General features: G+C 68.4%; 36 protein-coding genes. 21 read left to right on the top strand and 15 right to left on the bottom strand.

All coding sequences use genetic code 11. The features are described 5' to 3' along the window. From ACFOD9_RS13265 to ACFOD9_RS13245, 5 genes are all read left to right on the top strand, one after another. A partial coding sequence (locus ACFOD9_RS13265; protein ID WP_379510604.1) for a DUF2460 domain-containing protein occupies positions 1-1,642 on the top strand: 1,642 nt, incomplete at its 5' end. After that, on the top strand, positions 1,639-2,457 hold the full coding sequence (locus ACFOD9_RS13260) for a DUF2163 domain-containing protein (protein ID WP_379510603.1): 819 nt from the start codon (positions 1,639-1,641) through the stop codon (positions 2,455-2,457). The genes ACFOD9_RS13265 and ACFOD9_RS13260, both read left to right, overlap by 4 nt. Continuing rightward, positions 2,454-2,864, top strand: coding sequence for a hypothetical protein (locus ACFOD9_RS13255; RefSeq protein ID WP_379510602.1), 411 nt, complete (start codon positions 2,454-2,456; stop codon positions 2,862-2,864). Before ACFOD9_RS13260 ends, ACFOD9_RS13255 begins: the two co-directional genes overlap by 4 nt. 12 nt (positions 2,865-2,876) lie before the next feature. Further along, the gene (locus ACFOD9_RS13250) at positions 2,877-5,066 is read left to right on the top strand and encodes a GTA baseplate fiber-binding domain-containing protein (RefSeq protein WP_379510601.1); all 2,190 of its coding nucleotides are present in this window, start codon (positions 2,877-2,879) and stop codon (positions 5,064-5,066) included. A gap of 16 nt (positions 5,067-5,082) precedes the next feature. Then, positions 5,083-5,541 (top strand): DUF2793 domain-containing protein, encoded by a 459-nt coding sequence (locus ACFOD9_RS13245; RefSeq protein WP_379510600.1) that lies wholly within the window; start codon positions 5,083-5,085, stop codon positions 5,539-5,541. 10 nt (positions 5,542-5,551) lie between these two features. Here ACFOD9_RS13245 and queC read toward each other — a convergent pair whose 3' ends face one another. The 6 genes from queC to ACFOD9_RS13215 all read right to left on the bottom strand — a co-directional run bounded on the left by queC (position 5,552) and on the right by ACFOD9_RS13215 (position 10,874). Then, positions 5,552-6,259, bottom strand: a complete 708-nt coding sequence (queC, locus tag ACFOD9_RS13240) for a 7-cyano-7-deazaguanine synthase QueC (protein ID WP_379510599.1) — start codon at positions 6,257-6,259, stop codon at positions 5,552-5,554. A gap of 50 nt (positions 6,260-6,309) precedes the next feature. Continuing rightward, a complete protein-coding gene (locus ACFOD9_RS13235; protein ID WP_379510598.1) occupies positions 6,310-6,861 on the bottom strand; it encodes a DUF3617 domain-containing protein in 552 nt (183 codons plus the stop codon). After that, a complete protein-coding gene (gene hslO, locus ACFOD9_RS13230) occupies positions 6,822-7,739 on the bottom strand; it encodes an Hsp33 family molecular chaperone HslO (protein WP_379510597.1) in 918 nt (305 codons plus the stop codon). Before hslO ends, ACFOD9_RS13235 begins: the two co-directional genes overlap by 40 nt. Continuing rightward, on the bottom strand, positions 7,736-8,665 hold the full coding sequence (gene argF / locus ACFOD9_RS13225; protein WP_379510596.1) for an ornithine carbamoyltransferase: 930 nt from the start codon (positions 8,663-8,665) through the stop codon (positions 7,736-7,738). The genes hslO and argF overlap by 4 nt, the downstream gene beginning before the upstream one ends. Then, on the bottom strand, positions 8,662-9,852 hold the full coding sequence (locus ACFOD9_RS13220) for an aspartate aminotransferase family protein (RefSeq protein ID WP_379510595.1): 1,191 nt from the start codon (positions 9,850-9,852) through the stop codon (positions 8,662-8,664). Before ACFOD9_RS13220 ends, argF begins: the two co-directional genes overlap by 4 nt. Before the next feature lie 230 nt (positions 9,853-10,082). Continuing rightward, the gene (locus ACFOD9_RS13215) at positions 10,083-10,874 is read right to left on the bottom strand and encodes a cold-shock protein (protein WP_379510673.1); all 792 of its coding nucleotides are present in this window, start codon (positions 10,872-10,874) and stop codon (positions 10,083-10,085) included. Positions 10,875-11,142: 268 nt separating this feature from the next. On the opposite strand from ACFOD9_RS13215, the gene ACFOD9_RS13210 reads away from it, so the two are divergent. Continuing rightward, a complete protein-coding gene (locus ACFOD9_RS13210) occupies positions 11,143-11,958 on the top strand; it encodes a TerC family protein (RefSeq protein WP_379510594.1) in 816 nt (271 codons plus the stop codon). 5 nt (positions 11,959-11,963) lie between these two features. Continuing rightward, on the top strand, positions 11,964-12,395 hold the full coding sequence (locus tag ACFOD9_RS13205; RefSeq protein WP_379510593.1) for a TIGR01244 family sulfur transferase: 432 nt from the start codon (positions 11,964-11,966) through the stop codon (positions 12,393-12,395). Positions 12,396-12,438: 43 nt separating this feature from the next. On the opposite strand, the gene ACFOD9_RS13200 is transcribed toward ACFOD9_RS13205, so the two are convergent. The 3 genes from ACFOD9_RS13200 to ACFOD9_RS13190 are packed head-to-tail and all read right to left on the bottom strand — an operon-like array spanning position 12,439 to position 14,444. Beyond that, positions 12,439-12,885: a MaoC family dehydratase gene (locus ACFOD9_RS13200; protein ID WP_379510592.1), complete on the bottom strand. Its 447-nt coding sequence runs from the start codon at positions 12,883-12,885 to the stop codon at positions 12,439-12,441. A 40-nt stretch (positions 12,886-12,925) separates the two neighbouring features. Continuing rightward, positions 12,926-14,311 (bottom strand): DUF5935 domain-containing protein, encoded by a 1,386-nt coding sequence (locus tag ACFOD9_RS13195; RefSeq protein WP_379510672.1) that lies wholly within the window; start codon positions 14,309-14,311, stop codon positions 12,926-12,928. Beyond that, on the bottom strand, positions 14,304-14,444 hold the full coding sequence (locus ACFOD9_RS13190) for a hypothetical protein (RefSeq protein ID WP_379510591.1): 141 nt from the start codon (positions 14,442-14,444) through the stop codon (positions 14,304-14,306). Before ACFOD9_RS13190 ends, ACFOD9_RS13195 begins: the two co-directional genes overlap by 8 nt. Before the next feature lie 68 nt (positions 14,445-14,512). On the opposite strand from ACFOD9_RS13190, the gene ACFOD9_RS13185 reads away from it, so the two are divergent. From ACFOD9_RS13185 to ACFOD9_RS13150, 8 genes are all read left to right on the top strand, one after another. Next, positions 14,513-15,772, top strand: a complete 1,260-nt coding sequence (locus ACFOD9_RS13185; protein ID WP_379510590.1) for a TIGR04063 family PEP-CTERM/XrtA system glycosyltransferase — start codon at positions 14,513-14,515, stop codon at positions 15,770-15,772. A 31-nt stretch (positions 15,773-15,803) separates the two neighbouring features. Beyond that, entirely contained in the window at positions 15,804-17,231 is a 1,428-nt protein-coding gene (locus tag ACFOD9_RS13180) for a hypothetical protein (protein WP_379510589.1), read from the top strand. A gap of 262 nt (positions 17,232-17,493) precedes the next feature. Beyond that, positions 17,494-22,134, top strand: a complete 4,641-nt coding sequence (gene gltB / locus ACFOD9_RS13175; protein ID WP_379510588.1) for a glutamate synthase large subunit — start codon at positions 17,494-17,496, stop codon at positions 22,132-22,134. Between the two features lie 17 nt (positions 22,135-22,151). After that, positions 22,152-23,585 carry a glutamate synthase subunit beta gene (locus tag ACFOD9_RS13170; protein WP_379510587.1) on the top strand — a complete coding sequence of 478 codons (1,434 nt, stop codon included), beginning with the start codon at positions 22,152-22,154 and terminating at the stop codon, positions 23,583-23,585. Between the two features lie 84 nt (positions 23,586-23,669). After that, positions 23,670-25,292 (top strand): NAD(P)/FAD-dependent oxidoreductase, encoded by a 1,623-nt coding sequence (locus ACFOD9_RS13165; RefSeq protein ID WP_379510586.1) that lies wholly within the window; start codon positions 23,670-23,672, stop codon positions 25,290-25,292. A gap of 141 nt (positions 25,293-25,433) precedes the next feature. Next, the gene (gene fcl / locus ACFOD9_RS13160) at positions 25,434-26,378 is read left to right on the top strand and encodes a GDP-L-fucose synthase (protein WP_379510585.1); all 945 of its coding nucleotides are present in this window, start codon (positions 25,434-25,436) and stop codon (positions 26,376-26,378) included. Beyond that, entirely contained in the window at positions 26,375-27,634 is a 1,260-nt protein-coding gene (locus tag ACFOD9_RS13155) for a WcaI family glycosyltransferase (RefSeq protein WP_379510584.1), read from the top strand. The genes fcl and ACFOD9_RS13155 overlap by 4 nt, the downstream gene beginning before the upstream one ends. Before the next feature lie 14 nt (positions 27,635-27,648). Further along, entirely contained in the window at positions 27,649-28,863 is a 1,215-nt protein-coding gene (locus ACFOD9_RS13150; protein ID WP_379510583.1) for a glycosyltransferase, read from the top strand. A gap of 24 nt (positions 28,864-28,887) precedes the next feature. Here ACFOD9_RS13150 and ACFOD9_RS13145 read toward each other — a convergent pair whose 3' ends face one another. From ACFOD9_RS13145 to ACFOD9_RS13125, 5 genes are all read right to left on the bottom strand, one after another. Next, positions 28,888-30,690: an ABC transporter ATP-binding protein gene (locus ACFOD9_RS13145; RefSeq protein ID WP_379510671.1), complete on the bottom strand. Its 1,803-nt coding sequence runs from the start codon at positions 30,688-30,690 to the stop codon at positions 28,888-28,890. Between the two features lie 51 nt (positions 30,691-30,741). After that, positions 30,742-31,758 carry a glycosyltransferase family 2 protein gene (locus tag ACFOD9_RS13140; RefSeq protein ID WP_379510582.1) on the bottom strand — a complete coding sequence of 339 codons (1,017 nt, stop codon included), beginning with the start codon at positions 31,756-31,758 and terminating at the stop codon, positions 30,742-30,744. A 91-nt stretch (positions 31,759-31,849) separates the two neighbouring features. Continuing rightward, positions 31,850-33,076 (bottom strand): glycosyltransferase, encoded by a 1,227-nt coding sequence (locus ACFOD9_RS13135; protein ID WP_379510581.1) that lies wholly within the window; start codon positions 33,074-33,076, stop codon positions 31,850-31,852. A 13-nt stretch (positions 33,077-33,089) separates the two neighbouring features. Next, positions 33,090-34,028 carry an NAD-dependent epimerase/dehydratase family protein gene (locus tag ACFOD9_RS13130; RefSeq protein WP_379510580.1) on the bottom strand — a complete coding sequence of 313 codons (939 nt, stop codon included), beginning with the start codon at positions 34,026-34,028 and terminating at the stop codon, positions 33,090-33,092. Further along, positions 34,025-35,275 (bottom strand): methyltransferase domain-containing protein, encoded by a 1,251-nt coding sequence (locus tag ACFOD9_RS13125; protein ID WP_379510579.1) that lies wholly within the window; start codon positions 35,273-35,275, stop codon positions 34,025-34,027. Before ACFOD9_RS13125 ends, ACFOD9_RS13130 begins: the two co-directional genes overlap by 4 nt. Before the next feature lie 415 nt (positions 35,276-35,690). Between ACFOD9_RS13125 and ACFOD9_RS13120 the strand changes: the two genes are divergently transcribed. From ACFOD9_RS13120 to ACFOD9_RS13095, 6 genes are all read left to right on the top strand, one after another. Beyond that, a complete protein-coding gene (locus ACFOD9_RS13120) occupies positions 35,691-36,254 on the top strand; it encodes an LptA/OstA family protein (protein ID WP_379510578.1) in 564 nt (187 codons plus the stop codon). Between the two features lie 3 nt (positions 36,255-36,257). Beyond that, positions 36,258-37,451 carry a nucleotidyltransferase domain-containing protein gene (locus tag ACFOD9_RS13115; RefSeq protein ID WP_379510577.1) on the top strand — a complete coding sequence of 398 codons (1,194 nt, stop codon included), beginning with the start codon at positions 36,258-36,260 and terminating at the stop codon, positions 37,449-37,451. A 107-nt stretch (positions 37,452-37,558) separates the two neighbouring features. Then, positions 37,559-37,987: a hypothetical protein gene (locus ACFOD9_RS13110; RefSeq protein WP_379510576.1), complete on the top strand. Its 429-nt coding sequence runs from the start codon at positions 37,559-37,561 to the stop codon at positions 37,985-37,987. Positions 37,988-37,990: 3 nt separating this feature from the next. After that, complete coding sequence (locus ACFOD9_RS13105; protein WP_379510575.1) at positions 37,991-39,901, top strand: hypothetical protein; 1,911 nt, start codon at positions 37,991-37,993, stop codon at positions 39,899-39,901. Positions 39,902-40,058: 157 nt separating this feature from the next. Further along, the gene (locus ACFOD9_RS13100; RefSeq protein ID WP_379510574.1) at positions 40,059-41,267 is read left to right on the top strand and encodes a glycosyltransferase; all 1,209 of its coding nucleotides are present in this window, start codon (positions 40,059-40,061) and stop codon (positions 41,265-41,267) included. Then, positions 41,264-42,244, top strand: coding sequence for a UDP-glucuronic acid decarboxylase family protein (locus ACFOD9_RS13095; protein WP_379510573.1), 981 nt, complete (start codon positions 41,264-41,266; stop codon positions 42,242-42,244). The genes ACFOD9_RS13100 and ACFOD9_RS13095 overlap by 4 nt, the downstream gene beginning before the upstream one ends. A gap of 272 nt (positions 42,245-42,516) precedes the next feature. Here ACFOD9_RS13095 and ACFOD9_RS13090 read toward each other — a convergent pair. Next, positions 42,517-45,074 (bottom strand): beta strand repeat-containing protein (locus ACFOD9_RS13090; protein ID WP_379510572.1); only part of this gene is annotated, 2,558 nt, incomplete at its 5' end.

Raw genomic sequence — 45,074 nt, 5'->3', positions numbered from 1 at the left:
GGTGTTCCGCAACCTGGTGGCGCTCGGCTATCGGGACAGCCTGGTCCACTACGTGGGCATGAGCCACTTCCCCAGCCTGAAGGCCGAGGGGGCCAGCTTCGTGGTGGACCCGGCAGCGCCCGCGTTCTGCACGCCGGCACAGGCCTGGCACGCAAGCTTCCTGGCCTGTGCCGGGGAGGCCGGGTTTGCACCGATCCTTTCGTTTTCCTTCGAATGCCTGGCCCAGCATTGCCCGGACGCCTGGCAGCAGCGGGCCTTCGACGGAACCCCCGCGCGGACCGGCTGGGTGCCGCCTTCGGCCCTGCTTTCGCCGGCCAATGCGGCGGCCACGGCCTGGCTGGACAAGGTGGCCCGCAAGCTGGTTGCCCTGCTCAAGGCGGCCGGGCTGCCGGTGCGGGTCCAGATCGGCGAGCCCTGGTGGTGGGTCGACGGCGATGCCCGGATCTGCCTCTACGATGCGGCCGCCCGGACGGCCTTGGGCGGCTCGCCCCCCGAGATCGCATCGCTGCGCGCGGCGCTGACGGCATCGCAGAAGGCCTTGCTCGACAGTGCCGGGGCGATCCTGGCAGGAGCAACTCTGGCCCTGCGCGATGCGATCCGCGCCGAGGCTTCGCCGGCGGCGGCCGAAGTGCTGCTGCTGGCCTTCCTGCCGACCGTGCTCGATCCCGCCATGCCCGAGGCGCGGCGCGCCAATCTGCCGACCGGCTGGCACGCGCCGGCCTTCGACCGGCTCCAGATCGAGGACTACGACTGGCTGACGGCCGGCGCCGACGGCCTGCGCGCCACGGCCTATGCCGCCGCCGAGGCACGGCTGGGCTATGGCGTGAGCGCGCAGGACTATCTTTCCGGTTTCGTCCTCCTGGCTGCCGACAAGGCTGCCTGGCGGCGCATCGATGCCGGGATCGACGAGGCCCGGGAGCGCGGCATCGCCAATGTCTATGTCTGGGCGCTTCCGCAGATCTGCCGCGATGGCTTCGTGCGGCTTCCCAGCTTTTCACAGGACAATCAGATGCAGGCCTTCGACGATATCGCCTACCCGCTGGCGCTGGGGCTGGGGACTTCTGTCAGCCCCGAATTTTCCACCAACATCACGGTTACCGCATCCGGGTTCGAGCGGCGCAACAGCGTGTGGTCGAATGCGCGGCTGCGCTTCGACGTGGGGCCGGGGGTCCGATCGGAGGCGGACCTTGGCACCTTGCTGACCTTCTTCCGCGCCCGGCGCGGCGCCGCGCGCGGCTTCCGCCTGCGCGATCCTTCGGATTGCAGTTCCAACGGCATGACCGGAACCCCCACCGCGCTGGACCAGCGGATCGGCACCGGCGATGGCCTGAAGACCGCCTTCCCACTGATCAAGCAATACGGCGAGGGTGACGAGCCCCAGGTGCGCCGGATCACCCGGCCGGTGGCCGCATCGGTGAAGGTGAGCGTGGATGGCACCCTGCTGGCCTCGGGCTGGACGCTCGGGCCGCTGGGCGTGGTCCAGTTCGCCACGCCGCCTGCGGCCGGAGCCCTGGTGCGCGCCGGCTACCTGTTCGACGTGCCAGTGCGCTTCGCCGAGGACCAGTTGCAGATTGCCGGGGCCAATTTCGCCGCCGGCGAAGCCGTGACGGTTCCGGTGGTGGAAATCAGGGAGGACGTATGAGCCGGATCTGGTTTTCGCAGGAGCTGGAAACAACCGCCACCTTCTGGCGCATCTACCGCCATGACGGCGTGGCGCTGGGCTTCACCACCCATGATGCCGACCTGTGGGCCGACGACCTGCTGCACCGGGCGGCTCCAGGGATGATCCCTTCCGCCATCCGCTGTTCGGCCGATCTCGAGCCGGACAATGCGGAAGTTGATGGAGCCCTCACCCATGATGCGATCAGCGAGGCCGACCTAGCCGCCGGGCGCTATGACGGCGCCCGCATCGTCGTGGGCCTGATCGATTGGGAAAGCGCCGAGAGCCAGATCATCTACGATGGCTCGATCGGCGAGATTTCCCAGGATTCCGGCAAGTTCAACGCCACGCTGCGTTCGCGCAAGGCCGACCTCCAGCGTGACCTCATTCCCCGCACCAGCCCGACCTGCCGGGCCACCTTCTGCGGGCCGGACTGCGGCCTTTCGGGCGCCCGGTTCACCCACCGGGGCACGGTTGCCACGGCCGACCCCGGCGCGAACACGGTGACGGTTGCCACGACCATCGACCCGGCCGCCTTCGCTGGCGGCGAACTGCGCTGGCTGGATGGCCCGCTGGCCGGAACCCGGGCAACCGTGGTGGACTGCCTGGGCGGCGCGCTGCTGCTCGCCAGCCCGATCGAGGTGGCCATCGCCCCGGGATCGCAGGTGCTGCTGCGCGAGGGGTGCGACCGCACGCTGGCGACCTGCCATGGCCGGTTCGCCAATGCGGCCAACTTCCGTGGCGAGCCGTTCCTGCCCGGCAACGACCTGGTTGCCCGCTATCCGGTGGGACCATGACCCCCGCCGGATTTGCCGCAGCCGCCGGCGCGCTGGTGGGCTGCCGGTTCAGGCTCCACGGGCGGACGCCCGAAACCGGGCTCGATTGCGTTGGCGTGGCCGTGGCCGCGCTGCGCGCGTGCGGACGGCCCGGGCACCTGCCGACCGGGTATCGGCTACGCACCGGCGAATGGCCGGAGGCGGACAGCTGGGCGGCGCGCAACGGCTTCCATCCGGTTGGCGGCGCGCCGCAGCCGGGGGACGTCGTGATGACGGCGCCGGGGCCGGGGCAACTCCATTTCGCGGTGGTCAGCCCGGACCCGAGCCGGATCGTGGAGGCCCACGCGAGCTTACGCAAGGTCGTGCTCGGTCCGCTGCCACCTGACGCCGCCATCATCCGGCACTGGCGTCTCTGCCCGACTTCCTGACGAGGACACCCCATGGCTACTCTGGTCTTTTCCGCGCTGGGCACCATTCTCGGCGGCCCACTAGGCGGCGCCATCGGCGCGCTGGTGGGCCGACAGGTCGATTCCGCGATCATCGGCTCTCCTTCGCGGGAGGGGCCGCGTCTCAAGGAGCTTGCCGCCAGCACTTCCAGCTATGGCGCGCCGCTGGCGCGGCACTTCGGGCATATGCGAGTGGGCGGCTCGATTATCTGGGCCACCGACCTGGTCGAGCACCGCAACACGCAGGGCGGCGGCAAGGGCCGGCCCTCGGTCACGAGCTACGCCTATTCCGCCTCGTTCGCGGTGGCGCTATCGAGCCGGCCGATTGCCGGAATCGGGCGGATCTGGGCAGACGGGAACCTCCTGCGTGGCGCGGCCGGCGACATGAAGACTGGCGGAACGCTGCGCTTCTACAATGGCCATGGCGACCAGGAACCCGATCCGCTGATGGCCGCAGCCGAATCGCCCCTGCCCTGCCCGGCCTATCGCGGCCTGGCCTACGTGGTCTTCGAGGATCTCCAGCTCGCCGATTTCGGCAATCGCATTCCGGCGCTGACCTTCGAAATCCTCGCCGACGAGGGCGCCGTCAGCGTGGCCCAGATCTGCGACCGTGCCTTCGACGGCCTGTCGAGCGGGGTGACGCTCGCCGGGATTTCGGGCCTTTCGCAGGAGGCATCGCTCGCCGAAACGCTGGGCTCGCTCCACCCGATCCTGCCGCTGTTCTACGAGGTGGCTGGTGACGCGGTGCGCGTGATCGGCGAGGAAGGCGCCGCGCCGGTCGCGCTGCGCGAACCCACCGCCGCGACCAAGGATGACGAATTCGGCGCCAGGACCGGCTTTGCCGCCAAGCGGGCGAACGGTCGTCCGCAGACCCCGGCCGCGCTGCGCTATTACGACATCGACCGGGATTACCAGCCGGGCGTCCAGCGCGCCACCGGCCCGGTCCAGTCCGGCCAGCTCAACGCCGTTGAGATTCCCGTGGCGCTGGACGCGGCCCATGCCCGGAACCTGATCGAGGCTGCGGCGCGGCGGCTCGACTGGTCGCGGCAGAGCGTGTTGTGGCGCTCGTCCGAGATCGACCCGGCGCACCGTCCCGGCGCCCTGGTAACGATCCCCGCAATGCCCGGCATCTGGCGGGTCAGTGCCTGGGAGTGGCGCGCCAGCGGGCTTGAACTGACCCTGGTTCGCACGCCGTTCGCCGCCCCGCCAGCCGCGCTGTCGCTGTCAACCGACACGGGGCGGGCGGCGGCGGCCATCGATCGGTCCATCGGCACGACCTGGCTCACCGCGCTCGAACTGCCGTGGGACGGCACCGGGGCCGGCGATGTTCCCCTGGTGCGGGCGGCGGTCTCGTCGGCTTCGCCCGGATGGACCGGCGCCGCGCTGTATCTCGACGATGGCGACGGACAGCTTGTTCCCGCCGGATCGAGCGGGCGGACCCGGGCGACGGCGGGCACGGTCGTGACGGCCCCGGCAACCGCATCGCCACTGCTCGTGGACCGCACGAGCGGGCTGGTCGTCGAATTGCTGGGCGACGACATGGCCTTGCAGGACGCAACGATGCGCCAGTTGGCGATGGGGGCGAACCGGGCGCTGGTGGGCCAGGAGATCGTGCAGTTCGGCCGGGCCACCCCGCTGGGCAGCCGGCGCTGGAAGCTTGAAATCCTGTTGCGGGGGCGCGGGGGCACCGAGGCCTTCATGGCGCACGCCGCCGGCGAGCGCTTCGTGCTGCTCGACGATGCGCTGGTAGCGCTGGACGGCACCCTGGTGGCGCAAAGCCCGCTGACCACCGCCAAGGCGATTGGCGGCGGCGACGGGGCGCCGGTGGCGTCCGATATCGCGTGCCGGGGGCTGACCCAGCGTCCGCTGTTCCCGGTCCACCCCCGGGCGGTCTGGCTAAGCGATGGCAGCCTCCAGCTTGGCTGGACGCGCCGCGCCCGCGCGGGCTGGCTGTGGCGCGACCAGGTTGACACCCCGCTCAACGAACAGGCGGAACTCTATGAAGTCCTGCTGGGATCGGAGGCCGACATCATCGCGATGTGGGAGACGACCCAGCCGCAGCTCACGATTTCCGCCGCCGTGATCGCGGGGCTGGCCGCCGCCCATCCGGGCAAGCCGCTGATCGTGCGACAACGCGGCAGCTACGCCAGTTCCGCATCGCTTCACCTGACCTCCCTCATCTAACCGCAAGGGCTCCCCCATGTCCGACCCTGTTACATTTGATTCCACCAGCGCCCGCTTTTCGCTGCCCCTGCTGTTCGTCGGCCAGGCCCAGAAGGAAGATTTCGTCAACGAGGCCATCGTGATGATCGATGGGCTGCTGCATTGCGCGATCGAGGCGGAACTGAACACGCCGCCCGCGACGCCGATCGATGGCCAGTGCTGGCTTGTCGGCAGCGCGGCAACCGGGGCGTGGACTGGCCATGAGGGGGCGATCGCCATGCGCCAGCTTGGCCAATGGCTGTTCGCGCTCCCTCGCGATGGTATGCAAGTGCTCAACAAGGCCACGGCCCAGCGGATCGGGCGGATCGCCGGCACGTGGCGCGCTCCGGCGGCACCGACCGCTGCGAGCGGGGGAACCGTGGTGGATGTCGAGGCCCGCAGCAGCCTTGCCGCCCTCATGACGGCGCTCAAGCAGGCTGGCGTACTCCCCGCCTAGCGCCGCCGGCTCAATGGCCCGCGGCGTAGTGCAGCGGATCGACCAGGCCGGCGCGGCGAAAGCCGTCCAGCCGGAGCCGGCAACTGTCGCATTCGCCGCAGGCGAGGCCTTCGGGCGTGGGGTCGTAGCAGGACCAGGTGAGGCCGGCATCCAGCCCCAGGCGGCTGGCTTCGCGGGCAATCTGGTCCTTGCCCAGGTGCTGGAGCGGCGCATGAATGCGGAAGGCGCCGCCTTCGCTGCCAACCTTGGTGGCAAGATTGGCCACCTTCGCAAAGGCCTCGATGAATTCGGGACGGCAGTCCGGATAGCCCGAATAGTCGAGCGCGTTTACCCCGATGAAGATATCCTGCGCGCCGATGGCCTCCGCCCAGGCGAGGGTGAGCGACAGGAACACCAGGTTGCGGGCCGGAACATAGGTGACCGGAATGCCTTCGCCGAGGCCGTCCTTGGGCACGGCGATATCGTCGGTCAGCGCAGAACCGCCGAAGGCGCGCAGGTCGAGCGGCAGGATCACGTGCCGGGCAACGCCGATATGAGATGCAACCTCCCGGGCTGCTTCCAGCTCACGGCGATGGCGCTGATTGTAGTCGATCGTCAGCGCGTTGATCCGATAGCCTGCGGCGCGGGCAAATCCGGCGACGACCATGGAATCGAGCCCACCCGAAAGCAGGACTACTGCGTCCTTCGCGCCTTGATCGCCTTGATCGCCTTGTTCCATGTGGCCCGCGCTAAGCGCCTGATCGCGATCCTGCAAGCGGACCCGCGCGATCACGGCGCCGACTTGGCGCATTCTCCCACCCAGCGCCCTTCGGCCGCATATTCGAACGGCAGCCCCTCGGCCACGCCCTGGGTTTCGATCTGGATCAACTGCGACGTTTCCCGGCGCAGCTGGGTTCGGCCAAACCCGCTGCCCTTGCAGGTATATTGCACGGTGATCAGGCGGCTGGTCTGTTCAAGAACGAGCCTGTCGCACACCTTGCCGGGGTGCCGCAGCTGGATGAGGCCGGCTCCTCCGCGAATGCACAGGCGCTGCGCGACCGGGCCGCCATGCGGGCGCAATTCCCACTGGCCATCCCTGAGACTGGCCAGCAGGTTCACCGGCTGCGGCGCCTGCGCGGCAATACTCCCCGCGAGCACGACGCCCACGGCAGCGAATCCGCCCGCCAGCACTGTCTTGAACCGAATCATTTGCCTGGCCGCCCCCACAACTTGGCAAGATCGGGATCCTGTATAGTAAACCCCTTGACGGCCGCCAAGCCGGACCGGCTTGAACCGGATTTCTACAGGTCGATCCTGAAAACGCGCGAACAGAACGCGCAATCCACGGAAATCTGGCCAGCATCGTCGCGCATATGGACGCGCTCTTCCTCGGGGAAGCGCTCCAGTACTGATCGATAGTATTCGGCGGTGCACCGGCAGCCACGGACGAGATCGGGGCCGGGGCTCACCCTGACTTCCTGTTCTTCATGGAACAGGCGCCAGGCCAGGTCTTCCATGGTCAGATCCTGGTCGAGCAATTCGTCATGGCGGATCGATCCGCCCAGCGCCGCCACGTGCTCCCAATCCGGGTGATCCATCTGGACGTGGAGCCGCTCGCCACCCTCCTCGCTCTCGGGCAAGTGCTGGACCAGCATCCCTGCGGCCACGCAGCCGCCGGGCGTCGAACGCACGGCCACGCGGATCATGGTCGGGATCTGCTCCGACTGGCGAAAGTAGCTCTCGCAAGCGGCCGCCAGCGAGTTCCCCTCGAGCGGGACGATCCCCTGATAGCGCTGGCCGGTATCCCCCATGTCGAAGGTGATCGCGAGATAGCCCGGGCCGAACATGGCTTCCAGGCCCGGGTTGTTGCCGAGCCTGGCCAGCGCCGCCGGATCATGCCGGGCATAACCGCGCAATTCGCCCGCCCGGTAGTCGCACACGAGCAGATCGACCGCACCGCTCTCGGTCTGGGCCTGGAGGGTCAACTGGCTGTCGTCCGACTTGAGCAACGCCCCCATCAGCGCGCCCAGCACCAGGGCCTCGGCCAGCACGTGGCGGAGGGCCGGCGGATAGTCATGCGCGGTCAGGATCGTGTCGAGCACCGGCCCCAGCCGCACCATGCGCCCGCGCACGTTGCGGCTGGCCACGGTGAAGCCCAGGACGCGGTCGAAGCGGATGCCGCCGCTTTCGCCCGGCCCGGCCTGGACCGCCCCGCTCACAGTTGCCCGAACACCCAGCGCAGCACGCTCTTCTGCGCGTGGATGCGGTTCTCGGCCTCGTCCCACACCAGCGATGCGGCACTGTCTATCACCGCATCGGTCACTTCCTCGCCGCGATGGGCCGGCAGGCAATGGAGGAACACGGCGCCGGCCGCGGCCTGGGCCATCAGGGCCTCGTTGACCTGGAACGGCGCCATGGCGGCCAGCTTGGCCTCGGCATGGGCCTGGCCCATCGAGATCCAGGTGTCGGTAACCACCACGTCGGCCCCGCGGACCGCCTCCTGCGCGCTGCGATGGACCGAGATCCCGGCGCCGCGCGCCGTGGCCGCCGCGACATAGGCCGGATCGCAGTCGTAGCCTTCGGGCACCCCGATCCGCACGTTGAACTTCATCAACCCGGCCGCCTCGACGATCGAGGCGAGCACGTTGTTGCCATCACCCAGCCAGGCCAGCTCTAGGCCCGGCAGAGCCTTGCCATGCTCGATCACCGTCAGCAGGTCGGCCATGATCTGGCACGGGTGCGAGCGATCGGTGAGGCCGTTGATCACCGGCACGGTGGCATGGGTGGCCAGTTCCTCGATCTTCGCGTGATCGTCGGTGCGGATCATGATCGCATCGACCATCCGGCTGAGCACGCGCGCCGTATCGGCGATCGTCTCGCCCCGGCCAAGCTGCATCCCCCCCGCTTCCATCACGATCGCGCTGCCGCCAAGCTGGCGCATGGCGATGTCGAACGAAACCCGGGTCCGGGTGGAATTCTTCTCGAAGATCATGGCCAGGACGCGGCCCGCGAGCGGCGCATCGCGGTCCGGCTGCCCCTTGGGCTGGCCGCGGCGCGCGCCTTTTCGGTCCAGCGCATCGGCCAGCATCGCGGCGACGGCATCGCTGCCCGCATCCGACAGTTCGAGAAAATGCCGCAGGCTCATGCCGCTGCCTCCGCCTTGTAGCTGTCGGCCGCGGCCGATAGCCTCTCCATGAACTCGTCGATATGCGCCTCGTCGATCACCAGCGGCGGTACGATCCGCAGCGTGTTGTCGCCCGAGGAAACGGTCAGCACCTGGTGGTTGTCGCGCAGGTGGGCGACGAAGGCCCGCGGCTCGACCTTCATCTTCACCCCCAGCATCAGCCCGCGCCCGCGCACCAGCTCGAACAGCGCGGGGTAATTGCCGATGAACTGCTCCAGCCGGGCGCGCAGCCGCTCGCCGGTGAGCCGCACGTGCTCGAGGAAGGCCTCGTTGGCCACCGCATCAAGCACGGCCTCGCCCGCCGCCATCGCCAGCGGGTTGCCGCCATAGGTGGACCCATGAGTCCCCGCCACCATCCCGCGTGCGGCTTTTTCGGTCGCCAGGCAGGCGCCCAGCGGGAAGCCCCCACCCAGCCCCTTGGCCGTGGCCACCACGTCGGGCGTCACGCCATATTGCTCATAGGCATAGAAGGTGCCGGTCCGGCAGACCCCGGTCTGGACCTCGTCGAGCACCACCAGCAGGTCGTGCTCGTCGGCAAGCTGGCGCAGGCCGGCCATGAATTCGTCGCTGGCCGGGCGGATGCCGCCCTCGCCCTGCACGGGTTCGACCAGGAAGCCGGCGGTATTCGGGCCGATCGCCGCCCGGGCCGCGGCCAGGTCGTCGAAATCGACATACTTGAATCCCGGCAGCAAGGGCAGGAAGCCGTGGTGCATCTTCTCCTGGCTCGAGGCGCTGATCGTGCCCATGGTCCGGCCGTGGAAGGCGTTGTTGAAGGTGATCAGCTCGAACTTGTGATCGTTGCCGGCATGGCTGTGATAGGCCCGCGCGGTCTTGATCGCGCATTCCACCGCTTCGGCCCCGGAATTGGTGAAGAACACGGTGTCGGCGAAGGTCAGGTCGACCAGCCGCTGCGCCAGCCGCTCCCCCTGCGGGCTGCCGTAGAGGTTCGAAACGTGCATCAGCGTGGCCGCCTGGCGCTGGATCGCGCCGATCAGGCCGGCATGGGAATGCCCCAGGATGTTGACCGCGATGCCCGCCGCGAAATCGAGGTAGCGCCGGCCGTCCTCGCCGATCAGGTGGCAATGATCGCCGCGCACCGGGCGAAAGTCGCACCGGGGATAGACGGGCATGAGCGGGGTGATCGACATCGCAACGTTCCTTGAACACCTTGGGCCGTGCACAGGCTGGCCCTGAAGACCCTGCGGGAAACGCATACCCGCAGGGAAATGCAAACCCTCTGGAAAACCGGCCTCCCCGGCCGGACCCGGCGGGAAAGCCGCAACGCAAACGACAAATGGCGGCCCAGCCGGGCCGCCACCTGCGCGCGTTATGGTGTCGCCTGCCTTCGGTCAAATGTCCGAAGGGCCAGCGGGCTGGATCAACCCTGAAGCGGCACCAGGTTGACCGCCGAGTACTTGCCTCGTCGATCGACCTCGATATCGAATTCCATGCGATCACCTTCGTTCAGGCCCCGCAGGCCCGACCGTTCCACCGCACTGATGTGCACAAAGGCATCCGGCTGGCCGTCGTCACGGGTGATGAACCCGAAGCCCTTCATCGAATTGAAGAACTTGACCGTGCCGGTGGCCTTCTCGCCGGTCAGCTGGCGCTGCGGCGCAGCCTCGCGCTTCTCGACCGCAATCACGTCGCCGACGACCACCAGGTCGCTCGCCGAGATCTTGCCGCCGCGATCGACGAGGGTGAATTCCAGGCCCTGGCCTTCCGCCAGACCTTCCAGGCCGGCGCGCTCGACCGAGCTGATGTGCACGAACACATCCTCGCCGCCGTCCTCGCGCTGGATGAAGCCGAAGCCCTTCTGCGAATTGAAGAACTTGACCACGCCCTTGCCCTGGCCAACGACCTGGGCGGGCATCCCGCCGCCACCGCCGCCGCCGCCGCGCGGACCGCCGAAGCCGCCGCCGCCACCGCCGCCGAAGCCGCGGCCACCGCCACCGCCGCCGCCGAAGCCGCCACCGCCACCGAAGCCGCGGCCACCGCCGCCGCTACCGAAGCCGCCGCGATCGCCGCCGCCGAAGCCGCCACGGTCACCACCGCCAAAGCCGCCGCGATCACCGCCGCCGCCGCCGTAGAACGGATCGAAACTTTCTTCGCCGAAACCACCGTCCCGCTTGTCACGACCCTTGCCGCGACGTCCTCTGTCGAAACCCATAAACCCGAACTTACCTTCGCTTCGCCCCCGTGGATTCGCCCGGGCGGCGCGGACGAAACGCGCCGGACGGCAGGGCAAGCCGACACGCAAAGCGCCGGCCCTCTCTTCTGCATCTTCGGGCATAGCCGAAAATACGGCAAAGCGCGAACAGATTCGCACCCCGCCCGCGCGGCCCGCGTCCAGCACAGCGTTCGGGCATGGCCGGCGGCCCGCGCGGACCTGCGCGGATCGGCTTGCCAGCCTCGCGCGGCCTTGGCACAACCGCCCGATGGACCTCATTGCCTTGCTCGCCGAACCCGCCACCTGGGCGGCCCTAATCACCCTCATCACGCTCGAGATCGTCCTCGGGATCGACAATCTCGTGTTCATCGCGATTCTGTCGAACAAGCTCCCGGCCGCGCAACAGCAGAAGGCGCGCCGCATCGGCCTGTTCCTGGCGCTGGGAATGCGGATCGCCCTGCTGCTGCTGATCGGCTGGATCGTCACCCTCCAGGCGCCGCTGTTCGACCTCGGCCTTGCCGGGACGCCCGGCCCCCACGGCGAACCCACCTTCGAGACCGCCTTCTCCGGGCGCGATCTGATCCTGATCGCCGGCGGCCTGTTCCTGCTGTGGAAGGCCACCAAGGAAATTCACCACAACATCGATGGCGAAGGCGAATCGGGCGAATTGCTCGATCATGACAAGGGCCTGGCGCAGATCGCCTTCGGCGCGGCCATCGCCCAGATCATCGCGCTCGATCTCGTCTTCTCGATCGATTCGATTCTCACTGCCGTGGGGATGACCGACGACGTGCCGATCATGATCGCCGCGGTCGTGATCACCGTGGCGATCATGATGGTCGCGGCCGACCCGCTGGCCCGGTTCATCGAGAAGAACCCCACCCTCGTGATGCTCGCGCTGGCGTTCCTGGTGATGATCGGCCTGGTGCTGGTCGCCGATGGGTTCGGGGTCCATGTCCCCAAGGGCTATGTCTATGCCGCCATGGCCTTCTCCGCCCTGGTCGAAACCCTCAACATCATCGGCCGTAACCGCCGCAACCGCCTGCGCGCCAGCCAGGGCGGCGTCCAGGCCGCCCGGAGCTGACGCCCATGTTCAAGTCGATCGTCGAAGGTGTCTATGCCAGCCCCCAGATCGGCCTCCCCGAGGTCGAACTGGCCAAGGCCATGGGCGTGGTCCTGATCATCAACAACCGCCCTGAACTTGAATCGCCCGACCAGACCCCGGGCGCCGAGATCGAGGCCGCCGCGCGCGCCGCCGGAATCGCCTACGTGGCGATTCCGGTCAGTCACGCCGGCTTCAGCGAACCCCAGGTCGCAGCCATGGCCAGGGCGCTCGAAGGCGCCAGTGGCCCGGTCCTGGCCTATTGCCGCTCGGGCACCCGGTCGACCCTGCTGTGGGCGCTGGCCGAAGCCAGCAAGGGCGCCGATCCCGACGAACTCGCCGCCGCTGCCGCCCGGGCCGGCTACGACCTGGGTCCGGTCCGCGCCCTGCTCGACGTGCTCGCATCCCGCGCGGACTGACCGGGCTGGCAGTTCCGGGCCGGGTGACAGGTCCGGCCGGCACTCAGACCGTGCAGAGCACCAGCCACTCAGCCACGAAGGCCGGCTTGGCCGCGCCCTCGATCTCCAGCGAGGCATCGAACCTGAGCAGCCACTGCCCGGCCCGCTTCTCCACCGCCTCGGCCAGCCGGAACACGCCCCGAACCCGCGCGCCGCACGGCACCGGTGCCAGGAAGCGGACCTTGTCGAAGCCGTAGTTCATGCCCACGGTCATCTCGACCGCCGCCAGCATATCGATCGACATCCCCCCCAGCAGCGACAGGCTGAGGAAGCCATGGGCGATGGTCCCGCCGGTGCCGGTCACCGCGGCGGCGCGTTCGGGATCGACATGGATGAACTGGTGATCCCCGGTGCAATCGGCGAAGGCATCGATGCGCGGCTGGTCGATCACGACCCAGTCCGACGTGCCCACGATCTCTCCGGTTTGCGCCGCCAGTTCGGCCAGTTGCATTCGCCTTGCTCCGTCGTTGCAGGGGGGATGCAGTGCCCCCTCAACGGGCAGCATGGACCGGAACCGGAACCGGCGCAACGCGGTCTGGCCGCAAGGGCCGCGCCGGCTCGTCCAAACGCTTGAGATAGCTCCACAAGGCGCATTGCAGGCCGATCAGCATCAGGATGAACGGCTGGAACGCGATCCCCACGAAGGCCGCGCCCAGCAGGTATATGAGCTGGGCCTGTTGCAAGGCGTTGGCCAGCGGCGCCTGCCACTGCACCTGCGGCCCGGCCCCTTCGGCCGCGGCCCGACGGCCCCAGCGCCGGCGCAGCCGCTCCATCTGCCACAGCCCGGAAACCTGCAGCCACAGCCACAGCGCCAGCCCCGGCCAGCCCTGCTCGCCCAGCATCTCGAAATAGCTGGAATGATAGGCGCGGGCCTGGTCGGTAACCGTCCTGGTCTCGACTTCGGTCTGGCTCCCGCTGCTCTGCGCGGAGCGGGTTTCGATCACCAGCCGGTTGGAGCGATAGGCGTCGAAACCGCCGCCCAGCGGGTGATCCTTCACATAGTCCAGGGTCCACTTCCACACCGCAAGGCGGGTGGAGGCGGACTGGTCGGCCTCGTGGTTCTCGATCGTGTCCATCCGCTTGGTGAAGCTGGCCGGCAGGAACGGCACGGCCACCAGCGCCAGGGCCAGCGCCCCGCCCAGGTAGAGCAGACGGTGGCGCACCGAGCGCAGCATCAGCACGCCGAGCAGGCCGATGCACAGGAGGCCGGTGCGCGCCTGGGTGCCCACCGGGATCAGCAGGCAGGCGAAGATCAGCGCCGTGGCGAAGATCCGCACCAGGATCCCGCGCGGGTAGATCGTCCCGTGGCGCGCCAGCCACAGGATCAGCGGGATGATCGCGATGGCCACGCAGGAGATGATCGAGCCTTCATAAAGCCCGGAATTGTCCTGCACGAAGAAGGTGAGCGCATTGTAGCCCCCGCCAGTGAGCGCGGTCTTGATCCCCCCGGTGATCGCGATCGAGCCGGCCGAGAGCACCATGAACAGCGCCGCCGCCTCGATCCTGAGGCGGGTTCGCAAGGTCAGCGGCAGGAAGATCGCGAAGAGCAGCGCCTTCCACACCCAGGCCCACTTGTCCGCCGCCTCGACCGGGAAATCCGCGGTCAGCGTGGTCGCCCCGCAATAGGCCAGAAGCGCCAGGAGCAGCCCCTGGCGCAGGGTCAAGCGGCTGTCGGCCTTGTCGTCGGCCACCAGCCACAGGCCGAAGGCGGCGAGGAAGGTGATCAGCGAGATCGGAATCGAGGCCAGCAGGTGCCACGAGATCTTCTGCGGCGCGACGATGTCCACATAGAGATAGGCCAGCACCGCCAGGAACGGCCGCTTGAGCGAAAGCGCCAGCAGCGCCATCACGAACAGGAACAGCGCAAGGTCAACCACGCGGCGGACCTTCGCCGGCATCCCTGTCTGGCTCCGCGACCGGATCCCGATCGAGATCGCCGCGCAGCACCAGCCGCCAGGCAGCAAGCGCCAGCAGGCCATGGGCTATCGTCAGGGCAAACAGGTCGACCATTCCCGCCCCGCCTAGGCCATGCGCGGTTGACGCCGCGTTAAGCCTCTTGCGCTAGGCCTCAGCCGGCCATGCGCGTCCTCCATGTCCTCGATCATTCGCTGCCGCTCCACAGCGGCTACACCTTCCGCACCCGCGCGATCCTGAAAGCGCAGGAAGCGCTGGGGCTGGAGGTCCGCGGGATCACCGGCCAGCGCCACGACGCGCAAGGACCGGCGATGGAGGAGGCCGACGGCCTCACCTTCCACCGCACCCCCGGTCGGCCATCAGGCCCGCCGGGTGTTCGCGAATGGCGCGAAATCGGCGCGCTCGCCCGGCAGATCGAACAGGTGGCCGCCCAGTGGCGCCCCGACCTGCTCCACGCCCATTCCCCCGCCCTGTGCGGCATGGCCGCCGCCCGCGCCGCGCGCGGACTCGGCCTGCCGCTGGTCTACGAGATCCGTGCCTTCTGGGAGGATGCCGCGGTGGGCAACGGCGAGGGCCGCGAAGGCTCTCTCAAGTATCGCCTGACCCGCGCCCTGGAAAACCGGGTGGTGGCCCGCGCCGAGGCCGTGGTCACGATCTGCGCCGGACTGAAGGCCGATCTGGTGGCGCGCGGGGTCGACCCGGCGCGCATCGCGCTCTCGCCCAACGGCGTGGACTTCGCCCTGTTCGGCGATCCGCCGCCGCCTGACGCCGCACTGGCCGCCAGTCTGGGCCTGACCGGCGCGGACGCCGGCCCGGTGATCGGCTTCATCGGCAGCTTCTATCCCTATGAAGGGCTCGACGTGCTGATCGAGGCCATGCCGCTGCTGCTCGCGCGCGAGCCGGGGGCGCGGCTGATCCTGGTCGGTGGCGGGCCGGCCGATGCCGCCCTGCGCGAACGCGCCGCCGCCTCGCCGGTCGCCGCCGCGATCCATTTCACCGGCCGCGTCCCCCATGCCGACGTCGAACGCTGGTATGCGCTGATGGACATCATGGCCTATCCCCGCAAGGCCAGCCGGCTGACCGAACTGGTCACGCCGCTGAAGCCGCTCGAAGCCATGGCCCAGGGCAAGCTGGTTGCTGCCTCGGCCGTGGGCGGGCACCGCGAGCTGGTCAGCGATGGCGTGACCGGCTCCCTTTTCGCGCCCGACGATCCGGCGGCCTGCGCGGCTGCCCTCGCGGCCCTGGCCGCCCGCCGCGACCGGTGGACCGAGACCCGCGCCGCCGCCCGCGCCCACGTGCGCGCCCATCACGACTGGGCGGTCAATGCACGTCGTTATCTCCCCGTTTACCAAGCTGCGGTAGAGAACCGGCTGAAGAGAAGCGCATTTGCCACCAGGGGCGCGACCAACGCTCCGGGGCCATAATGGGAACCTGGTCTCGCCGATGACACCGCATATGCCCAGCGACATCCCGACCGAGCCGGCGCAGGATCGCCGCCGCGCGGCGTTCGCCGCCCACCCGCTGTTTCCCGCCATCCTTGCCCTGTGGCTTGCCGCCCTGCTGGCGATCGGCGCCATGATCATGCCGGTCGGACTGATCGAGCGCGCGGCCGGCGCGGTCCACCTTGACGATCTCGTGCCCTCCGCCCGCCCGCCGCTGGGCTTCACCGCCCGGCTTCTGCTCGCCTTCGCCCTCGCCCTGACCGGCGCGGCCGGCGGCCTTCTTGCCGCCCGCGCGCTGGGCCGCCGCCATGCCGGTTCGCCCGTGCGCCAACCCGCCGCCGCCGTGCGCGCCGCCCCGACGCCCACGGCCGGCGACGACGAGGATTTCGCCCGGCTGGCCGCCTCGCGCAGCGAATCGACCCCCCGCCGCCGCGCGCTGACCAGCGAGACGGCCGAGGGCGCCCCCTCGATCCTCGAGATTTCCGCCCTGCCGACGCTAGCCCCGCTGGCGGCCGCATCCGCAGCCGCCGAGCCTGCCGCTGAACCTGCCGATGCGCCCGCCGATGCACCGGCGGGCGCGCCCTCGGGATCCGGCGCGACCCCGGCGGCCGAACCGGCCGACGATCGCGGCGATGCCCCCGCGATCCGGTTCCGCAGCCCGGCCCAGCTTGCCGGGACGGCGGCCATGCGCCTGTGCGCCGCGCCGCTGGAAACCCTCGGCGTGATCGAGCTGGTCGAACGATTCGCCGTGGCCCTCCATGCCCGCCGCCATCGCGACGGCACGACCGAGCCATCGGCTCCCGCATCCAACCAGATCCAGCCAACGCCCTTCGGCGAACCCCATGGCGGCGCGCCCCGCCCGGCCCCGTCCGCGAATCGGCCGTTTGATATGCCGGCCGAGCCCTGCGCCGAAGACCTCGCCAGCCGGCCCGCCGACCAGAATGCCAGCCCGCTGCTCGCGCGCCGCCCTGCCCCGCCTGCCAACCTGGCGCCATCGCCGGCCGGCGAAATGGTGATCCTGTCCCCGCCGGTCCAGGCCGACCGGTGGCTCGACGAGAATCCCGGTTCCGACAGCACCGAACCGGCGCTGTGGAGCCTGCCCGAGTTGGACGGCGGCGATGATCATGGCGGCGGCGATGGCAGCCCGGCCGATCCAGCCGCCGATCCCGATGCGACCGGCTATTCCTCGCTGCTCGACCTGCGGCCTACCACCCGCGTGCCGCCTCCGCTCGCCGATTTCGTCCGGATCGAGGATGGCGAGGCGGAACCGGCAGCGGAAGCCGGCCCGCGCCCCGTGGTGGTCTTCCCCGGCCAGGCCGTGCCGGCACCCCCGCTTCCCACGCGCCTGCCCGGCATGGACGAGCCGGCCAGCGCGGCACAGACCGAGGCGGCCCTTCGCGAAGCGCTCGCCGCGCTCCAGCGGATGAGCGGCACCGCCTGACTTGCGGCGCAAGGCAAATCGGCCCACACTCGGCCGATCGCCGGTTCCCGTTTTCGGCCCGAATCCTGCCCCTGTCGGCGCGGCATCCTGCCCCTGGGGGTAGCCGACGCAGGTTCGCAGTTGCAAAATCACTGTCCCGACGGCAATGGCGCAGTTTGCGACACTCGCTGCATTTTTGCGGCCGGGTGAGTCGCGTTTTCGGTATCGGAGTTTCCTGGCTCGTTCAGGGGCATCCGGCGGCTGTTACAGGATGGATTATTCGATGGGATTCCCGCAGGCCCAGGGCCTTTATGATCCGCGCAACGAACACGACGCGTGCGGCGTCGGCTTTGTCGCCCACATCAAGGGCGCCAAAAGCCACGCGATCATTACCCAGGCGCTCGAAATCCTCAAAAACCTCGACCATCGCGGTGCGGTGGGCGCGGATCCGCTGCTGGGCGACGGCGCGGGCATCCTGATCCAGCTTCCCGACCAGCTGATGCGCTCGTGGGCGCGCGATGCCGGCGTCACCCTGCCGGCGGCGGGCGACTATGCCGTGGCCATGTGCTTCCTCCCCCAGGACGAAGCCAGCCGCGCCCTGATCGTGGAAACCTTCGAGAAGTTCATCGCCAAGGAAGGCCAGCACCTGATCGGCTGGCGCGACGTGCCGGTCACGCTCGACGGCCTCGGCAAGACCGTGCGCGAATCGATGCCGGTGATCCGCCAGTGCGTGGTCGGCCGGGGCGAGAACTGCGCCGACCAGGACGCTTTCGAGCGCAAGCTGCTGGCGATCCGCAAGCAGGTCCAGAACCCGCTGGCCGCCATGGCCGAAAAGCACGGCCTGCCGGGCCTGACCCAGCTCTATATGCCCAGCTTCTCCACCCGCACGATCGTCTACAAGGGTCTCCTGCTCGCCACCCAGGTCGGTTCCTTCTATGACGACCTGCGAAATCCGGAATGCGTTTCGGCGCTGGGGCTGGTTCACCAGCGCTTCTCCACCAACACCTTCCCGAGCTGGAAGCTGGCCCACCCGTTCCGGCTGATCGCCCACAATGGCGAGATCAACACCGTTCGCGGCAACGTGAACTGGATGAACGCGCGCCGCCGCACGATGGAATCCGAGCTGCTCGGCCCGGACCTCGACAAGATGTGGCCGATCATCCCCCACGGCCAGTCCGACACGGCCTGCCTGGACAACGCGCTCGAGCTGCTGCTGGCCGGCGGCTACTCCCTCGCCCACGCGGTGATGATGCTGATCCCGGAAGCCTGGGCGGGCAACCCGCTGATGGATTCCAAGCGCCGCGCCTTCTACGAATACCACGCCGCGCTGATGGAGCCGTGGGACGGCCCGGCCGCCGTGGCCTTCACCGATGGCCGCCAGATCGGCGCCACGCTTGACCGCAACGGCCTGCGCCCCGCCCGCTTCTGCGTGACCGACGACGATCTCGTGGTCATGGCCTCGGAAAGCGGCGTGCTGCCGATCAAGGAAGACAATATCGTCCGCAAGTGGCGGCTCCAGCCGGGCCGGATGCTCCTGATCGACTTTGCCGAGGGTCGCATCATCGAAGACGAGGAAATCAAGGCCCAGCTCGCCGGGGCCGAACCCTACGAGGAATGGCTGGAAGCGGCCCAGTACAACCTCAAGGACCTCGCCGTGGTCGAGCCGGAGCTGGCGCAGCTCCCGGTCGAAACCACCTCGCTGCTCGATCGTCAGCAGGCCTTCGGCTATACCCAGGAAGACGTCTCGAAGTTCCTCGAACCGATGGCCGTCCAGGGTGACGATCCGCTCGGCTCGATGGGAACCGACACGCCGATCGCGGTGCTCTCCAACCGGTCGCGCCTGCTCTACGACTACTTCAAGCAGAACTTCGCCCAGGTCACCAACCCGCCGATCGACCCGATCCGCGAGGAACTGGTGATGAGCCTGGTCTCGATGATCGGCCCGCGCCCGAACCTGCTCGGCCACGATGCCGGCAGCCACAAGCGCCTCGAGGTTGACCAGCCGATCCTCACCAACGAGGATGTGGCCAAGATCCGCTCGGTCGAGGCGGCGCTCGATGGCGCCTTCCGCACCCAGACCATCGACATGGCCTGGGATGCCACCACCGGCGCCGCCGGGCTGGAAGCGGCAATCAAGGAAATGTGCTGGCTGGCCACCGAGGCGGTCCTGGCCGACAAGAACATCCTGATCCTGTCCGACCGCGCCCAGGGTCCGAACCGCATTCCGATGCCGGCCCTGCTGGCCACGGCCGCGGTCCACCACCACCTAGTCCGCCAAGGCTTGCGGATGCAGACCGGGCTGGTCGTGGAAACCGGCGAAGCCCGCGAGGTCCACCACTTCTGCGTGCTGGCCGGCTATGGCGCCGAGGCGATCAACCCCTATGTCGCGCTCGAGACGCTCGAGGACATCCGCGTCCGCAAGGGGCTGCCGCTCTCGGCCTACGAGGTCCAGAAGAACTACATCAAGGCCATCGGCAAGGGCATCCTGAAGGTCATGTCCAAGATGGGCATCTCGACCTACCAGTCCTATTGCGGCGCGCAGATCTTCGACGCGGTCGGCCTCTCGTCCGAGTTCATCGAGGGCTATTTCACCGGCACGGCCACCTCGATCGAGGGTGTCGGCCTCGTCCAGGTGGGCGAGGAAAGCGTGCGCCGCCACGCCGCCGCCTATGGCGACAACCCGATCTACAAGGCCATGCTCGACGTCGGCGGGATGTACGGCCTGCGCCTGCGCGGCGAGGAACACGCCTGGACCGCGCAGAACATCGCCGCGCTGCAGCACGCCGTACGCGGCAACACGCCGGAAAAGTACCGCGAGTTCGCCCAGACCATCAACGACCAGTCCGAACGGATGCTCACCATCCGCGGCCTGATGGAGCTGAAGCAGGCGGACAAGCCGCTCGACCTTTCGGAAGTCGAACCGGCGAGCGAGATCGTCAAGCGCTTTGCCACCGGCGCGATGAGCTATGGCTCGATCTCGTGGGAAGCCCACACCACCCTGGCGCTGGCGATGAACCGGATCGGCGGCAAGTCGAACACCGGCGAGGGCGGCGAGGATCCCAAGCGCTTCACGCCCCTGCCCAACGGCGATTCGATGCGCTCGTCGATCAAGCAGGTGGCCTCGGGCCGCTTCGGCGTCACCGCCGAATACCTCGTCAACGCCGACGACATCCAGATCAAGATGGCGCAAGGCGCCAAGCCCGGCGAGGGCGGCCAGCTGCCTGGCCACAAGGTCGACAAGACCATCGGCGCCACCCGCCACTCCACCCCCGGCGTGGGCCTGATCAGCCCGCCGCCGCACCATGACATCTACTCGATCGAGGATCTGGCCCAGCTGATCCACGACCTGAAGAACGTCAATTCGGGCGCGCGGATCTCGGTCAAGCTCGTCTCCGAAGTCGGTGTCGGCACGGTCGCCGCGGGCGTCTCCAAGGCGCGCGCCGACCATGTCACGATCTCCGGCTACGAAGGCGGCACCGGCGCTTCGCCGCTCACCTCCCTCACCCACGCCGGCAGCCCCTGGGAAATCGGCCTGGCCGAAACCCAGCAGACCCTGCTGCTCAACAACCTGCGTAGCCGCATCGCGGTCCAGGCCGACGGCGGCCTTCGCACCGGGCGCGACGTGGCCGTGGCCGCGCTGCTGGGCGCCGACGAGTTCGGCTTTGCCACCGCGCCGCTGATCGCGGCCGGCTGCATCATGATGCGCAAGTGCCACCTCAACACCTGCCCGGTGGGCGTCGCCACGCAGGACCCGGTCCTGCGCGCCCGCTTCACCGGCCAGCCCGAGCACGTGATCAACTACTTCTTCTTCGTCGCCGAAGAGCTGCGGGCGATCATGGCCGAGATGGGCTTCCGCAGCGTGGCCGAAATGGTCGGCCGGGTCGATCGGCTCGATACCCGCAAGGCCATCCATCACTGGAAGGCCGAAGGCGTCGACCTGTCGAAGCTGCTCCACCAGGTCCAGCCGGCCCCCGGCACCACGCTCAACTGGTCGGGCACGCAGGACCACGGTCTCGAGAACGCGCTGGACAACGAGCTGATCGCCGCCGCCGCCGATGCCCTGGAAAGCCAGGCTCCGGTGCGGATCGAGCGCAAGGTCATCAACGTCAACCGCACGGTCGGCGCGATGCTCTCGGGCGAAGTGGCCAAGCGTTATGGCCATGCCGGCCTGCCGGACAACACGATCAACGTCTCGCTCTCGGGCGTGGCGGGCCAATCGTTCGGCGCCTTCCTCGCCCACGGCGTCACGCTCGACCTCGTTGGCGATGCCAATGACTATGTCGGCAAGGGTCTGTCGGGCGGTCGTGTGATCGTGCGCCAGCCGGGCCATGTGGACCGCGAGCCGACCGAGAACATCATCGTCGGCAACACCGTGCTCTACGGCGCGATCGCGGGCGAGGCCTTCTTCAACGGGGTCGCCGGCGAACGCTTCGCCGTCCGCAACTCGGGCGCGGTCGCCGTGGTCGAAGGTACCGGCGATCATGGCTGCGAATACATGACCGGCGGCGTGGTCTGCGTGCTGGGCAAGACGGGCCGCAACTTCGCCGCGGGTATGTCCGGCGGCGTGGCCTACGTCTATGACGAGGAAGGCAATTTCGAAGCCTTGTGCAACCTTGCCCAGGTCGATCTCCTCCCCGTCTCGCCCGCGCGCGACGAGGATGAAGGCACCGGCCGCCCGCAGCAGCGCGGCACCGGCGCCACCGATCCGGGCATGGGCGATATGCTCCGTCACGATGCGGACCGCATCCGCATCCTGCTGGAGCGCCATCATCTCCACACCGGCAGCAAGCGTGCGCGGGCATTGCTGGACGACTTCGACGCCGCGGTGGCGAAGTTCGTGAAGGTGATGCCGAAGGACTACGCGAAGGCGCTGAAGCAACTCGAGGCCGAGCGGCGCGACGCCGCCTCGGTGGCCGCGGAATAAGGTAGGGTCAGTACAAGATGGGCAAGGAAACCGGCTTTCTCGAGCTTGACCGCAAGGACCGCACCTATGCGGACCCGAAGGAGCGCCTGCAGCACTACAAGGAATTCGTGATTCCGCACGCGGAGGGAGACCTCAAGGCCCAGGCCTCGCGCTGCATGAATTGCGGGATCCCCTATTGTCACAACGGCTGTCCGGTGAACAACATCATCCCGGACTGGAACCACCTGGTCTATGAAGGGGACTGGAAGAACGCACTCGAAGTACTGCATTCCACCAACAACTTCCCCGAGTTCACCGGCCGCATCTGCCCCGCTCCGTGCGAGGCGAGCTGCACCCTGAACATCGTCGACCAGCCGGTGACCATCAAGTCGATCGAATGCGCGATCGTCGACAAGGGCTGGAGCGAAGGCTGGATCGTCCCGCAGGTGCCGGCCAGGCGCACCGGCAAGACCGTTGCCGTGGTCGGCTCCGGCCCGGCTGGCCTGGCCGCCGCGCAGCAGCTCGCCCGCGCCGGACACTCGGTCACCGTCTTCGAGAAGAACGATCGTCCCGGCGGCCTGCTCCGCTACGGCATTCCCGACTTCAAGATGGAAAAGCACCTCATCAACCGCCGCATGGTGCAGATGGAGGCCGAAGGCGTCTCCTTCCGCACCTCGACGGAAGTGGGCGTCCACATCTCGGTCGATTCGCTGAAGGAAAACTTTGACGCCATCGTGCTGGCCGGCGGCGCGGAAGATCCGCGCAAGCTGGACATCCCCGGCGCAGAGCTGCCCTCGGTCCGCCCGGCGATGCAGTTCCTCACCCAGCAGAACAAGCGCAACGCCGGCGACGATGAAATGCGCGCCGCGCCGCAGGGCTCGCTGACCGCCACCGGCAAGCACGTCATCGTCATCGGCGGCGGCGATACCGGCTCGGACTGCGTGGGCACGTCGAACCGCCAGGGCGCGGCCTCGGTCGTCCAGCTCGAAATCATGCCCAAGCCGCCGGAAAAGGAAGACAAGGCACTGACCTGGCCGAACTGGCCGCTCAAGCTGCGGACCTCGTCCAGCCACGAGGAAGGCGTGACCCGCGATTTCGCCGTCCTCACCAAGCGCGTGGTGGGCGACAACGACGTGACCGGGCTGGAATGCGTCCGCGTCGAATGGGTCGGCGGCCAGATGCAGGAAGTGCCGGGCAGCGAGTTCACCCTCAAGGCCGACCTGATCCTGCTCGCCATGGGCTTCGTGGGTCCGCGCAAGCAAGGCCTGCTCGACCAGGCGGAAGTCGCCCTTGATCCGCGTGGCAACGTGGCGGCCAACGTGACCGACTACCAGACCAGCGACAGCCAGATCTTCGCCTGCGGCGATATGCGGCGCGGCCAGTCGCTCGTGGTCTGGGCGATCCGCGAAGGCCGCCAGGCGGCCCGCGCGGTCGACCTCGCGCTGATGGGCACAAGCGACCTGCCGCGCTGATCCGGCACGCCGCACCAACCGACAGGGGGCGGGCCGCAAGGCTCGCCCTTTGCGTTTGCGCGGCGAACGTCTAGGCCCGCTTTCATGCTCCGGCTATCCGACCTTGCCCTTCCGCTAGATCACGCCCCGCCCGAACTCGAGGCGGCGATCATCGCGCGCCTCGGCCTCGTCCCGGGCGAGCTCCATCGTTTCACCATCGCCCGGCGCGGCAACGATGCGCGCAACAAGCGGGCGATCAAGCTGGTCTACGTGGTGGACCTGGTCCTTGCCGACGAGGCGGCGGTGCTTGCCCGCCATGCCGGCGACCCGCACCTGCGCCCCACGCCCGACACCACCTATCGCCCGCCGGTCAGCGCCCCGCCGGGCTGGGCGGGGGAGCGCCCCGTGGTCATCGGCGCCGGCCCCTGCGGGCTGATGGCCGCGCTGATCCTGGCCGAAATGGGCCTCAGGCCGATCATCGTGGAACGCGGCAAGGCGGTGCGCGAACGCACCAAGGACACCTGGGGTCTGTGGCGCCGCTCGGTCCTCGATCCCGAAAGCAACGTCCAGTTCGGCGAGGGCGGGGCCGGCACCTTCTCCGACGGCAAGCTCTATTCGCGCATCAAGGATCCGCGCCACCTCAGCCGCAAGGTGCTGACCGAATTCGTCAAGGCCGGCGCGCCCGACGATATCCTGACCGAAGCCCATCCGCACATCGGCACCTTCCGCCTGGTCACCATGGTCATGTCGATCCGCGAGACGATCGAAAGCCTGGGCGGCGAATACCGGTTCGGCACCCGGGTCGACGATTTCGACATCGCCACCACGCCCACGGGCGAACGGCGGATCGCCGCGCTCCACCTGTCGGATGGCACCGTCCTGCCGGCTTCCCACGTGATCCTCGCCGTTGGCCATTCCGCCCGCGACACCTTCGAGAAGCTCCACGCGTGCGGGGTCCATGCCGAGGCCAAGCCCTTCGCCATCGGGGTGCGGATCGAGCACCCGCAAAGCTGGATCGACAAGGCCCGCTTCGGCGATCATGCCGGCAACAAGATCCTCGGCGCGGCGGCCTATGCCCTGTCGCACCGCTGCGCCAATGGCCGCACGGTCTATTCGTTCTGTATGTGCCCGGGCGGCCGGGTGGTCGCCGCCACCAGCGAGGTCGGGCGCGTGGTCACCAACGGGATGAGCCAGTATTCCCGGGCCGAGTTCAACGCCAATTCGGGCCTGGTGGTCGATATCGATCCCGCGCGGGACTATCCCGGCGGCCCGCTGGCCGGCATCGCCTTCCAGCGCCACTGGGAAAGCCTGGCCTTCAAGGCCGGCGGCGGGGACTACAAGGCGCCGGGCCAGAAGGTGGCGGACCTGCTCGCCGGCCGCCCGTCGTCGGGCGATTTCGGCGCGGTCGTGCCCAGCTACCAGCCGGGCGTCACCCTCACCGACCTGTCGCGCTGCCTGCCCGACTACGTGATCGAAGCCTTGCGCGAGGCAATCCCGGTGTTCGGCCGCCGGATCGCCGGCTACGATCACCCCGACGTGGTGCTCACCGGGGTCGAGGCGCGGACCTCGTCGCCGGTGCGCTTCACCCGCGGCGCCGACCTGCAAAGCCTGAATACGCGCGGTCTCTATCCCGGCGGCGAAGGCGCGGGCTATGCGGGCGGCATCCTTTCGGCCGCGGTGGACGGCATCCGCCTCGCCGAAGCCCTGGCCCGGGATCTGCTGGGCTGATCGCCAGCCGGCGGGTTCCCTTGCCCGGTCCATGTCGATACATTCCTTCCGCGCGGTGCCTGCTGCCGCCCCTGACAGCGAGATTGCCACGATCATGCCGAATCCGTCCCATCCCCTGTCCATCGGCGCGGGGGCGCGGGCGTGACGGACCTGCCCTTCGCGCTGGCCGGCCGCCGCGTGTTCGTGGCCGGGCACCGGGGCATGGTGGGCAGCGCCATTGTCCGCCGGCTGGCGCGCGAAAATTGCGAAGTGCTCGCCGCGCCGCGCGCCGAGCTTGATCTGGTCGACCAGCGGGCGGTCCGGCAATGGATGGCTCGCGAACGTCCCGAGGTGGTCATCGTCGCGGCCGCCAGGGTGGGGGGCATCTTCGCCAATGCCAGCTTCCCGGCCGATTTTCTCTACGACAACCTGATGATCGAGGCCAACCTGATCGAGGCTGCCTTCCGCACCGGGGTGACCAAGCTCTTGTTCCTGGGATCATCCTGCATCTATCCCAAGTTCGCGCCCCAGCCGATCCGCGAAGACGCGCTGCTGACCGGCCCGCTCGAACCCACCAACGAATGGTATGCCGTGGCCAAGATCGCCGGGGTAAAGCTGTGCCAGGCCTATCGGCGCCAGCATGGGGCAGACTTCATCAGCGCCATGCCGACCAACCTCTATGGCCCCGGCGACAATTTCGACCTCGCCTCCTCCCACGTCCTGCCCGCCCTGATCCGCAAGGCGCACGAAGCCCGGCAGGCTGGTCGGCGGGGGCTGGAGATCTGGGGCACCGGCACCCCGCGCCGCGAATTCCTCCACGTCGACGATCTGGCCGATGCCTGCGTGTTCCTGCTGCGCCACTGGTCGGGCGACAGCCATGTCAACGTGGGCTCGGGCACCGACATCCCGATCATGGACCTGGCCCGGATGGTGATGGCGGTCGTCGGCCTTGTTGGCGAAGTCGTCACCGATCCGGCCAAGCCTGATGGTACGCCGCGCAAGCTGATGGATTCCAGCCTGCTGGCCGGCCTGGGCTGGCAGCCGCGGATCGCCCTGGACGAGGGCATCGCCGACACCTACCGCCATTTCCTCGCGGAGGCCGGGTGAGCCAGCAACCCGCCCCACTCCGCATCGCCATCGTGGGCATCAACTACGCCCCGGAAGAAATCGGGATCGGCCGTTATACGACCGACATGGCCGTGGCCCTCGCCGCCCGCGGCCATGCGGTCGAGATGATCGCGGGCAAGCCCTACTATCCGCAGTGGCAGGTGCCCGAGGCCTGGCGCGGCGGTGGCTGGCGACGATCGGTGGAAAACGGCGTCGCGGTCACCCGCTGCCCGCACTATGTCCCGGCCAGCCCCACCGGGATCAAGCGCATCGTCCATCTCGCCAGCTTTGCCGCCGCTGCGCTCGCCCCAGCCCTTGCCCTGGCCGGACGGCGGCCCGGGCGGCGGCCCGATGTGGTCCTGTGCCTCGCGCCTGCGCTGATCAGCGTGCCGGTGGCCTGGCTGGCCGCGCGCCTTGCCGGGGCGCGCCTGTGGGTCCACGTGCAGGATTTCGAGGTCGAGGCCGCCTTCGCCATGGGGCTGGTCAAGGCAGACGGGCTTGCGGCGCGCGCCGCGCGCGCCTTCGAGAACCGGGTGCTGGGGCTGGCTGACCGGGTCTCCACGATCAGCCCGCAGATGTGCGCCAGGCTGGTGGCCAAGGGCATCGCGCCCGACCGCGTGATCGAGATCCGCAACTGGGCCGATGGCGCCGGTGCGAACGCGGGGGCCGATCCGACCGCGTACCGCGCCGAATGGGGTCTGGGCGAGACCAGGGTGGCGCTCTATTCCGGCAATATCGCCAACAAGCAGGGCATCGAGGTGATCATCGCGGCCGCGCGCCTCCTGAGCAGCCGTCCGGACATCACCTTCGTGATCTGCGGCGACGGGCCGAACCGGGCGCGACTGGAACAGGCCGCGGCGGGCCTCGCCAATATCCGCTTCCACCCCTTGCAGCCTTCCGCGCGGGTGGCGGACCTGCTGAGCCTTGCGGCCGTGCACCTCCTGCCGCAAATCCCCGATGCGGCCGATCTCGTCCTGCCCTCCAAGCTCACCAATATGCTGGCTTCCGGCCGGCCGGTCGTGGCCACGGCCGAACCAGGCACCGGCCTCCACGCCGAAGTGGACGGATGCGGCATCTGCACCCCGCCCGGCGATGCCGCAGCCCTGGCCGAGGCCGTGGCCGCGCTGGTCGACGATCCCGCGCGGGCAGAGGCGCTGGGCGCGAACGGCCGGTGCCGTGCGGTCGAACGTTGGTCGCGCGAGACCATCATCGCCCGGCTGGAATCAGCCCTGGCGCAGCTCGCCCGCGCCGCATGATCCGCGCCGGCACCATGCGGGACGAGCCCCTGACTCCGGCAGACCGGGCCGCGCGCGCCGCGTCTGGCACGATCCTCGTCTCGGCCCAGTCGCATTTCGGCGGAATTGCCGAACACGCCCACTACCAGGCCCAGGAACTGGCCCGGCGCGGATTCGATGTCGTGATGCTGTGTCATCGCGATCACCTGCTGCGGCCAACCGCGCCGCTCTACCGCCGCATTCCCGGCCTGCGCCGCAGCCGCCGCAAGGGGTTCCTCGGCCGGCTTGTCGCCGTGGCGGCCATGGCCTTCAACTTCTGGCTGCTCGCCTGGCATATGGTGCGGCTGCAGCCACGGTTTGTCCTGCTCGACGCCGCCTCGGAATACTTCGCGCCGCTGTGGGCCTGGCCGCACATCCTGTTGCACGCCACCGGCCGGATCTACCTTGCCAACCTGCACGACCCCGTCCGCTCGCGCCACTTCGGGCCGGAATGGCTCCACCGCTGGTCGCTCCGGCTGATCTATGCCCTGCTGGATGGTGGCCTGGTCCACGGCCCGGTTCCGGCCGAGGCCGGGCTACCGGCCAGCCTTGCACTGGGGCTAGCCCCGCTCGGGCCGTTCGAGGACACCTATAGCCATCCCGCCAGCCCCGACCTGCGCCAGCGCTTCGGCATCCCGGCCACGGCCCCGCTGGTGCTTTCGTTCGGGCACGTGGCCGACCGCAAGAACCTTGACCTGCTGATCGAAGCCCTGGCCGACTTCCCGCAGGTTCACCTGCTCGTCGCCGGCGCCTCGATCGGCTCGACGCAGAAGCAGGTCGGTGACTATCGCGCCCAGGCGCAGCGTCTCGGCCTGGCCGACCGGGTCCACTTCGACGACCGGTTCGTGGCCGACGCCGACATTCCGTCCTGCTTTGCGGCGGCCGACCTGGTCGCCCTGACCTACCGGAGCGATTTCGTCTCGCAAAGCGGCGTGCTCCAGCACGCGGTCGCCTTCCAGCGGCCGGTGCTCGTATCCTGCGGACCAGGTCCCTTGCGCGCGACGATGGAGAGCTTCGCCCTTGGCGAACTGGTCGAGCCTGACAGCGTCAACGCCATTGCCGATGGGCTCGCGCGAATGCTCGCCAAGCCGGAAAATCGCGCCGCAGCCTTCAGCGCCTATGCCGAAGCCTCGTCGTGGCGGGCGAACATCGACGCGCTGCTGCGCCTGGAGGAGAAGGTGCGGGACCAGCGCGCCATGCCGGCGAGTTGATCCCGCCTGGGCGGGCAGGGCCGTTCACACGCTGTCGGCAATGAAGCTGCGGAAGCGGTCCTCGTTCTCGACGAGATCGTTGTATGATCCCGAAAACACGATGCGGCCATTTTCCAGGAAGTGGATCCGGTCGTAGTCCTTCACCGTGCTCATCCGGTGGGCAACCGTCACCACGGTCACCTCGCCCCCGCCCCGGCGGATTGCCTCGGTGACATTGCGTTCGGTGACCGGATCAAGCGCAGAGGTCGCCTCGTCCAGCACCAGCACGCTTGGGTTGAAATAGAGCGCGCGGGCGAGGGCCAGGCGCTGGCGCTGGCCACCGCTCAACCGCACCCCGCGCTCACCCACCACCGTATCGAGGCCGCTGGCCTGACCGGTTTCGATGAACGCGCGCGCCTGGGCGATCTCGGCGATCTCGAGCACCCGGGCGCGATCCAGCTCGTCGTCGTCGCAGCCGAAGGCCACGTTCTGCGCGATCGATCCATCCAGCAGGAACAGGTCCTGCGACACATAGCCGATCGTCCGCCGCCATGGCCCGATGCGCCCCGCATCAAGCGGCCGGTCGTCGACCAGGATGCGCCCGCCGGTCGGCTCGAGCAAGCCGATCAGCAGGTCGATCAGGGTCGACTTGCCCGAGCCGGTCGGCCCGACGAAGGCCACCCGCTCGCCCTTCCCGATCTTGAAATCCAGCTCGGCCACCGCCGGACCATCGGCCCCCTGGTAACCAAAACTCACCCGCTCGAAGCGGATACTGTGCGACCAGCCCAGCCGATCCTCGCCCAAATCGGCCGGTGGCTGGCCGGCCGCCAGCCACCGGTCCTGCTCCCGCAGCAGCCCGGTTACCTCGTCGAGCGCCTGGCGCGAGGAATTCAGCAGCGCGGCCTGGGCGAACATCAGTTGCAGCGACGGCATGACGCGATAGGCCACCACCGCGATGAACCCGATCCGCGGCATCAGCACCGCGAGGTTCTCGCCGGCCACGATGGACGACATGACCCAGACGATCATGCCCCCGAACACCAGCACCTCGAACCCGCTGCGCGGCAGGGCCGCATACATCGGCACCCTTGCCATCGCCCGGACCATGCGGCTCGATGCCTGGCCCACCCGGTTGACGAAGTAGCCGCCCTTCTCCGCGGCCAGGATCTGCTTGATGCCGCCAAGCGCCTGGAAGATCTCGAAATGCAACTGGCGGATGCCATCGAGGATCGCGCCGGAGGTGGCATGGGCCTTGCGCCGGATCGGATGCATCACCAGGCGATTGTAGGCCAGAACGACCACGCCACCGATCACGACGACCAGCGGCTCCACGAACAGCACCGCGATGGCCATGAACACCACGATCAGCACGCGCGATACCAGGTCGAGCGCCGGCAGCACCAGGTCGGCCCCCACCTTGCCGACATCGTCGACGAGGTTCTTGATCAGGACGGAGCTGTTGATCCCGAGGAAATACTCATAGCGCCGCGCCACGAGCTGGCGCAGCAGCCGCACGCGAAGATCCTGGGCGACGGAGAAAGCGAATTTCGTGCGATAGTGATCCGAAAACAGCGACAGCCCGTTGCCGAGGACCAGGATCCCCAGTGCCAGGGTTCCGGCAGCCAGCATGATCCGGTGATCGCTGCTGCCCTGGCCGACGACCTGCACGAACAGGCGGCCCAGCGCCGACCGACGGAAGGCCGCGATGTCGGATACGGCGCTCAGGAACGGCAGCAGCGAAAACACCGCGATGGTCTGGACCGTGGCTTGCAGCACGGTCACCACCAGCACCGCGATGAGCCGCTTCAAGCCGCTCGGCCGCGCAATGAGGTAAAGCTCCTTCAGCATCGAAAGCACGCGGGTCTCCAGGTTGCCGCCGGCGGCCGGGCGGGTCGAGGCCTAGCCACGCGCCGTCCGATCGAGGATCGGCTCATAGCCGATGGCCCGGATCAGGTCTTGCTGCATGGCGGTCAGCGGCCCCGGGCCATAGGGGCGGGGAAAGCTGGAGCCGTTGGTCCGGCGGCCCAACCCGGCCCGCCACCGCTTCGCCAGCCGCTTCAGCCGGAACGGCAGATCGTGCAGCGCATTCCCGCCCGGCGCGCCTGCGGACGCGCCGAACGCCACGTCATATTGCTGGCGCGCGTCCCACAGACGCCAACGCCACTGCTCGGCATCCGATCGCGGAACGATGCCGGGAGCACCGGCGATCGCCTCGGACACGATCGTGCAATACTTGAGCCAGTCCGCTGCCCGCCGCTGCTCGGCCATGCCGCCGCGGCTGATCTGGGAGCCATCGTGGAGCCGGTAGAGCACCAGCGACTCCGGGGTGTGGACCGGACGGGCGCCGGCCAGGAGCATCCGGAACAGCAATTCGGAATCCTCGCTGGGCATCAGGTCGGTGCGATATCCGCCGACCCGGTCAAGCAGGCTGCGCCGGAACAGGCAGCACTGGAAGACTATCACCCAGCCGCGCAGGAACCACGACAGCGCCGGCCGGCCCGGCGGCAGGGCGCTCTGCTGCAGCGCGGGTTCGGGGTGGCGCGCGTGGCCCTGTTCCAGCCGCGCCTGCACCCACGGCCCGTAGGCAAAGTCGGCCCCTGTCCGGCGCAGGGCAGCGGACTGGACCTCCAGCTTGTTGAGCGAGCACAGGTCGTCGCTGTCGAAGAACTGGATGAATTCGCCGGTTGCCTCGGCAAGGCCGCGGTTGCGCGCTTTCGCCGGACCGGCATTTTCCTGCCGGATGAGGCGGACCCGGTCACCGAACCGGCTGATCTCGGCCACCGAATCGTCGGTCGAACCATCGTCGACCACGATCAGCTCGTCCGGCGCCCGCGTCTGGCGCAGCAGGGTCTCGAGCGTCTCCCCGATGAGATCGGCGCGGTTATAGTTCGGGATGACCACGGAAATGCTATTCATGCCCGGCACTCACCTTCGCGTGCGGCCCGGCGAGCCGACACGCCGACCGGCCAGGGCGGCGCGACGAGGCCACCGGGACGGGCCTTGCGGTTCACCCCTGCCCCCACAGCTTGTCGAGGAAGGCCCCTCCGGAATGCGCGTCCTGAGCGGCGCTCCTGCGATCCATCGCCTTGGCATGATAGGCGTCATAGTTCTCGACCATGGCGGTGATGGCGCTGGCCAGGGCAGCCATGTCGCCATCCTCGGCGCCGATCCCGGCGCCCACCTGTTCGACCAGGTCGGCCATCCAGGTGTCGGTGGTGTAGAGCATCGGGATTCCGGCCGTTGCCGCTTCCACCGCCACGCCCGAAATGCGCGCGTAGTAGGCATTGCGCCGGTAGGGCAGCACCATGCAGTCGGTCGCGGCGATGGCGGCGTCGTAGGCGGCGGTGTCGAGCGCCTCGGTGATGAAGTCCACCCGTGGGTCGGCGACCAGGGCCGGGTCGGGCAGGTAGGGCGCGCCGGCGGCATCCGCAATCGGATGGTTCCACTGGATCACGAACCGGACCGGGCGCTTCAGGCCTTTGGCCAGGCAGGCCTTGATCGCGCCCTGGAGCAGGTCGATGCCCTTTTCGAAGCGCGCCGGCCCCAGGCAACTGAACACCAGGTTCTCATCCGGCCCCTTGGCCGGGCGCTCCTCGTTCGGGAAGGGCGCGATGCGTGGGCTGGGATAGACTTCGGGCGCGATGCCGCACAACAGCTCGTACTCGCGGGCAAGGCGCGTGCTGTCGGTCGCCAGGGTGGCCTGCCCTTTGGCGATGGCCCCCGCAAAGCTCCGCATCCCGGCCTTGAGAACCACCGCGATCCGGGGGAAGGCCGGCACCATGCTGCCCGGCTGATAGGTTCCGGCGTTCATCCGGAACAGCAGGACGATGCGCCCGATCCTGGCGCGCTTGCGGGCGAACAGCAGGCGCCAGCCCCAGATCTGGTGGATGCCCACGGTGGGCGCGAACAGGCAATCGAACGGCCCGTGGGCATCGACGATCCGCGCCATCGTCCGGTAGACCAGCCAGTTGTGCCAGAGTGCGCCCAGATAGCGCCGCCACTTGCGCGGGTGATAATAGTCCCCATCCCAACTGCTGCGGGGGAAGGCCGGAATGGCCGCGATTTCCGTCGCGATGGCCGGATCGATCCGGGCATGGGCGACGGTCATCACCTCGGCGCCCTCGCTCCGGTTCAGCTCGGTGACGGCCTTGATGTATTCGTACCAGTGACCGATCGGGTCCTTGAGCACCTCCTCGACGAGCAGGAGCCGTTTGCCGGAAAGCTTGCCGGACATTCCCGCCGATCCCCTATGCCTGGTCCAGGCTGGCCGCGTACCAGTCAACCGTCTGTTTCAGGCCATCCTTCAGCGGGGTCCGGGCCGACCAGCCGAGCTCCGCCTTGATCCGCGAGACATCGAGCTTGCGGGTCTTCACACCAACGAACTTGTCATTGTTGTAGACGATCTTGCCCTGGAAACCGGAGGCTTCCTTGATCCACTGGGCGATCTGGCCGATCGACCAGGCCTCGCCCATGCCCAGGTTCAGCACGTTGACGTCGGAATTCAGCGCGGCCGCGATGATCCCGTCGGCGGCATCGTCGACGAACAGGAATTCGCGCTCCTGCTGTCCATCGCCCCAGACCTCGACCGTGGGCGCGCCATCGCGCACCGCGCGCACGAACTTGCCGATCAGGGCGCCCACCACGTGGGAATTTTCGGCGAAACTGTCCCCATGCCCATAGACCGTGGGCAGGACCACGCTGGTGCAGCGGCCGCCGAATTCCTGGGCATAGGCCCGCTGGCCGATCAGCAGCGCCTTCTTGGCCATCGCATAGGCGAAGAGGTAGTCCTCCGGCTCGTGCCCCCACAGCTCGCTCTCCGGGTGAGCGTGGGGCAGCGAGGGGTACATACAGTAGGACAGGATCGAGGTGAACTTCGCCTTGGGGAAGTAGCGGATCCACCCTTCGAGGATGTTGACGTTGAGCTTGAGATTGACGTTGAACTGGGTCGCCGGGTGGTGAACCGGCCAGTCCCCCGCCTTGTAGAGCGCGGCGAGGTGGATGATGTGGTCGCAATCATAGGCCGCGCGCTGCTGGTCAAGCCAGGCGAACAGGGCCGCCTCGTCGGCGATGTCGACCATCGCGCTGCTGACGGCGACCACGTTGGCGGCGGGGAAGCGCTTGCGGATCTCGGCGACCAGGGTCTTGCCGATGAACCCGCTGGCGCCGGTGACGATGACGTTCTTCATGCCCGCTCGAACTCGCCCTTCGGACCGACGATCCGCACTTCGGGAACGGAGACGATGAAGCGCCCGCCGGCAGTCAGATAGTCGTCGAACTTCTCGACCAGGAAATCGATGAAGTTCCAGGCCAGCACCAGGTAATAGTCAGGCGCCTCGGTCACGCTGGCTTCGGCGACCACGGGGATGTGGGTGCCCGGCGTGACCCGGCCGACCTTCAGTTCGTTCACCTCGGTGACCTTCTCGACGAGGTCGGGGCCGATCCCGGCATAGTTGAGCACGGTGCTGCCCTTGACCGGGGCGCCCAGGGCATAGACCGTCTTGCCATCCGCCTTGAGCTGTTCGAGCAGGCGCTTGAGCGTGGCCATGTTGTGCTCGATCCGCGCGGCGAAGGCCTGGTAGGTTTCCAGCCGGTTGAGCCCGGCGTGCTGTTCCGCCGCAATCGCCTCGGCAACCGCGGGGGTGGTCGGCAGCGGATTCTCCTCGCGGCAGACGTAGAGGATGAACGATCCGCCGTGGATCGGCGAGAATTCGACATCCTGGATCCGCAGGCCATGCTGGCCGAACAGCCGGGTGAGCGGGGCCAGGGCGTGGATGCAGCTGTGCTCGTGATAGAAATGATCAAACTCGGCCCGCTCGATCAGGTCGAGCAGGTTGACCCCCTGGACCACGAAGAACGAATTCGGCCCCATCACCTCGTTCAGGCCGGCGACGAAATCGTGCAGGTCCGGGACGTGGTAGAACACCGCCGTGGCGGTGATCACTTCGGGTCGGATGCCAAGCTGGCGAAGGGACTTGCCGGTTTCGTGGTTCCAGAACTGCTGGAACACGGTAACCCCCTGGGCGCGGGCGACCTTGCCCGGCCGCTCCGAGGGATCGACGCCGAGCACGCGCATTCCGTTGGCGGCGAAGGCCTTGAGCAAGGTGCCATCGTTGCACCCGACGTCGATCACGAGGTCGTTTTCCTGGAGGCCCAGCTTGGCGATCACGTGGGGCGCCAGTTGGCGGAAGTGGCGCACGACCGGTTCGTTGACCCCGGTGAGATAGGGATGGTTGGTGAACAGGAGTTCCTGGGGCGGGAATTCCGAGATCTGCACTTCCCAGCAATCCTGGCAGACCATCATCGCCAGCGAAAATGTGACCTCCTGGCCAACGTCTTCGGGAAAAAGGAAATTGTTGCCGTTTGGCTGATCGCCGCAATCAATGAATTCATAGAGCCTGTCGGAGCTGCAGACCATGCAATTCGTGCGCTTCATACCCTGGGTGCGCCTCCACGCGCGTACTGGAATAGTGGCAAGGTCATTCCCTCGATGCGCGCCGCGGCGAATGAACACCGTCGGTTCACGGCGAAATTACCGGTCCAGGCCACCTCGCCGCCTAGTTGACTGCCGCTTTGCGCGCAACGTCTGATACGTTTGCATGACCTCGCCGAAAGCTATTCCCATGAGACAATCCGGATAACCCTTCCGCCGGTTCTTATTGGCAAATACCTGTTGGTAAATATCCGGCCGGGGCCCCCGACCGGCGGGCGGCGGCAAATTCGCCCGGCGCCCCGCACCGCGCCTGCATCGCACCTGCATCGCACCACAATGGCCCGGGGGGCCGGCGCCGCCCTTGCCGGCCCCGGATTGGGGCTTCCCGAAGCCCCGGCTCTCTCCTAGAAGGCGGATCATGTTGCGCCTTTCCCAATTGCTTCTGGCCGCCGGCTCCGGTCGCGGATTCCCCCGGCGAAAAACCATCGCGCTCGCGCTCGTGCTGGGCGCGGGCTGGTCGGATGCGATGGTCGCTTCGGCCCAGGGGATTGCCGGGTTCAACAGCAATGCCCCGGTCAACTACGAGGCGGACCGGATCGAGTTGCAGGACAAGCAGAAGCGCGTGGTCCTGACCGGCAACGTCGATGTCAGCCAGGGCGACCTTGCGCTCCACGCGGCGCGCTCCACGGTGGCCTATACCAATGACAACGGGATCAGGATCCAGCGGATCGACGCCAGCGGCGGGGTAGTCGTGTCCCGGGGCAACGAGACCGCCCGGGGCGACGTGGCGATCTATGACTTCAACCGGCGGGTGATCACCATGGTCGGCTCGGTCAGCCTGCGCCGCGGCTCCGACACCCTGAACGGCCAGCGCCTGGTGATGGACCTGGCGACCGGGGTGGCCAGCGTGAACGGCGGCATCGGCGCAACCGGGACGAGCGGCAGGGTCAGCGGCAGCTTCTCGGTTCCCAAGCAGAACTGACCCGTGGCGCGCGGGGCGACCGGCGGGAGCCACGCGACGCGGCGGCGCCTGGTGCTGATCGGCCTGCTGGCCGAACCCGGCGCAAGGCCCGCTCCGGCATGGCCGGACCTGTCCGGCGACGACTGGCGCGAGATCGACCGGATGGCGCAGGTCCACCGGCTCCAGCCGCTGCTGCATCATCGCCAGCAGGACAACCCCGCCATTCCCCGGGACATCCGCGCCGGCTGGCGCGAGGCCTTCCGGGAATCGGCGCTGTGGGCCTTGCAGGTTTCGGGCGAACTGGCCGCGACCCATGCCCTGCTCGACCGCGCCGGCCTGGCCCCGGTGGCCCTCAAGGGCGCCTGGCTGGCCTGGCACGCCTATCCGCACCCGGCCCTGCGACCGCTGCGCGACATCGACCTGTGGCTGCCGGCCGACCAGATCATCGCCGCCTACGGGTTGCTGCGCGAACAGGGCTACCAGGCGGCCGATGACGCGCAGCTATCGCTCGACCAGTCGCTCCGGCTCGACAAGCACCTGCCCCCGCTGGTTTCGCCGCGCGGGGTCCTGGTCGAACTGCATCACCGGCTCTGGGAAATCCCCGGACGGATGGACCACGGCGCCCCGCTGGCCGACCAGGACGAGCTCCGCGACCAGACCATCCGGATCGGCCCGATCGCCTATCTCGATCCCCAGGACACCCTGGCGCACCTGATTATCCATGCGGTCTACGACCATCGGCTCGATTGCGGGCCGCTGCTGCTGGCCGACATCGCGTTCCTGCTGGCCCGGACCCCGATCGACTGGGACCGCTTCGCCCGCGATGCGCGCAAAGGCGGCTGGCTGAAGGGCGCGGCGCTGGTGCTGGACATGGTGCGCGACCACGCCCCCCACCTGGCCCTGCCGCCCCCCCTGCCCGATTGCCCGGCGCCGCCCGGCATCGCCGCCGACCTGCTGTTGCAGGAGCTCGACACCCGCCAGAGCGCCGGCGTGATCGCCACCTTGCGGGCCGGGGGGCTGCGCGCGTTCGTCCTGCGGATCCTGGCTCGCCGCGCCGATCGCGCCGGCGCGCCGGTGGCGCGCGACCTGCGCGGGGAGGGCGGCTTCGCGGCCTGGGCGACGACGCGGCTGGCACGCACCCTGCGCGAGCTGTCGCGCAGCGAGGTGCGCGGGCAATCGCGCCGGCTCGCCACGCTCAGCCGCTGGCTGGATAGCTGAAGCGCGGTCAGCCAACGGCGCCAATTCAACAATCCGGTTCCATAACTTTCCTACAGGGAACCATATAGGTTAGTCCTTGCGCGACTCGAGTCTGCGAAAGGATCACCATGCCCATCACCCCCTTGAAAACCCCGGCAGGCTACGTGCCGCAGATGGCGGTCGCCTTCGCCAATGCCAATGGCGATGCCGAGCCGGTCAGCGCGACCAATCCCCTGCCCTTCCAGGACACCCCCTTCATGGCCGCCGCCGCGCTGGCCGGCACGCTCTCGGCCACGGGCATCGTCGGTCCGTTCGCGCCGCGCGCGGGCCGCGCGGTCATGCTGGCGCTGTCCGGCACCTGGACGGGCAGCGTCAAGGTCGTCCGCTCGGTGGACGGCGGGGCGACGAAGACCGGGCTCACCGCCGGCGGAGCGCCGTGGGCCGTGTTCACCGCCAATGTCTGCGAGCCGGTCTGGGACGAGAGCGAAGCTGCCGCGACGCTTTACCTCGACGTCACCCTGACCAGCGGATCGCTGACCTACCGGATGGGGCAATAAGCCATGGCTCTCGACATCATCGCGCGGGCCATGGCCACGGCTGCCCGCACCGCCGCCGCAAGCGCGGCCAACCCGGTTCCCATCGGCCGCTTCGCCGACCTGCCGACCCGGTCCGTTGACGCCGCCTGGTCAGCGGTGATCACCAGCGGCTATGCCGCGACCGGATTCGGCCGGGGGGTCTACGTGGCCGATGCCGTGGCTACTGGCGCCCTGGCCGCCGCCCATCCCCGGTTCTGCAAGGCCGATGCGGCGGGGCGGATGTTCCGCCTGCTGCCGGACGATAATGGCCTGATCCCGGTGGCCTGCGCCGGGGCCAATGGCCAGAGCGTGCCGATCACCAACGCCTCGGTGGACGACCGCGCCGCGATCCAGGCGGCCGAGGACTACAAGCACGCGATCGGCGCCGCCGGCCTGTCCTTCGATGCGCGCTATTACGCCATTCGCCGGACCCCGCGCACCAACCTCGCCACGGCGGATATCCACACCAGCCTTTCCGGCCTGACCTTCGTCGCCAATTCCTCCACCCGCTGGAAATCGACCCACCCGCAAGGCTCCACCCTGCTGCGCCGCAAGGTGGACGGCACGGCCTATGACAAGACCGACAAGCAGACCATCGCCGGGGTAGACTGGCGCGGCGGGTTCCTGTTCATGGAAGGCCAGACCAGCGACCCCGGCGATCCTTCGGTTGGCAGCCTGATCCTGGAGGACATGACCTTCGACGGCGGGTTGCGCCTGGCCGACGGACTGACCTTCGAAATTTGCGACAAGGCGGTGTGGCAGAGCAACGACCGCTTCTGCGGCCACATCACCCTGGCCGGCCGCACCCGGATCATCGGCTTCACCTCCGAACTGGTCTACGGCGCGCAGGGCACCCTGACCTCGGCGGCCGATCGCATCATCACTGTGGGGCCGGGGGTGGAGATCGGCGAGACGGGCGGATCGTGCCTCAACCCCAACGGCCAGACCCTGCGGGTGGACCGCTGCCTGCTCTACAACGCCTATATCGGGATCGAGGGGTGGACCGGGCGCACCGGCGGCTATCTCAAGGCCGTGTTCCGCGACATCACCCATGGCAATTCGCTCCAGGGCGGGGTCGCCTCCGGCCCGCCGCTGACCTATTACGTGCCCAATGCCCCGGCCGGCAGCCCCCTGCCGCTGGGCCATCTCGATATCGTGCTGGAACGGGCCGCCCGCTTCGACGTGGGATCGTGGATCACGGGCCGCATCCTGGCCATCGACACCCCGGTGGCGATCGGCAGCTCCGACGTGTTTGTCAACGGCGCGGAAATGGTCGACCTCGATATCATTTCGACCTGCGACCGGGCGGGCCTGCCGGGCGGGGTGAGCCTCATCGGCGGCGGCAACGGGGCGATGAATATCCGCAACGTGACCGTGCGGCTCGATCTCAAGCGCAGCGCCTATGCCGTGGCCAACAACTTCTGGCACCAATCGGCCGTCTACACCTATGGCTCGATCGGTCCGAACGTGGTGGTGGCCCTGGGGGCCAACGACGGCGGCGCCTCGCCGATCAAGGTTGCCGCCGCCGCCTATGACTGGGGCATCACGGTCAAGGGCTGGTCGTTCATCGAAAGCGGCTGCTACACCCCCGACAGCTTCTGGGACGTGGAGGCGGGCAACGGGGGCACCCTGCCCAACAATCGCCCGGTCATTGCCTTCACCTGTTCCGGCACCGCCACCGGCGCGAAGAACGTCAACCTGCCGACGGTGAAGGTGAACCCCGGCACCCGGATGTTCGTGGCCAATTACACCCGCAACAGCGTGAACCCCGGCCTGTCGACCAAGGTCAACGGCAGCAACTTCCGCACGGGCATCGATGAGGTCCTGCCCACCGACTACACCGTGGCCTGCTTCGAGTTCACCGGCTCGAAGTGGCGCGTGGTCGAGCGGGTCTGACCGGGCTTGTCCGGCGGCGGAGGGCGCCCATCCCGCTTTCCGCCGCCATGCCGCGCCCGCCATGGGCGCAAACCCACCGGACATTGCCCGTCCATCGCACTTGGCCGGACGGAACGGGGCGGGTAACAGAAGCGCAGCGCACTAGCCCGGAGCCAGAGTGAGCAGACGAAAACCACTGAAGGTCGCTCTGATCTGGGCGCAGTTCGCCGCATACCACGTCGACCGCTGCGAAGCTGTGGGCCGGCGCCTGGCGCCGCGCGCGCAAGTGCTGGCCATCGAGGTGGCGACCACTTCCGCCGACTATGCCTGGGAGCCGAGCGGCGCCATTGCCGGGGCCGAAAAGGTCACCCTGTTCGCGGGGCAATCGTTCGACGCCATTCCCTGGTGGCGGCGCTTCGCCGCCATGCTCCGCGCGACATGGCGCTGCGATGTCGTCTGCATGGGACTGAGCTACGGGCTGATCGATGCGATCCTGCTGGGCTGGACCTTGCGCTTGCTGGGCCGCCGACTGATCCTGTTCAGCGACTCCAAGTTTGACGACAAGCCCCGGTCGGCGCCCTTCGAACTGCTCAAGGCCGCCCTGCTGGGCTGCTACGGCGCCGCGATCGGTAGCGGCCGCCGCACGCTCGACTATCTCCGCTTCCTGGGCTTTGCCCGGCGGCCCCGCCTGCCGGGTTACGATTGCGTGGGGGTCGATCGTATCCGCGCCCAGGCGGGCCTGGCCGACGGCCTGCCCGACGCGACCCCAGAGGCAGCCTTTTCCCGGCGGCCCTTCGTTTTCATCGGCCGCTTCGTCGACAAGAAGAACCTGGCCACCCTGGTCGAGGGCCATGCCCGCTACGTTGCCCTGGCCGGCGCCGCCGCCCGGCCACTGCGGCTGATCGGCTCGGGTCCGCTGGAGCACGGCCTGCGCGCCCGCGTGGCTGACCTCGGCATCGCCGGCATGGTCGATTTCCCGGGGTTCCTCCCCGCCGAGGCCGTATCGCGCGCCCTTGCCGGCGCGCTGGCGCTGGTGCTGGTGAGCCGCGAGGAACAGTGGGGGCTGGTGGTCAACGAAGCCCTCGCGCTGGGCCTGCCGGTGATCGTCTCGAACGAGGTCGGCGCGCGCGACCTGCTGGTTCGCAACCTGGTGAACGGGTTCGTGGTAGACTCCCATTCCCCGGAGGCGATCGCCGAGGCCATGCGCCAGATGTCCGCCGACGAGGCTGCCTGGCGTGCCATGGCCCGGGCCTCGCGCGAGCGGGCGTGGATGGGCGATGCCGAGCGGCTGGCCGACGCCCTCGAAGTCCTGCTTTTCCCGCCCGCGGCCGAAGCCGCCGGCCGCATCGACACTCTTTTCGCCCAATTGGAGACTACCCCGCAATGACCCCGCAGCGTCCGCCCCGCTATGCCATGCAGAAGCGCGTTCTGGTGACCGGAGGGGCAGGGTTCATCGGCTCGCACCTGTGCGCCCGCCTGCTCGAACAGGGCCATTCGGTGCTGTGCGTCGACAATTTCTTCACCGGCACCCGCGCCAACATCGCCGGGCTGATCGGCAACCCCAACTTCGAGCTGATGCGCCACGACATCACCTTCCCGCTCTATGTGGAGGTCGACGAGATCTACAATCTCGCCTGCCCGGCCTCGCCGGTGCACTACCAGTTCGACCCGGTCCAGACGACCAAGACCAGCGTGATCGGCGCGGTGAATATGCTGGGCCTGGCCAAGCGGCTGCGGGTGCCGATCCTCCAGGCCTCGACCAGCGAGGTCTATGGCGATCCTTCGGTGCACCCCCAGTTCGAGGAATACTGGGGCAACGTGAACCCGATCGGCCCGCGCTCGTGCTACGATGAAGGCAAACGCTGCGCCGAGACCCTGTTCTTCGACTATCACCGCCAGCACAAGCTGGCGATCAAGGTGATCCGCATCTTCAACACCTATGGCCCGCATATGCATCCCAACGACGGACGGGTGGTCTCCAACTTCATCGTCCAGGCGTTGCGCGGGGAAAACATCACGATCTACGGCGACGGCACCCAGACCCGCTCGTTCTGCTATGTCGATGATCTGGTGGCGGGCATGATGGCGATGATGGCCACGCCCGACTCGGTCACCGGACCGATCAACCTGGGCAATCCGGGCGAATTCACCATGCTGGAACTGGCGCAGCAGGTGCTGGAGCTGACCGGCAGCGCCGGAAAGCTGGAATTCCGCCCCCTGCCCACCGACGACCCCCGCCAGCGCCAGCCCGACATCGCCAAGGCCAAGGCCCTGCTCGACTGGGAAGCCCGCGTGCCCCTGCGCCAGGGCCTGGAAAAGACCATCGCCTATTTTGCCGAGGTGCTGGCCGCAGCGGAAGGCTGAGCGAGGACAAGGCGCAGGGCCAGACGGGACTGTCAGGCACGGACCGATCGGATTGACCGGGCGGCGATCCGGCCAGGTTCGGCTGGCCCCGCTCGGCCGCGAACGCATGGCCCCGAGCCTCAAGAACTGGTCCGTGGCGGCCGACCGCGCCGCCCTCCCCCCACCGGGAACGCAACCCGGTCCGTCTGGCGCCGCAGCCAAGCAGTGCTGTCCGCGCAAGCAGAAAGGCCGGCGGTTTCCCGCCGGCCTTTCCATTTTCCAGTCAACCTCGATCAGGCGATGATCAGGAAGTCCGAGGCATCCACCGTGCCGGCGGTGACCGTCAGCGTGGCGATCAACTGGGCGGTTGAGCCAGTGCCGTTGCCATCGGCATCGTAGTACAGCTGTCCGGTCGACGAATTGTACAGGATGTAGTCGTTGCTGTCGCCCGCAACCGGCGTTCCGGCGTTGGTGACAAAGTTGTTAGCATTCAGCGGATTGCCGACGGCACCCAACGCGAACGAGCCGAATCCAGTGCGGCTCAGCGCGATCGTGTCCTGGTTCCCGCCGCCGCTGGCATCGAAGTCCATGACCAGGTCGGCATTTGCCGCACCAAACGACGAGAACGTGAAGGTGTCGCTGTTGCCGCCGCCCCACAGGACGTCATTGCCAATGCCGCCGTTGAGATTGTCGGTTCCCGCACCGCCCATAAAGTAGTCGCTGCCTCCGATACCCGGGAGAACGTCGTTGCCATTGGAGCCGAAGAAGAGGTCGGAGTTCGAGGAACCAGTGAAGGTATCATTCCCGGTCCCGCCATAGTTCACCCGGAAGGTTTCGTTGAACGAATTGCCTCCGGCATCGGTCGTCCTGATGATGACGTCGTAATTGGTGCCATTGGTCATCCCGCCCGCGCCAACGACCAGTTGCGCCGTGGCGCCCGAGACCGCGGCGCCGGTGTTGGTGCCGTCGCTGAGAGCAAGGTTAGTGGCCGAGGCGTTCCCGTTGATCGACACGATCGAATAGGTCCAGCTCGTGCTGCCGGTATCGACGGTGCCCAAGGTTCCGAAAATGTCGCCCGTACCGGTGTTGTTGCCCGTACTCGCAACTGCATTCGCCGAGGTGGTATCCAGCGTGAACGTGATGTCGGTCGGCGTGGTGTTGTCGTCGGTCGCGCCGTTGATCGTCACGGTCACCGCCTTGCTGGTGCCATCGGCAGACAGCACGTTGAAGGTGTCGGTCAGCGTGCTCCCGGTGTTCAGCGCATTCACCGTCGCGTTGGCGTTGTTCAGCGTGTAGGTCCACACGCCGCCGGTGGTCACGGCGAAGGTGCCATAGCCATTGGTCGTCGCCGAACCGGACGCCGCAGCCTGGAACAGGTTGGCCGTGTTGTCGACGTCGGTCGCCGTCAGCGTACCGCTCAGCGTGTTGGGCACCGCGTCTTCGGTGATCGCGCCCGAAGACGTCCCGCCGATCGTCGCCGCATCGTTCGCGCCGTTGATCGTGACCGTCACCGTCTGGCTGGTGCCGTCGACCGTGGTCACGCTGAACGTGTCGGTCGTGGTCTGGCCGCTGTTCAGGCCCTGGACCGTGGCATCGGCATTGTTCACCGCATAGACCCAGTTGCCCGAGGCATCGATGGTGTAAGTGCCCTTGCCGCTGACCGTGGCCGTCGCCGAGGACACGACGGTCCAGGCATCGGCGGTGTTGTCGACGTCGGTCGAGTTCAGGTTGCCGGTGGCGTTGCTGCCGGCCGTCCCGTTGGCGACCCCGCCCGCTTCGACCGCAGTGCCGGTGGTCGCCCCGGTGATCACCGCCGCGTCATTCGCGCCGTTGATCGTCACGCTCACGGTCTGCTGGGTGCCGTCGGCCGACTTGGCGACGAAGCTGTCAGTCAGCGTCCCGCCTGCGTTCAGGCCGTTCACCGAAGCGTTGGCGTTGTTCAGCGTGTAGGTCCAGGCGCCGCCCGTGGTCAGGGCGAAGGTGCCATAGCCGTTGGCCGTGGCCGAACCGGCCGCGGCGGCCTGGAACAGGTTGGCCGTGTTGTCGACATCGGCGGCGGTCAGCGTGCCGGTCGCCGTGGTGGTCGGAGAATTCTCCGTCACCGAGCCCGTGGCGGTCCCGCCGATCGTGGCGGCGTCATTGGCGCCGTTGATCGTCACGGTAACCGTCTGGGCCGTGCCGTCCGCCGTGGTCACCGAGAAGCTGTCGGTGGTCGACTGGCCGACGTTCAGGCCCTGGACCGTGGCATTGGCGTTGTTCACCGCATAGACCCAGTTGCCCGAGCCATCGATCGTGTAGCTGCCCTTGTCGCTGGCGGTGGCCGTCGAGGACACGGCGGTCCAGGCGTCGTCGGTGCCATCGACGTCGGTCGAGTTGAGATCGCCGCTGGCATTGCTGCCGGCCGTCCCGTTGCCGACCCCGCCGGCTTCCACAGCGGCGCCGGTCGACACGCCGGTGATGACCGCCGGATCGTTGGTGCCATCGATGGTGACGGTGATCGTCTGGGTGGCCGAACCGTCGAGCGAAGTCACCGTGATGCTGTCGGTGTACTGCTGCCCGCCGACGAACTCGTTGTGCGCCGAGTTCATCGTATAGGTCCACACGCCATCGGCATCGACGTTGAACAGACCGTAGCCGTGGTTGCCGGGCGCATCGACCTGCGGCACCAGCACTGCCTCGCCATCATCGACATCGGCAATCGTGAGAGTCCCGCCGGTCGATTGCGTGGCGTTCAATTCAGTCAGCGCAGCCGAAGCGTTGCCACCGATGGTGGCAACATCGTTCGTGCCGGTGATCGCCCAGCTGACGCTGCTCGGCGTCGTCGCCGTGCCGTCGGTCACGTCGAAGGTCA

Origin of the sequence: Novosphingobium bradum (assembly GCF_042646485.1) — a bacterium.
Taxonomy (GTDB): domain Bacteria; phylum Pseudomonadota; class Alphaproteobacteria; order Sphingomonadales; family Sphingomonadaceae; genus Novosphingobium; species Novosphingobium bradum.
Note: the sequence above shows the minus strand (reverse complement) of the source record. Positions and strands in the feature narration are given on the sequence as shown.

Coding starts and splice junctions, on each gene's coding strand:
- ACFOD9_RS13150 (WP_379510583.1), top strand. CDS start 27,649: ATGCGGGACGAGCCCCTGACTCCGGCAGACCGGGCCGCGCGCGCCGCG.
- ACFOD9_RS13110 (WP_379510576.1), top strand. CDS start 37,559: ATGCCCATCACCCCCTTGAAAACCCCGGCAGGCTACGTGCCGCAGATG.
- ACFOD9_RS13135 (WP_379510581.1), bottom strand. CDS start 33,076: ATGTCCGGCAAGCTTTCCGGCAAACGGCTCCTGCTCGTCGAGGAGGTG.
- ACFOD9_RS13260 (WP_379510603.1), top strand. CDS start 1,639: ATGAGCCGGATCTGGTTTTCGCAGGAGCTGGAAACAACCGCCACCTTC.
- ACFOD9_RS13105 (WP_379510575.1), top strand. CDS start 37,991: ATGGCTCTCGACATCATCGCGCGGGCCATGGCCACGGCTGCCCGCACC.
- ACFOD9_RS13210 (WP_379510594.1), top strand. CDS start 11,143: ATGGACCTCATTGCCTTGCTCGCCGAACCCGCCACCTGGGCGGCCCTA.
- ACFOD9_RS13255 (WP_379510602.1), top strand. CDS start 2,454: ATGACCCCCGCCGGATTTGCCGCAGCCGCCGGCGCGCTGGTGGGCTGC.
- ACFOD9_RS13250 (WP_379510601.1), top strand. CDS start 2,877: ATGGCTACTCTGGTCTTTTCCGCGCTGGGCACCATTCTCGGCGGCCCA.
- queC (WP_379510599.1), bottom strand. CDS start 6,259: ATGGAACAAGGCGATCAAGGCGATCAAGGCGCGAAGGACGCAGTAGTC.
- ACFOD9_RS13200 (WP_379510592.1), bottom strand. CDS start 12,885: ATGCAACTGGCCGAACTGGCGGCGCAAACCGGAGAGATCGTGGGCACG.
- ACFOD9_RS13145 (WP_379510671.1), bottom strand. CDS start 30,690: ATGCTGAAGGAGCTTTACCTCATTGCGCGGCCGAGCGGCTTGAAGCGG.
- ACFOD9_RS13140 (WP_379510582.1), bottom strand. CDS start 31,758: ATGAATAGCATTTCCGTGGTCATCCCGAACTATAACCGCGCCGATCTC.
- argF (WP_379510596.1), bottom strand. CDS start 8,665: ATGAGCCTGCGGCATTTTCTCGAACTGTCGGATGCGGGCAGCGATGCC.
- ACFOD9_RS13130 (WP_379510580.1), bottom strand. CDS start 34,028: ATGAAGAACGTCATCGTCACCGGCGCCAGCGGGTTCATCGGCAAGACC.
- ACFOD9_RS13245 (WP_379510600.1), top strand. CDS start 5,083: ATGTCCGACCCTGTTACATTTGATTCCACCAGCGCCCGCTTTTCGCTG.
- gltB (WP_379510588.1), top strand. CDS start 17,494: ATGGGATTCCCGCAGGCCCAGGGCCTTTATGATCCGCGCAACGAACAC.
- ACFOD9_RS13180 (WP_379510589.1), top strand. CDS start 15,804: ATGCCCAGCGACATCCCGACCGAGCCGGCGCAGGATCGCCGCCGCGCG.
- ACFOD9_RS13220 (WP_379510595.1), bottom strand. CDS start 9,852: ATGTCGATCACCCCGCTCATGCCCGTCTATCCCCGGTGCGACTTTCGC.
- ACFOD9_RS13125 (WP_379510579.1), bottom strand. CDS start 35,275: ATGAAGCGCACGAATTGCATGGTCTGCAGCTCCGACAGGCTCTATGAA.
- ACFOD9_RS13170 (WP_379510587.1), top strand. CDS start 22,152: ATGGGCAAGGAAACCGGCTTTCTCGAGCTTGACCGCAAGGACCGCACC.
- ACFOD9_RS13120 (WP_379510578.1), top strand. CDS start 35,691: ATGTTGCGCCTTTCCCAATTGCTTCTGGCCGCCGGCTCCGGTCGCGGA.
- ACFOD9_RS13185 (WP_379510590.1), top strand. CDS start 14,513: ATGCGCGTCCTCCATGTCCTCGATCATTCGCTGCCGCTCCACAGCGGC.
- ACFOD9_RS13190 (WP_379510591.1), bottom strand. CDS start 14,444: ATGGTCGACCTGTTTGCCCTGACGATAGCCCATGGCCTGCTGGCGCTT.
- ACFOD9_RS13215 (WP_379510673.1), bottom strand. CDS start 10,874: ATGGGTTTCGACAGAGGACGTCGCGGCAAGGGTCGTGACAAGCGGGAC.
- ACFOD9_RS13165 (WP_379510586.1), top strand. CDS start 23,670: ATGCTCCGGCTATCCGACCTTGCCCTTCCGCTAGATCACGCCCCGCCC.
- ACFOD9_RS13205 (WP_379510593.1), top strand. CDS start 11,964: ATGTTCAAGTCGATCGTCGAAGGTGTCTATGCCAGCCCCCAGATCGGC.
- ACFOD9_RS13095 (WP_379510573.1), top strand. CDS start 41,264: ATGACCCCGCAGCGTCCGCCCCGCTATGCCATGCAGAAGCGCGTTCTG.